This is a genomic window from Tateyamaria sp. syn59 (genome assembly GCF_007995245.1).
Classification (GTDB): Bacteria; Pseudomonadota; Alphaproteobacteria; order Rhodobacterales; family Rhodobacteraceae; genus Tateyamaria.
In genome coordinates this window covers 275,919-329,457 of sequence record NZ_VCBA01000005.1, presented here as the reverse complement: position 1 = coordinate 329,457, position 53,539 = coordinate 275,919, and the positions used below count along the sequence as shown (strand labels likewise).

The window sequence follows — 53,539 nt, the reverse complement described above, 5'->3', positions numbered from 1 at the left end:
GCCGGTCCAGCATATCGCGCATCTGCTCCTGCGGCAGCATCTCCAAAGTGCCCGTGATGTGCACCGCCACATAGTTCCAGGTCGGCACCTGATCCGGCACCTCGTACCAGTCGGGCGAGATGTAGCCATCCGCCCCGCTCACCGCGATCTTGGCCGTCATCGGCGCCTTCAAAGCCCGCGCAATCGGGTTCGACCGCACCAGATGCAGATCAAGCTGCGCGCCCTGTTCATCAATCAGAAAGGGGATATGCGACATCATCGGCCCATCCGCGCCATTCACGGCCAGCACACCAAACGCACGCTCGCGGGCAAACGCGATGTTCCGCTCTGCGGTCTCGGTGTGAAAAACGGGATTGGGGTGCATGGGTCCGCTCCGTGATACGTCGCGTTCCTCTTGCCTCTGCCGCCGCGGCTTGGCAACCTGAGCCTGTTCTCAGGGCGGGGTGAAATTCCCCACCGGTGGTATTTGCTTCGGCAAGAGCCCACGAGCGCCTCGGTTTCCGAGGGTCCAGCAGATCAGGTGAGAGGCCTGAGCCGACGGTCACAGTCCGGATGAAAGAGAACGCAGGTGACAGCATCCATACGGGTGCGTCTTGTCACGTGCGCAATCGCCTTGGGTGACGTGTCTGAACCAAAGGAGATTGATATGACACACACCCGCTTCGCCTTTGTCAAAGCCCAATGGCACGCCGCCATAGTCGATCAGGCTTTGTAAGGCTTAACCGAAATTATCGCATCAAATCAAGTAGATGTCTTCGACGTACCCGGCGCGTTCGAGATGCCTCTCATGGCCCAAACGCTCGCCGAGACGGGCCGGTACAACGCGATAGCCTGCGCTGCTCTCGTAGTCGACGGCGGCATCTACCGCCACGACTTCGTGGCTTCCGCCGTGGTCGACGGATTGATGCAAGTCGGCCTCAAAACCGGCGTACCCATCCTATCGGTTTCGCTCACGCCCCACCACTTCCAGGAAACCGAGCACCACATGAACATCTACGCCGACCATTTCGTGCTCAAGGGACGCGAAGCAGCCCAGGCCGCCCTCGGCATCACAGCCACGCGGGCAGACCTGCGCTCAGCGGCCTAGATAGGCCCGCAAGGCGGGCGGCGGATCAGCGAGGACTGCGCCCACAGGCGCAGGAGGAGCGACCGCCCCCGCCTCAACAAAAATCAGATCATCCGCGCGCTCCGCATCCTCGGGCGCGTGGGTGATCATCAACACAGTCGCCCCCGCATCCCGCGCCACTTGCGACGTCAAATCCAGCATCTCAACCCGCAATGCGGGCCCCAGCGCAGCAAAGGGTTCGTCCAGCAAAAGCAATGGCTTGGCCTGCACCAGCACCCGTGCCAATGCCGCCCGGCTCTGCTGTCCACCGGACACATCCCCCGGCTTGCGATCCGCAAATTCCGCCAGCCCAACCCGGCCCAGCGCATCAAGCACTTGCGCCGTCTCCGCCTCACTCAACCGCAACGCAGGCCGTATCCCCAGCCCGACATTCTGCGCCAGCGTCAGATGCGGAAACAGGTTCCCGTCCTGAAACAGCATCGCAATCCCGCGCTTGTCTGGCCGCGCGTCGGTCACGTCCAGACCGTCCACCTCAATCCGACCAGTGGCAATGTCGATATACCCCCCCAACGCATTGAGAAGCGTAGACTTTCCCGCCCCCGACGGCCCGATCACGGCAACCCGCCGCCCGCGCTCAACGGCAAAATCAGCGGAGAGCTCAAATTCCCCGTGCGCGATCTTCAGCCCCTCAACCCGCAGCATACCGCCGCCCCCACGCATCACAGATCCAGAACATCCCGAACGCGAGCGCCACCAGCACCAACGCCGCCCCCGCAGCCGCCTCGGTCCGGTAGGCGCCCATCAGCCGGTACATCTGCAACGGCAACGTCGCGACATCCGGGTCCGCAAACAGCGCCACAACCCCCAGATCGCCAACACTCAACGCCGCCGTCAGCCCGGCTGCAAACCCAATCTGCGGGCGCAACCTCGGCACCAGCACAAACCGCCAGAGCGCGAGGCTGCGCAACCCCAACCCCATACTCAACCGCCCGTAATCATTGAACACTTGCCGCATCGACGGCAGCAGGATGCGCACCGCAAACGGCAGCGCCATCATAGCGTTGATCAGGGCAGTCACGGGCAAGGCAAAGGCCGTGGGCGATACGTAGGGATAGATCAGAATGAACCATCCCGTCCCGATCATCAGAGGCGACGCAACGAGGCCCAACAAAGTCAACGCCTCCGCCCCGCCCCACCTGGCCTGCGCCAACCATGCCGCCATGGGCAGGGCCAGAACCAGTAGAACCACAGTGCTGACACAGGCCACCCAAATGGTCGTCCAAGTCGCCGTCAGCACCGAAAAAGGCATATAAAACAAGCCCACAAGACCCGATAGCGCAATGGACAATAGCGGCAGCAACAGAAAGCCAGCCGCCAAGGTGATCCAGAACGCATCCCCCCAAACGCTCGGCGCATCCCAGCGGCGCACCGCCCGGTCACGCCCTGTTTGCAGCGCAATGGGCGGCAATATCCAAAGCGCCAGCACCGCCGCAGCCCCCGCCACAGCCAATTGCAGCACGCTCAGCACCGCCGCGCGCCCAAGGTCAAAATCAAACCTAAATGCCTGATAAATCGCCAACTCAATGGTCGTCGCCCGCGGTCCACCACCAAGGGTCAGCGCAACCGCAAAACTCGTCAGGCAGATGACAAAGATCAGAACAAAGGCCCCCGGCACCACCTGCCGCAGAATGGGCCATTCGATGATGCGAAACACCATGCGCGGGGTCAGGCCCAACTGCCCCACCATGCGAAACTGCTCGGCCGGGACCGCCTGCCAGCCTTGCAGGATCAACCGCGTCGCCAGCGGCATGTTGAAGAAAACATGTGCCAAAACAACGCCATGCGCACCGTAGATCGACACCTCGGGCAGCCCGAACAGGCCGAGTGCCGTGTTCAGCCACCCGTTCCGCCCAAAGATCGCGAGCAGACCGAGAACCGCGACAATCACCGGCAAGATAAATGGCGCGCCCAACAGCGTGACCAGCAGCGTGTGCCCCGGCAACCGCCGCCGGGCGAGCGCCCGCGCCACAGGCACGGCCAGAACCACCGAAATCAAGGCTGAGAAAAACGCCTGCCAAACGGTAAAGCGCACCGCTTGCCATTCGGCGGCGCGCAGGCCAGTGGTCGTCTCGATCCGCTGGCCAATACCGACAAAGGCGGCAATCACCGCCGCGACGACGAAACCCGCCGCGATGATGCCAAGCCATAGGCTTACTGGCTGAGCGCGGCGCGCCATGTCTCGATCGCGTCCGCTTGCAGTTCCGCCGCTTCAGTCTCGGAATAGAACAGGACCTTTTCGGGCAGCGGCAGTTCCGACCAACCTTCGGGCCAATCCGCTTGCGGCAGCGCCGAAGGCAGCGACCAGTTCGCTGTGGGAATAATCGTCTGGAACTCGCGCGACATCACAAACTCCAAAAACTGATCCGCCAGTTCCGGCTGATCCGTCCCCGCAATCTTGCCCACGGTTTCAACCATGAAATAGTGGCCTTCGGGGAAGATCGCCGCCTTCTTGGTAAAGTCCTCCTCCGCAAACATGTGGTACGCGGGCGAGGTCGTGTAGCTCAGCACCATGTCCGCCTCACCATCGGTGAAGAGGCCGTAGGAGGCCGACCAATCCTTGGTCACGGTCAGGATGTTGTCAGACAGCGCCTCCCAAACCTCTGCCGACCGGTCGCCATAGACGGCCTGCACCCACAGCACCAATGCCAGACCGGAAATGGACGTGCGCGGATCCTGAATGACGATCTTCACGTCATCAGGCAGCGCCAACAGATCCTCAAAGCTCGCGGGCGGCGCGTCCATCGTCGTCTCGTTGTAGATGAACGCCGTATGCCCGTAGTTGAAGGGCAAGAACGTGTCATCCGTCCACTCAATCGGCAGCGTCAACGCGCTGTTGTCCTGCCCATGCGGCGCAAACAGGTCCGTCGCGCGCGCCTTGGCCGTCACGTCAGAGGTCAGGCCAATGACCACATCCGCCTTCGTCCGCTCCCCTTCCAGCAGCAGGCGCGTCACCAGATCGCCAGTGGACCACTCCAGATCGCAGCCACAGATCTTTTCAAACTCAGTCTCAAGCGTCGGCCCGGGCCCCCACTCGGACGTAAAGTAGTCCCCGGCATAGACCGTCAGAACGGGTGTGTCGGCCAGCGCCGTCGTCGCGCCCAGCGCGGCGGCCAGTGTCAAAGCATATTTCATCGCATCCTCCAATCAGAGAGGCGGCGGGATATCGGTCTTGGGGTGAACCAAACCTTCCCTCCGCCGGTGTTAACCGGTTCAGGTTCAACGGGTTCGCGATATGCATCTCAGCCTGTCGCCAGGCACCCCGAGGTGCGTCCATAGCTAGGCCGAGGGCGATAAGCCTGCAAGCGGAAAACGGCTTGAGCCATGTAAGGCCCGCCGCTAGACGGGTCCGGCAAAGGAGCGCACACATGTCGATCAACAGTTTTGGCCATCTTTTCCGTGTGACCACATGGGGCGAAAGCCACGGCCCCGGGCTTGGGGCCACCGTTGACGGGTGCCCTCCAGGGATCGAAGTGGACGAGGCAATGCTGCAGCAATGGCTCGACAAGCGCAAACCCGGTCAGAACAAATACACGACGCAGCGGCGCGAACCCGATGAGGTGAAGATACTGTCGGGTGTGTTCGAGGGGCAGACGACCGGCACCCCTGTCCAACTGATGATCGGGAACACCGACCAGCGGTCCAAGGATTATGGCGACATTGCCGAGAAATTCCGTCCCGGCCACGCCGACATCACCTATTGGCAGAAATACGGCATCCGCGACTATCGCGGCGGTGGCCGGTCCTCGGCCCGCGAAACGGCAGCACGGGTTGCGGCGGGTGGCTTGGCACGCGCGGCGTTAGACAAGCTGGTGCCGGGGATCGAAATCAAAGGCTACATGACCCGCATGGGCGCGCACGAGATTGATCGCGACCAGTTCGACTGGGGCCAGATTGACCAGAACCCGTTCTGGGTGCCTGACGCCCAAGCAGCCGAGATGTGGGCGGATTACCTCGACGGTTTGCGCAAATCCGGCTCCAGCGTCGGCGCTGTGATTGAGGTCGTAGCGCGAAACGTGCCTGCGGGCCTCGGCGCGCCGGTTTATGGCAAGTTAGACACTGATCTGGCTGCCGGCATGATGTCCATCAACGCGGTTAAAGGGGTCGAGATTGGCGAGGGCATGTCAGCCGCGATGCTGACCGGGGAACTCAACGCTGACGAGATCACAATGAGGCCTGACGGGCCGGAATACTCCTCGAACCACGCAGGCGGAATCCTCGGCGGCATCTCGACGGGACAGGACATCGTTGTCCGCTTTGCGGTCAAGCCAACCTCATCCATCCTGCAAACCCGCAAGACGATCACCAAATCGGGCGAAGAGACCGAGATCATCACCAAGGGCCGCCACGACCCCTGCGTCGGCATCCGCGCCGTGCCCGTGGGCGAGGCGATGATGGCCTGCGTGATCCTCGATCACCTGCTGCTCGACCGCGGCCAGACCGGCGGCGTCCGGGGCAAGATTGGCTAGGCCAGCATCACGCCCACAGAGCGCACGATGTTGTGCAAAGTCTCGTGGTCGATCCGCGCCCGCGCCATGGTGCGCAACCCGACATACTGGGCGATGATCATATCGGCGAGGGCGCCGCGCTCTGCCGGGTTCAGCGTGGCGTGCTTGGGTGATGCGCCCAGCGCCGTGTAGATCCCATCACGCAGCGCGCCCAAACCGTCAGACACGGCCTTGGCAATCTCGTCATCATAGGAACTCGGGCCCGCCGCAGCGGTACATAGCAGGCAGCCACGGTCGTCGCCGTTAACCACATTCTGATACGAGCCTTGGAACATCGCCATGATCCGCTCGGCACCATTTGGAACAGACGGGTCGTTCAGCATCGCCACACCGGCCTGCACAGCTTGTTTCTCGTAACGCTGCAAGACCTGCATAAAAAGCGTCTTCTTGTCGGTGAACGCTTTGTAGAGACTGCCGCGCGTCAGGCCCATACCGTCCAGCAGGTCCGGCAGCGACGCCCCCTCGTACCCGTGTTGCCAAAAGACGTGCATCGCCTTTTCAAGCGCGTCGTCCGTGTCGAATGATCGTGGTCTGGCCATGTGATGTCCTCAGCTCTCACCCTTAATATAGCGTTTGGAACCATATAGTCCAGAACTCACGGCTTCGTGTTTTGTACCAGTCGGTCCCTTTTGCTATCTCCGAATTAGGAACCAATTAGTTTACAACGGAGACCCCAATGCTCAACCTCATCAAATCCATCGCTCTGACCCTCGCCATTGTCATCGGCTTTGCAACCGGCCCCGCGTCTGCTGACACTGTTGCAAGCGGCACGTTCACCGGCGCATCCGACCACATCACCACCGGCGCCGTAGATGTGATCAAGAACGCCGACGGCAGCCACACGATCGTGCTGGGAGCCGACTTCAGCCTCGACGGCGCGCCCGACCCACGCGTGGGCCTCGGCAAAGACGGCAAGTACAACGGTGATACGGACTCCGGCCTTCTGGGCAGCCTGACCGGTGCACAATCCTTCGTCATCCCTGCCGGTGTCGACGTCTCCGACTTCAACGAAGTCTATATCTGGTGCGAAAAGTTCAGTGTTCCGCTCGGCGTCGCCAAACTGAACTGATCGGCTTGCCATTCCTCCCCCGACCCGACAAGGATTGGGGGAAATGAAAGCCCCCACAACCCAGAACAAACCCGGCACCGCCATCGGCCTCAAGCTTGTGGCGGTGTTCCTGTTCATGGTCATGGCGGCCATGATCAAGGCAGCGACACAAAACGTCCCCTCGGGACAGGCGGTTTTCTTCCGGTCCTTCTTTGCCCTGCCGATCATCATCGGCTGGATCTGGCGCGCCGGAGAAATGCGCGAGGCACTCACACCCAACAACCTGACAGGTCACATCTGGCGCGGCCTGTTCGGGACGTCGGCCATGGCGCTCACCTTTGCGGGCCTCGCATTGTTGCCACTGCCTGAGGTAACAGCCATTGGCTACGCGACGCCCATGTTCACGGTCATCCTGGCTGCAATCATGCTGGGGGAAAAGGTGCGGTTGTTCCGGATCAGTGCCGTGGCGCTTGGCCTTGTGGGCGTGATGATCGTGATGTGGCCGCGCCTGTCGGTGGATGTGGCAACGGTCGGAACGGCGGGCACGATAGGTGCGCTCATGGTGCTCGGGGCATCCATTTTGCGGGCGCTGGTACAGATACACATCCGAACGCTGGTCAAGACCGAGCACACGGCGGCCATCGTTTTCTACTTCTCGGTAACGGCGACGGTGCTTAGCCTTCTCAGCCTGCCTTTCGGCTGGATCGTGCCCACGACCACAGACATCATCCTCCTGGTCAGCGCAGGCCTGATCGGAGGGATCGCGCAAATCCTGGTCACCGCAAGCTACCGCTTTGGCGCAGCCTCCATGCTGGCGCCGTTCGACTACACGTCCCTGATCTTCGCCGCTTTGATCGGGTACGTCATCTTTGCAGAACTGCCGACGACCGAAACAGTGTTCGGCGCCACGCTGGTCGTGCTGGGCGGCGTGATCATCATCTGGCGCGAACGGCAATTGGGCGGCGGCAGAAGCCGTGCACGCGCAGTGACTGACCCCAAAGGCTAGGGCTTATGGCAAGCCGACGCTTCGACCACCAAACCATCCGGCCCAAAGCGCAACGTCTCCGCCGCCAGCACATCCCGGTGATTGCGATAGGTGATGACCATCATGCCGTGGCCGTGCAGCACATCGACCACGACAAAAGACAGATCCGGCTGCGCCTCCAAAGCGCGCGCCCAGTAGTCACGCAACGCCGCTTTGCCGCGCAATTCGCCATGCCCGACAAGCCGCATCGCCTTTTGCGAACGGAACACAACATCCTCGGCATAATGCGCGAGGATGCGGTCCAGATCGTGGGAATTCCACGCCGCCTCCCACTCGATGGCGAAGGCGTCGTAGTCCATGCTAGGCGCGCACCAGTTGCTCGTAATCCTCAGCCACGTCGCGGCACAGGGCACCGACCTCGAAGTTGTAGTCGCCTATTTGACCCACCGGCGTGACCTCAGCTGCGGTACCGGTCAGCCAGCACTGTTCAAAGCTCTCCAGCTCGTCCGGCATGATCACCCGCTCGTGCACTTTGATCTGTTTGTCCTGCAGCCGACCAATCACTGTCTGGCGCGTCAAACCGTTCAGGAACACATCCGCCTTCGGCGTGTGCACCTCGCCATCCTTGACGAAGAAGATGTTGGCCCCAGTGCACTCGGCCACATAACCGCGATAGTCCATGAACAGCGCGTCGGAACAGCCCTTGGCCTCTGCCGCATGCTTGGACGTGGTGCAGATCATGTAAAGACCGGCCGCCTTGGCGTGCACAGGGATCGTCTCGGGCGACGGGCGCTTCCATTTGGAAATGTCGATCTTCGCTCCCTTGTACTTGGCGTCGCCATAGTAGCTGCCCCATTCCCACGCCGCGATGGCCAGGTGGACCGGGTTGCGGGCGGAAGAGACACCCATGTCCTCACCCGCACCACGCCACGCCACCGCACGGACATAGGCGTCGGTCAGACCGTTGGCGGTCAGGACCTGCTGTTTGGCCGCTTCAATCTCGTCCACGGTGTAGGGGATCTGGAAATCCAGCTCACCGGCGGAAAAATGCAACCGCTCCGAATGCTCACGGCTGAGGAAGATCTTGCCATTATACGCCCGTTCACCCTCGAATACGGAGGAGGCATAGTGCATGGCGTGGCTCAGAATGTGGACATTCGCCTGACGCCAGTCGACCATTTGGCCGTCCATCCAGATTTGTCCGTCGCGATCATCGTAGCCAGCCATGGCATCCTCCCGATTTACATTTATTGCGCAAGTAGGACCGATGTGGTCATAAAGTTGCGCAAAACCTGCGATTCGATATCGCTTCGCCCTTGGAATGTCAACAAGGCTGACTTAAACTGCAACAAAAGACGGCGCGTGAGCGAGGGCGGTTATGGACGACGGACGGGCAACCACGACCAGAGGTGGAGAGAACCTTCTTTTCCTGACTGACGAACAGTTGCGGCAGGGGATCGAGGCGATGTTCTTTGCCTATCGCGGCTTTACCGCTGATCCGGACCGCATCCTGTCCGACATGGCCTATGGCCGGGCGCACCACCGCGCCATCCACTTCATCAACCGCGCGCCGGGCACAACCGTCAACAATCTCCTGAACATCCTGGGCGTGACCAAACAGTCGCTCAACCGCGTCCTGCGCACGTTGATCGAGGACGGCCTTGTCGAAAGTCGCGTCGGCACTTCGGACAAACGGGAACGTCACCTGTTTCTGACCGAAGACGGCCACGCATTGGAAACCCGTCTGTCCGACGCCCAGCGCGCACGGATGCGTACGGCATTCCGCGACGCAGGGCCCGAAGCAGTGGCGGGCTTCCGCACCGTGCTTGAGGCAATGATGGACACAGAAATGCATCGCACCTATCAAAGACTGAAGGAGAGCGGTGCATGAGTGACTTTGACGCCCACTTGCTGATCGTCGACGACGATGAACGAATTCGGAGCCTTTTACAGAAATTCCTGATGCGGAACGGGTTCCTTGTGACCGCCGCCCGCGATGCCGCCCATGCGCGGCGGGTGTTGGCGGGCCTCGATTTCGACCTGATCGTGCTGGACGTGATGATGCCAGGCGAAGACGGGCTGAGCCTCTGTCGTAGCTTGCGTGAAACGCACGCCACTCCCATCTTGCTGCTCACCGCCAAGGGCGAGACCGGCAACCGGATCGAAGGGCTGGAAGCAGGCGCGGACGACTACCTGCCCAAACCGTTCGAGCCCAAGGAACTTCTGCTGCGCATCAACGCCATCCTGCGCCGTGTGCCCGACGTGGCACCCGAGGAGGCCGCGCCCAAAATCCTCACCCTCGGCCCCATCCGCTACGACATGGAACGGGGCGAGATGTGGCAGGGCGAAGACCTCGTGCGCCTGACCGCCACCGAAATGCAGCTGATGAAGATCTTCTCCGCCAAACCCGGCGAGGCCATCAGCCGCGCCAAACTGGTCGAAGACCTCGGCCGCGACAGGGGCCAAGCGCAGGAACGGGCCGTGGACGTGCAGATCACGCGGCTGCGGCGCAAGATCGAGAGCAACCCGAAACAGCCCCGCTACCTGCAAACCGTGCGCGGCGCGGGCTACATGCTGGCGCCGGACTAATCGTAAGGCGGATTCCAATCCGCCCAACCCGACACCTCAAGACGGAGCATCACGATGGCAACAGCCCTGCTGACCCACGCGGACGGCCTCTTGCACGTCACACCCCCCGGCATGCCCGAACAAGTGGCGCGGCTCGACTATATCCAACGGGCGCTGGCCGATCTCGACCTGATCCGCGTCGATCCGCCGCTCGCCGATGATGCCTCCATCGCGCTCTGCCATCCACAGGACTACATCGACTTTGTCCGGTCCAAGGTGCCCACCGATGGGTTCGCCGGTCTCGACCGAGAAACCGACGCCGAAACCTTCCTTTCGCCCACCTCCTACAACGCCGTCTGGCGCGCAGCGGGTGGCGCGGTCAAAGCGGTCGACATGGTGCTGGACGAAGAAGTGCAAAACGCCTTCGTCGCCATGCGCCCGCCCGGGCACCATGCAGAACAGTCTCTACCCATGGGCTTTTGCATCTTCGGCAACGTCGCCATCGCCGCCAAACATGCGCTCGAAGTGCATGGGCTTGAACGGGTGGCAATCGTTGATTTCGACGTCCACCACGGCAACGGTACCCAAGCGCTGCTGCAAGACGACCCCCGCGCGCTCGTCGTCACCTCGCAGCAAATGCCGCTTTGGCCCGGCACGGGCGAGGCGTCTGATCGCGGTCCCCACGGCACCGTTCTGAACATCCCGCTGGCACCTCACACCGACGGCAACCACGCCATCGCCCAATATGAACGCCAGGTGATCCCGGCTTTGATCAACCACCAGCCCGAACTCATCCTGATCTCCGCCGGTTTCGACGCGCATCAGGACGACCCGCTCGCGCAACTCAACTGGACGGCAGACACCTACACCCGCCTCACCGACATGCTCACGCAAGCTGCACAAACCCTGTGCAAAGGCCGGGTGGTGTCGGTGCTGGAAGGGGGCTATGATCTGGACGCGCTGGCGGCCTGCGCCCGCGCCCACGTCCAATCGCTGATGAAGGCCTCCCAATGACCGACCGCCCCGTAGACGAAATGAGCTTCGAAGAAGCGATGGCCGAACTGGAACAGGTGCTGGGCCAGTTGGAACGGGGCGACGTGGCGCTGGACGACTCGATCAAACTCTACGAACGCGGCGCGCTGCTCAAGAAACGGTGCGAGACTAAGCTGCGCGAGGCCGAGGAAAAGGTCGCCGCCATCACCACTGATTCCGACGGCAACCCCACGGGGCTGAAACCGGTCGAAGGCCTCTGATCCATGTTCCGCCAAAGGCTGAGTGACGCGGCTGCCGCCATTCAGGCGCAGTTCGATACCGTGCTTGGTGCACTCGATCCGGTGCCCGTGGTGCAGGCGATGGCCCACGCGACCAATGGCGGCAAAAGGCTGCGTGGCTTCCTCGTGCTCGAAAGCGCCCGGCTGCATGGAATAGACCCTAACAAGGCCATTTGGCCCGCCACCGGCATCGAAGCCCTGCACGCCTATTCCCTCGTCCACGACGACCTGCCCTGCATGGATGACGACGATCTGCGGCGGGGTGAGCCAACCGTTCACATCAAATGGGACGAGGCAACCGCGGTGCTGGCCGGTGACGCCCTGCAAACCCTTGCCTTCGAACTCTGCGCCCATCCCGACGCCGGTAATGGCGACGTGCGCGCCGACCTCGCCATGTCGCTGGCAAAGGCGTCTGGTGCCCAAGGCATGGTGCTGGGCCAGGCCCTCGACATCGCCGCGGAAACGGCAGACGCGCCCCTGACCCTCGACGAAATAACGGCTCTACAAAGGGGCAAAACGGGCGCCCTGATCGAATGGTCCGCCACCGCAGGCGCGCGCATGGCACAGGCTGACATCACTCCGTTGCAAACCTACGCTCGCGCCCTCGGCCTCGCCTTCCAGATTGCCGACGATGTGCTGGATGTGACCAGCGATGCGGCGACTATGGGCAAGGCCACGGGCAAGGATGCGGATGCAGGCAAGGCCACCTTCGTCTCGCTCCTCGGACTGGACGAGGCGAAACGCCGCGCGAACGAACTCGTGACCGAAGCGTGTGACGCCTTACATGTATATCAAGCGGACGCTGACGCGCTGCGGGACGCAGCCCGCTTCGTCGTGACCCGCAACAGCTAGAGACAGACAGATGTCAGACCAGCCAAACACCCCGCTTCTGGACACCGTTCAACGGCCCGCCGACCTCAAACGGTTCTCCGACGCACAGCTACGCCAATTGGCTGACGAATTGCGGGCCGAAACGGTGTCGGCGGTGTCCGTAACCGGCGGTCATCTCGGCGCAGGTCTTGGCGTGGTCGAGTTGACCGTAGCGATCCACGCCATCTTCGACACGCCCCGCGACAAGCTGGTGTGGGACGTGGGCCACCAATGCTACCCCCACAAGATCCTCACAGAACGCCGCGACCGCATCCGCACCCTGCGGATGAAGGACGGGCTGAGCGGCTTCACCAAACGCTCTGAATCACCCTACGACCCCTTCGGCGCGGCCCACTCCTCCACCTCGATCAGCGCCGCCCTCGGCTTCGCCGTGGCGCGCGATCTTGGTGGCCAGCCCCCCGAGGGCTCCGGCGACGCCATCGCGGTGATCGGCGACGGGTCGATGAGCGCAGGCATGGCCTACGAGGCGATGAACAACGCGGGCCACCTCGGCAAACGGCTCTTCGTCATCCTCAACGACAACGAAATGTCCATCGCTCCGCCCGTGGGTGCGATGTCGTCCTACCTCTCGCGGCTCTACGCCCAGAACCCGTTCCAGGACCTCAAGGCAGCCGCCAAGGGCGCCGTCAGCCTGCTCCCCGAACCCTTCCGCGAAGGGGCCAAGCGGGCCAAGGACATGCTCAAGGGCATGGCCGTCGGCGGCACGCTCTTCGAGGAACTCGGGTTCAGCTATGTCGGCCCGATCGACGGGCACGACCTGGATCAGCTTCTGCCGGTCCTGCGCACCGTCCACGACCGCGCCACCGGGCCGATCCTGATCCATGTTCTGACGAAAAAGGGCAAAGGCTACGCACCCGCAGAAACCGCCCGCGACAAGGGCCACGCCACCGCCAAGTTCGACGTCGTCACCGGCAAACAGAAAAAGGCACCCAGCAACGCGCCCAGCTACACCTCGGTCTTCGCCCAACACCTGATCAAGCAGGCCGAGGCGGACGACAAGATCTGTGCCGTCACCGCCGCCATGCCGGACGGCACCGGCCTGAACCTCTTTGCCGAACGCTACCCGAGCCGCTGCTTTGACGTGGGCATCGCCGAACAACACGGCGTCACCTTCTCCGCCGCCCTTGCGGCTGGCGGGATGAAGCCGTTCTGCGCGATGTACTCCACCTTCTTGCAGCGCGGCTACGACCAGGTCGTCCACGACGTCGCTATCCAACGCCTGCCCGTCCGCTTCGCCATCGACCGCGCGGGCCTCGTGGGCGCCGACGGCGCCACACACGCCGGTGCCTTCGACGTCGCCTACCTGTCGAACCTGCCCGGCTTCACCGTCATGGCCGCGGCGGACGAGGCGGAACTGGCCCACATGGTCGCCACCGCCGCCGCACATAATGAAGGCCCCATCGCCTTCCGCTTCCCACGGGGCGAAGGCACCGGCGTCGACATGCCGGAACGCGGAGAACCGCTTGAGATCGGCAAGGGGCGCATGATCCAAGAAGGTAAGGGCGTCGCCCTCCTCTCCTTCGGCACACGTCTGGAAGAGGTACAGAAAGCCGCCGAAAACCTCGCCGCCAAGGGGATCACCCCCACCATCGCCGACGCCCGCTTTGCCAAACCGCTCGACCGCGACCTGATCCTGCAACTGGCTGCGGATCACGAGGCGCTGATCACCGTTGAAGAGGGCGCAGTGGGGGGCTTTGGCAGCCACGTCGCCCAGCTTCTGGCCGAGGAAGGCGTGTTCGACGCCGGGTTCAAGTACCGTTCCATGGTCCTGCCCGACATCTTCATCGACCAGGCCAGCCCCGCCGACATGTACGCCGTCGCAGGCATGAACGCCGAACAGATCGAGGCCAAGGTGCTGAACGTCCTTGGCGTTACGTCAATCGGCGAAGCACGCGCGTAATCCTTGCGCCATCCGCGCCACATCGGCCAGTGTTAGGGTCACATTTCGAAGAGCCCGAAACATGGACATTCACAGCCGCCCCATCCTGATCTACCGCTGGATCGTGTTCCTTCTGGCGGCGGGCTACTGCCTCTACCAGATGATCGGCGGGCAATGGACCGGACCGGGCGGCCCCTTCCGCTATCTCACCATCTGGGCGCTGTTTCTGTCCTTCTTCGCCGCCAGTCGGATGCTCGCGCTCAGCGAACACCGGATCACGCGGCAGCACGAGGTGACAGCGATGTGCGCTGCCGTGCTGAACGTGATGGTCGTGTTTCTCTACTGGCGGCTCTACTTCACCGACCCGTCTCTGGTGAATGGCGGCGGTCCCATCGTCTGGTGGCTCGAATACTACCTGCACGCGCTCGGCCCCGCGCTCCAGATCATCGACGCGCTCTTCATCGGCAAGGTCTTCCGCCGCGTCTGGCGCGCGGCCCTGCCCCTGATCGCCATCATCGCCGCTTACGTGGCCTGGGCCGAACTCTTCGTCCAACGGTTCAACACCAAACCCGTCGGTGACGTGACAAGCGGCCTGCCTTACCCCTTCCTCAACTCGATGGAATGGGCCGACCGCGCCATGTTCTACGGCATCAACGGGGCCACAGCGCTGGGCCTGCTCGCGGCCTTCGGCGTGATCGGCGCCGTGCTCTACCGCCTCTGGCCCCGTCAGGTCGCCGCCTGAACCAGCGTCAGAACAGCATAAAGCATCCCTAGCGACACCAAATACCCGGCGATCAGAAAGTACCCGTCGCGCGTCACCAGACCGAACGCCAGCAGCGCCACGGCACCCGCACCAAAGGACGTAAAGAACGGCACCAGTTCCAGAAACGGCCAGCTGACCGGGATCACCATGCACATCAGAAGCGCCACCTGCCGCAGCGGGTTCAACGCCAGAATGCGCAGGCGCGGATGCGAATGCCGGTCAAACCACCCGGCCGGGCGGCGCAGCCAACGGACCGCAGCCTGCAGCTTTCCCCGCCCCACGCGCCGGCGGCTCAGAAAACCGGGCAGCCACAGATGCTTGCGCCCGGCCAGCGCCTGCCCGACCAGCAGCCACAGTATGATGGCGGACAAGGTCGGCATACCCGGAATGCCCGACAGCGGCGAAACCAGCAGGATCGACACAACCAGCACGGCGGGCATGATCGACCGCTCGCCAATCTTATCGAGAATGTCCTGCACGGACACGTTCTCGCCCTCTCCGGCCCCGTCCAGCGCATCCAGCAGGTGGTTCAGCGTGCGCTTGTCGTCGGGCGTCATTCCGGGTGCTGCAGCAAGGCCGCCAGCCCTTCCTTGTAGGTGGGATAGATCAACTCCACACCCAACGCATCCTTGATGCGATCGTTCCGGACCCGCTTGCTCTCGGCATAAAAACTGCGCGCCATAGGCGTCATATCGGCCGTCTCGAAATCCTCGGCGGGTGGAATAGGCAGGCCCAGCAGATGCGCGGCATGTTCAATCACGTCCTCCGGCGGCGCGGCATAGTCATCACACACATTGTAGGCCGTGCCAGGCGCAGGCTCCACGATGGAGGCGGCCACGATCTGCGCAATGTCCTCTACATGAATGCGCGAAAACACTTGGTTCGGCTTGATGATCCGCCGCGCGGTACCATTGCGCACTTTGGCAAAGGGACCTCGCCCCGGCCCATAGATGCCCGCCAACCGAAAGATATGCAGCGGCAGACCCGGAATGACGGCCCATGCGGCCTCCGCATCCTTCCGCCACTGCCCGCGTCGCGTGGACGGGACAAGCGGCGTGTCCTCATCCACCCAATCGCCACCATGATCACCATAAACCCCGGTGGTGGACAGGTATCCAACCCACTCAAACTGCCCAGCGCGCGCCGCGATCTGATCACCGACTTCGCGCAAAACCGGATCACCCTCCGCATCTGGTCCCGCCGAGATCAGCACATGCGTCGCCGCATCAATCGCAGCGCCCATGTCATCACCGGGAAAGATCAGCGGCTCCACACCTGTGGCTTTCAACGCCTCGGCCTTCTCCGCCGTGCGGGTCGTGCCAATCACGTTCCAACCCTGTGGAAGCAACAGCTTGGTCAGCGCCTTGGCGGAATAACCGTGACCAAAGGAAAGAAGTGTCTTCGTCATCCTGCATAGGTGGCGCGCCTAAGGACCATGCACAAGCCCCTTGCCAAGCTTGGCACGGCATCGCCTAATCGCAACATGGCCAAAGACCCCTCCCTCGACGCCGCCTATGCCCTCGAAACGCCCGAGGATTCAAAACAGCTCTACGCCGCATGGGCCGACAGCTACGACAGCGATTTCGCCCGCAACAGTGACTATATCCTGCCCGAAGCAGTGGCCCGTCACTTCGTGAATATCGGCGGTTTCGGCCCGGTATTGGATGTCGGCGCAGGCACAGGTCTGTGCGGCGGCGCCCTGCGCGCCCGCGGGATCGAGGACATCGACGGCACCGACATCTCCGCCGACATGCTGGAGGTCGCGAAGACCAAGGACATCTACCGCACAACCCGTGTCGAAAACCTCTTTGACGGGTTGGCGACGCCCCATGGCCTGTATCAAGGGGCCGTTAGCTCCGGCACCTTCACCAACGGGCATGTTGGACCGGACGGGATCAAACCGGTATTGGCAGCGGTCAGGCCGGGTGGCCGCATCGTGATATCGGTGAATGCAAAGCACTACGCCGCCTTGGGGTTCGAGGGCGAATTGACCCAGTTAGAGACTGATATCGACGACCTCACCACGACCGAAGTCGCCATCTACGGCCCCTCAGCCACAGGTGATCATGCCAAGGACACTGCCCTCCTCGTCGCCTTCCGACGCGCTTAGTCCTTGTCGAAAAACGGCGTCACCTGCGCCACGATCACCGCGTTTTCATCCAGCGCACGCTGCATCAGCGCCCGCTCCTCGCCATCAATCTCATGCCCCTCGGCCAACCGCTCATCCAGGGTGCCATAGCCAGTCACATCCAGCGGTGCGGTATCGGCCTGTTTCAACAGCGCAACGGTCTCACGCACCGCCTCCGCCTCGTCCACGCCGGACGCAAAGCACATCAGCGCGGCACCGGTCGCCCCATCCGGCAACCCATCCCCGGCCTTGCGCCCGATCTGCACAAGCAGGGTAAACACTTGCTGCCGCGACGCGGGCTTCGGTTTGGATTTCTTGGTCTCGGACATGAATAGGGCCGCCGCAATTTGATTGCGACAGCCCTAGCCCAATTCACATCAAGGCGAAAGCGTTAGGCGCTGCGCACCGCGCGCCCAAGGGAGATCAGGATACACGCCCCCACGATCCCAGCTACCAGTTGCCCAATCCAACCGCCCAGCGTGGACCCGAACACAAAGGTCAAAATCGCGTTGAACACCACAGCGCCAAGGATCCCCAGCACGATGTTCAACAGCAGCGAGTGATCCGTCTTCATGATCTTTTCGGCGATCCAGCCAGCCAAAGCGCCCACGATGATCGCCGCAAACCAACCCAGTCCAGTCATAGGTCATCTCCCATGTGCCAACCTGCACAGACAACATATGACCGGGACTGTTCGTTCCAATCAGTCGCGCAACAACTCGTTGATCGACGTCTTGGACCGGGTCTTTTCATCGACGCGCTTCACGATCACAGCGCAATACAGGTTCACACCGTTCTTCGACGGCATCGACCCTGCCACGACAACCGAGCCGCTCGGCACTTCGCCATACATGACCTCGCCCGTCTCACGATCCACGATCTTGGTTGACTGGCCGATGAACACCCCCATGCCCAGGACAGACCCTTCGCGGACGATACAGCCCTCAACCACCTCGGACCGCGCCCCGATAAAGCAGTTGTCCTCGATAATGGTCGGCCCAGCCTGCATGGGCTCAAGTACGCCGCCAATGCCCACGCCACCCGACAGGTGCACATTCTTGCCGATCTGCGCGCAGGACCCGACGGTCGCCCATGTATCCACCATGGTGCCTTCGTCCACGTAAGCGCCAAGGTTCACAAAAGACGGCATCAACACCACGCCCGGCGCAATAAACGCGGACTTGCGCACGACACAATTCGGCACGGCACGGAAACCGGCAGCCTGCCACTGGTTATCACCCCAACCCTTGAACTTGCTGTCGACCTTGTCCCACCAGCCGCCGCCTTGCGGGCCGCCATCCTGCTGTTCCATGTCCTTGATACGGAACCCCAGCAGCACGGCTTTCTTCGCCCACTGGTTCACATGCCAGCTGCCATCGCCCTGCTTCTCCGCCACGCGCAGACTGCCGCTGTCCAGCGCGTTGAGCGTGTCCTCGATCGCCTCACGGGTCTCACCGGTGGTGGCGGGCGTGATGGTATCCCGCGCGTCCCACGCGGCTTCGATGGCGGTTTCAAGCTGTGCGTTGGACATGGCGGTCTCCCCTCATTGATCGCGGCGCTTAGACAACAATCCGCAGGGCCTTGCAATCATATCTGGGCAAGGCGCGCCCGGCACGTTAGGCCTGTAGGGTCCGACAGGAGAGTATGTGATGAAAGACGACCACCGCAGCCCGTTCCGCGATGCCTATACCGACCGCAAGGCCGTCGAAGGCGCGCCCGATACACCACAGACACGCTCGCCCGCCTACGGTCTGGCCTTTGCCGATGACGAATTCCTGTGCCGGGACGAACTGCGCCCCGTGCGGCTGCAGCTCGAATTGCTCAAGCCCGAGATGATGATGAACGAACAGGGCGTCGAAAGCACGATTGTCCTCTTCGGCGGCGCCCGCATCCCCGACCCGGAAAACAAGGGTGAGGCGCGCACCCAAACCCTCGCTGACCTGTCGTCCTTCTACGACGAAGCACGCGAATTCGCGCGGCTCATGACACTCACGTCCATGGAGACGGGCGGCACCGAAAACGTCATCGTCACCGGCGGCGGCCCCGGTGTGATGGAGGCGGGCAACCGTGGCGCCGTCGATGCCGGTGGCCGCTCCATCGGGCTCAACATCGTGCTGCCGTTCGAACAGGCGCCCAACGCCTATGTCACGCCTGACCTCTGCTTCAACTTCCACTACTTCGCCATCCGCAAGATGCACTTCCTGATGCGCGCCCGCGCCATCTGCGTCTTCCCCGGCGGCTTCGGCACGCTGGACGAGCTTTTCGAATCCCTCACCCTGATCCAGACGGGCCGGATGGAGCGTGTGCCCTTTCTCCTCTTCGGCCGCGCCTTCTGGGACAAGATCATCAACTGGGATGCGCTGTCGGACGCGGGCACTATCTCCGCCGACGATCTCGACCTCTTCCGCTTCGTCGACACGGCACAGGAAGCCATCGAAGTGATCAACACCTGGGGGCCTACTGGCAAACGCGGCGAGGTACCCGGCAGATAAATTTCGGAACCCTTGCCGCCCTTACCCGTTGTCCCCCCGAACAGCAACTGAACCGGAGGGAACAATGGCACAGGGAAAAAACGGCAAGGCTGACACATCCGACGTGGCAGCGCAGATCGAAGTGATCAAATCCGACATCGCAGCGCTGACGGCCCTGATGGGCGACGTCGCCTCGCAAAAGGCCGAAGGGGCCAAGGCGAACGCAGCAGGCATGGCCGACAAGGTCAAACAGACCGCCGCTGATCAGGCAACGCTCGCGCAACTGCGCGCGCAGGAAATGGGCGCATCGGTGCGCACGGCGGCCGAAGATGGGTATGCCAAAACGGAAGATGCTATTCGCCAGCAGCCCGCCATGGCCGTGGGGATCGCAGCAAGCGTTGGCTTCCTGATCGGTCTTCTGGCGACGCGCCGCGCATAATGCTGGCGCAGATCAAGCATAACGTCGCTCAGACCGCCCAACGCGCCGCGCTCGGGGGTCTGGGGGGCGTCTGCCTTCTGGCCGGGGTCGGCTTCCTGACCGCGGCCCTTTTCATGTATCTGCTGACGCAAACCGATCCGATCACGGCCTGCCTGATCATCGGCGGCGGTTTTTCCGGGATCGGACTGGTCTTTGTCGGCCTGTCGCGCGCTGGCAAGGCTCCAACACCACCCGCTGTTGCAACGGCGCAAGCCTCACCTTCTGCGTCCGCAATGACGCCAGTCATGCTCGCCTTCTTAGACGGACTGCAGCAAGGCATGGCGGCACGTCACGCAGCCAAACCCGGAAGCAACGGGTAGTCAGGCGGCCATCTCGGCCGGCAATGTGCACACAGCCACTCGGTGCGGCAGCGTCTCAACCACATCGCCTGTCGCCGTCTCGCGGATAGAATAGCCGTACCCGGCCAAGCGGTGCTTCCACTCGCGGCGCGACAGCGCCTGGCTGCGTTCACGGCTCACCAGGTCCAGCACCTGCGCTTCGACAAACGGGTCATTTCCAAAAAACACGGACATAATCATCACTCCATTTCCTTTTCCCTGAGCCTGTCATGTCAGGGCACCGTGGCGCTATTGGTGCGCAAACAGGAAAAGATTGTGACGATTTCGCGAACAGTTGCACGGGTAGGTAGAAACAATCCTACCGTTTCAGTGAATAGTCAAAGGACTTTCCAGTGCCACGGCTCCGCGTAACGCGAAAGGTCGTGCCATCCGTTTCCCACTTCTGGCAGTCCGTATTCTTCGAATGCGTGGTCAAGGTCCGGCACCAATACTGGTCACGCCAGGCCCACGCGCCTTGCAAACGCTTGCCGCCAAAATTGCCAGTCAATGAACCGTTGGACTTGATGGTAAAATTGTCGCTGTTGAACCACATCTTCTTACCCACAACGAGGGTCCTGAACTCCGCCTCGGTCTGGATCCACTTGAACTCTTGTGCCGCCACGGTCGTCGGCAAGATCAGAATAAATGCAATGGCAATACGTTTGAAAAAAGTCATCATATCAGCTTCCAAGAATGTCGTAACACAATACGAGAAAGCTACAGGCTCCGACCGTCAGGGCAAAGCCTTTTTGCAAAAAGCAGTATGGCGGCTCAGTTCAGCCCAGCCTCCGCCGCAATCTCCTTGCGGCTCTTGCGCGCGCGCTCAGTCGCCGACTTCAACTGCCCGCAGGCGGCCAGAATATCCTCACCCCGTGGCGTCCGGATGGGTGAGGCATAGCCCGCCTGATAGATGATGTTGGCAAAGGCGCGGATCCGGTTGTTCGACGACCGCTTGTAGGGCGCACCGGGCCACTCGTTGAACGGGATCAGGTTCACCTTGGCCGGAATGCCCTCCAGCAATTCCACCAACCGGTGCGCATCGGCGTCGGTATCATTCACCCCATCCAGCATCACATATTCAAAGGTGATCCGCTCCGAATTACGACCGCGCGGATAGGCTTTCAACGCCTCCAACAGCGCCTCGATGTTCCACCGCTTGTTGATCGGCACCAACGTGTTGCGGACGTCGTCGGTCGTGGCGTGGAAAGACACAGCAAGCTGACAGCCAATCTCATTCGCCGTCCGCTCAATCTCCGGCACAACGCCCGAAGTGCTCAACGTGATCCGCCGACGGCTGAGCTGAATGCCCTCCTCATCCATGCAGATCTTCATCGCATCGCGCACGTTCTCGAAATTATAAAGCGGCTCGCCCATCCCCATCAGCACGATGTTGGAAAGCAGCCGCGTCTCATCCTTCGGCGCACCGGGCACGGGCCACTCGTCCAGATCATCGCGCGCCATCATCACCTGACCAACAATCTCCGCCGCAGTCAGGTTGCGCACCAGCTTCTGTGTGCCGGTATGACAGAACGAACAAGTCAGCGTGCACCCGACCTGAGACGACACACACAACGTCCCCCGATCCTCCTCGGGGATATAAACAACCTCAACCTCGTGCCCCCCAGCAATGCGCACCAACCACTTGCGGGTGCCATCGACACTCACCTGCTTCGACACCACCTCGGGGATCTCGATGACAAACTTCTCGGCCAACTCGGCGCGATACACTTTCGACAGGTTCGTCATCGCATCAAAGTCACGCACACCCCATTGGTAAATCCACTGCCAGATCTGCCCCACCCGCATCTTCGCCTGCTTCTCCGGCGTGCCGTGGGCCACCAAAACCTCCCGCAACTGCGGGCGGGTCAGACCCACAAGGTTCACAGGCCCCTCCGGCAGTTTCCGGGGGATCGTCAAAACATCCTGCGTGATCGGCGCATCAGCCATAGCGGTATCCATAAATAGGGTGATGCGCCCCTATATAGGAAACCAACCAACAATCAAAAGGATTCGCCCAAAACGAAAAGAGCAGCGGCCAAAACCACTGCCCTTCTTCTGGCTAAAAATACCTTCGGGGAGTTTGAGGGGCAGACAGCCCCTCATCAGCAAAAATGAATCGCGCGCGCCGTCAGGCGCACATCTGGATCACTCCGCCGCTACCTTGCCCTTTGGCTCCCACGCGAACGGGGCAAAGGCCGCTTCGGTCGGCGTCTCGAACAACGCATTGGTAAAGTTCGAAATCACCTTCTGTGCATAGATCAGAACGGTGTCGAGGATCGCGCGCTCGTCATATCCCGCCGCCTCAAAGGCCGCGATGGCGTCCGCTCCAGGACGCCCATGACTGTCACGGATGGCAAGGGTAAAGGTCCGCAGTGCTTCCAGTTTCGCGGGCAAGGGCGTCTCGTCCCGCAACGCATTCACAACGGCGTCGTCAATCTTCTCCATCTTCGCGAGGCCGGTATGGGCGGGCACACAATAGTGACACTGGTTGGCGACATTCACCGTCATCCAAACCACCGTCCGCTCTTCGGGGGTAAAGGCTGTTCCCTCGATCGCCAGCCGGTGCAGGTGCTGATAGCCCTCCAGCAGACCGGGGCTTTCCGCCATGACGCCATGCAGGCTGGGCAACCAGCCAAAGGCCTTAATCACATTCTCAAGCAGTGGTTTCGAGGACTCAGGGGCGGTATCGACAGTATGAACAGTGGTGGTGACCATAACGAATTCCTTTTTCGGGTTTGTGACCCCACACCACCTAGTAATGGACCAAAAGGTTCCAAACTGCGCAAATGCACCAAAGGGCCGTGCATACCTGCACAGTCCTTCTCACGTTTGTGACTTGCAATGACGGCAGCGTTACCCGCCGCAGCGCGCCTCGGCATCCTCGACCGCCGCCGTAAAGCCCAGCAGCGAGAACGTGTCCGTCGTCGTCGTCCCACGGCTCGAAACACCTGTGACCACGGCATTGGCGCCGCGCTTCATGGCGGTGACGATCTTGGCGTCGTCCGCAGGTGTCGCAGGCCAAGCCCATTCACCCTCGGTGAACAACTCAAACTCGGTGCCGCCAATATTCACGTTGACCGTCGATCCCGACCGGAAGGGATAGCCACCGGTAAAGGCAACTTGTCCCTTGGCTTCTGCACTTGGGCGATAAAACACCATCAGCAGGATCTGACCACGAGTCGCCGCTACGACGCGCCCTTCGCGGGTGTTCACCACCTCCTTGGGCGTCGCAACACCCCAGCATTCCGTTGGATTATCCTCGACGAACACGCTCCAGTCGGTCTTGGCCGCCACCCGGTTCGTGCTTTGATCTTGCGCAAGAGCAGCACCCGCCATAAGCGAAAGCGCGCCGACCGCTCCAATGATCGTCTTCGTAAATGCCATAGCCACAGCCTCCAAGCTGTTCGAAACCTCAATACCTGAACCGTCCCCGGGTGCACCATTTTCGGCGCATTCTCTTGCAAGAGCGGTCTTTCTTCTCGACAAGTCGCACATTAGCGCGAAAGGCGCGACGCAGGAAAGATGAATTGGCGGGAAATCGCCAAGTTGTGAGGGAAAAGATGACACATCCGGCACATGGCGCAGTCACCCTGGCCGAAATCTGGCGCGGCCCCTTCCTGGAAAGCGCACATCAGGGCCACGCGGTCATCTGCGACGACACCGGCCAGATCGTCGAAGCGTGGGGCGAACCCGGCACCGTCGTCCTGCCCCGGTCGTCCTCCAAAATGATCCAGGCCCTGCCCCTCCTGACAAGCGGCGCAGCCGCTGCCCACAACCTTACACCCGAACACCTCGCCCTCGCCTGCGCCTCGCACCAGGGCGCACCCGTCCATGTAAACAAGGTCGGCGCATGGCTCTCCGCCATCGGCAAAGAAGACCACGACTTCAAATGCGGCCCGCAGGAATCCCGCGACCCCGACCTGCGCACGGCAATGATCAAGGGGGACGAAAGCCCCTGCCGCATCCACAACAACTGCTCCGGCAAGCACACCGGCTTCCTGACGCTCGCCAAACACCTCGGCGCGGGCCCCGATTACGTAGACCCCGATCACCCGGTGCAAAACGCCTGTCTCGAAGCCTTCGAACGGGTGACAAATGAAACCTCCCCCGGCTACGGCATCGACGGCTGCTCCGCCCCCAATTTCGCCTGCACCCTACACGGCATGGCCCGCGCCATGGCCCACTTCGCCGCCGCCGCCCCCGACAGCGCCGAAGACCAACTGCGCAACGCAATGACGGCCCACCCCGATCTCGTCGCAGGCGAGGGGCGCGCCTGCACCCGCCTCATGCGCGCCATGAACGGCAAGGTCGCGATCAAAACAGGGGCCGAAGCGTTCTTCATCGCCATCCTGCCCGAACAGCGCATGGGTGTGGCACTCAAGATCACCGATGGCGGCACCCGCGCCGCCGAATGCGCCATCGCACAAATCCTCGTCCGGCTCGGCGCACTCGACCCCAACCACCCCGAGGCGCTGGCCTACACCAGCGCACCCATCAAAAACTGGGACGGCCTCGAAACAGGCCACCTCCGCGCCGCCCCCGCACTCCTCTAACGCGGATCAAGATCCCCCTTACGCGAAACACCCCCGTTTCTTCTGACTGAAAATACGACGGGGGAGGCGCACAGCGCCGGGGGCAGAGCCCCCCTTACACGCTCACAAATTCAGACCGCGCATAGCCCTGCAGGTACAACAGTGCCGTCAAATCCCCGAAATTCACCCGCACGTCACATTGCGCGGCAACAGCCGGTTTCGCGTGCAAGGCGACACCCATTCCCGCGCGCCCCAACATGCCCAAATCATTGGCCCCGTCGCCTACGGCCAGCACATCCGCCTCGGCAATACCCAACCGCGCCGTGATCTCTTCCAAGGCATCCACCTTGGCCTGCTGCCCAAGGATCGGCATGCCAACCTCACCCGTCAGCACACCACCCTCAGCCAAAAGCGTATTGGCCCGATTCTCATCAAACCCAAGCTTGCCCGCCACGGCAGAGGTAAAGGCGGTAAAGCCACCGGACACCAAGGCCGCATAAGCCCCATGCGCCTTCATCGTCGCCAACAAGACCGGCCCGCCGGGCATCAGGGTAATCCGCTCCTCCAGCACCTGCCCGATCACCGCCTCGGGCAGGTTCTTCAACAACCCAACGCGCTCGCGGATCGCCTCCTCGAAATCCAGCTCACCGTTCATGGCGCGGGCCGTGATGTCCTTCACCCGATCGCCCACACCGGCCACATCGGCCAGTTCATCAATGCACTCCTGCTGGATCATGGTGCTGTCCATATCGGCCAGCAGCATCTTCTTCCGGCGGCCCTCCATGGGCAGGATGACCAGATCAACACCCAAGCCTTGCAGCTCGGCCCAAACCTCCCACCGATTGTCCGGCATCACCTCAAGCGAAAATGACGCCGCCTCGTCCACGGCCAACCACTGCGCATCACCACCCCCCCACGCATTGCGCAGATTGTCGATCAGGGCAGGGTCGAGCGACGGCTTGGAGGAATCCGTCAACAGGGTACAAACAAACATGAGGGTCCGTTTCCGATACGCGACGCAGATGTCGCAAATAAATGGTCAAACGGCGCTATAGCTCCGGATTCCCGGTTGCACCACCCCACAGACCTCCATAAACGCAGCGGTGGGACACCCTTCCCCAACGAAGGGCGCATATCTGCAAGGATAACATCAGATGGCTACTACTGCTCCGGTCACGCGGCCGGCAAATCCGCGTTTTTCGTCTGGCCCCTGTGCCAAACCCCCCACCCATACTCTTGCCGCACTCTCCGACGCGCCCCTTGGCCGCTCGCACCGTGCCGCCGAGGGCAAATCCAAGCTCAAGCAGGCGATCGAGGAAACGCGCGACATCCTCGGCGTCCCCGCCGACTACAAGATCGGCATCGTGCCCGCCTCCGACACCGGCGCCTACGAGATGGCGATGTGGTCCCTGCTGGGCGAACGCCACGCTGAAATGGTCGCCTGGGAATCCTTCGGCGCAGGCTGGGTCACCGATGTGGCCAAGCAACTGAAAATCGAACACACCGTCCACACCGCCGACTACGGTCAGATCGTGGACATGGCCGCCCTGAACTATGACCACGATGTCTGCTTCACCTGGAACGGCACCACGTCCGGCGTCCGCATGGCAAATGGTGACGCGATCCCCGCAGACCGCGCAGGGCTAACCCTCTGTGACGCAACCTCCGCGGCCTTCGCCATGGACCTGCCCTGGGACAAGTTGGATGTCACCACGTTCAGCTGGCAAAAAGTGCTGGGCGGCGAAGCAGCCCACGGCATGCTGATCCTCAGCCCCCGCGCGGTAGAACGGCTGGAAAACTACACGCCCCCATGGCCGCTCCCCAAAGTCTTCCGCCTGACCAAAGGCGGCAAGCTGATCGACGGCATCTTCGAAGGCGCGACCATCAACACCCCCTCCATGCTCGCGGTCGAAGACTACCTGTTCTCGCTGAAATGGGCGCGTGAGGTCGGCGGCCTGCAAGGGCTGATCGCCCGCGCCGAGGCCAACGCCCAAGCAGTTTTCGACTTCTGCGACGCAAACGACTGGATCGACAACCTCGCCGTTGATCCTGCAACGCGCTCGACCACTTCCGTCTGCCTAAAGTTCACCGACGACCGGATCACGGACGGCGCCGCCTTCGCCAAGGCCATCGCCAAACGGCTCGCGGATGAAAACGTGGCGCTCGACATCGGCGCTTACCGCGACGCCCCTCCGGGCCTGCGCATCTGGTGCGGCGGCACAGTCGAAACATCAGACATCGAAGCAATGCTGCCCTGGCTGGCCCACGCCTTCGAGACCGAAATCGCAGCCCAAACAGAAGCGGCCTGACCCTTTCCCTGTTTCAAAAAATCCTGGGGGAGGCGCGCAGCGCCGGGGGCAAAGCCCCAAAAACGCTTCCCCTACTCACCAAATCATAGGGTCGCATTTACTGCGCACCACCCGCCCAAGGACAATACAATGCCCAAAGTTCTCATCTCCGACAAACTCTCCGACGCCGCCGTCCAGATCTTCCGCGACCGCGGGATCGAGGTCGACTTCGAACCCGATCTCGGCAAGGACAAGGACAAGCTGGCCGAGGTCATCGGCCAATATGACGGCCTCGCCATCCGCTCTGCGACCAAGGTCACGCCGACGATCCTGAAACACGCCGACAACCTCAAAGTCATCGGCCGCGCAGGCATCGGCACCGATAACATCGACAAGGACGCCGCCAGCAAAAAGGGCGTGATCGTCATGAACACGCCCTTCGGCAATATGATCACGACCGCTGAGCACGCCATCGCCATGATGTTCGCCGTCGCTCGCCAGATCCCCGAAGCCTCGGAATCCACCCACGCAGGCAAATGGGAAAAGTCCAAATTCATGGGCACCGAGCTGACAGGCAAGACCCTTGGCGTCATCGGCGCGGGCAACATCGGCGGCATTGTCTGCGACCGCGCGCGTGGCCTGAAAATGAAAGTCCTCGCCTACGACCCCTTCCTGGGCGAGGAAAAGGCCGCGAAAATGGGCGTGGAAAAGGTTGAACTCGACGACCTGATCAAACGCGCTGACTTCATCACCCTGCACGTCCCCAAGACCGAGCAGACCGCCAACATGATCACGGCCGAGAAAATCGCCATGATGAAACCCGGCGTGCGGATCATCAACTGCGCCCGCGGCGGCCTCGTGGACGAAGAGGCGCTGGCCGAAGCGCTCAAATCCGGCCACGTCGCAGGCGCAGCCTTCGACGTCTTCGCCGAAGAACCCGCCAAGGAAAACGCCCTCTTCAACCTGCCCAACGTCGTCGTCACGCCCCACCTCGGTGCTGCCACAACCGAAGCGCAGGAAAACGTCGCCCTGCAAGTGGCCGAGCAGATGGCCAACTACCTGCTCACAGGCGCCGTCGAAAACGCGCTCAACATGCCCTCCGTCACCGCGGAAGAGGCCAAGGTCATGGGCCCCTGGGTCAAGCTCGCCGGACATTTGGGCAGCTTCACAGGCCAGATGACGGATGAACCGATCAAGGCGATCAACATCCTCTATGACGGTGTCGTTTCCGAAATGAACCTCGACGCGCTCAACTGCGGCGTGGTCGCGGGCATCATGAAGCGGGCCAACCCGGACGTGAACATGGTCTCCGCCCCCGTCATTGCGAAGGAACGCGGTATCCAGATCTCGACCACGAACCAGGACCAGTCCGGCGCGTTCGAGGGCTACATCAAGGTCACAGTCGTCACCGACAAACGCGAACGCTCGGTCGCGGGCACGGTCTTCTCCGACGGCAAACCCCGCTTCATCCAGATCAAGGGCATCAACATCGACGCCGAGATCGGGGCCAACATGCTCTACACCACGAACGAAGATGTGCCAGGCGTCATCGGCCTCTTGGGCAATACAATGGGGCATAACGGCGTGAACATCGCGAACTTTACCCTGGGACGCGCTGCCATCGGCGGCGAAGCCATCGCGCTGCTCTATGTCGACGAACCCATCCCCGCTGACGTGCTGAAAACACTCGAAGGGACCGGGCAATTCACGCAGGTCAAACCGCTCGAATTCGACGTCGCGTGAGGAGCAGGGCGGAGGATAGCTCCGCCTTACGATTGTCACCGAACTGAACTAAACGCATGGGCGACCCGAGACCGAGGACGCCCATGCCACGCCCCGCAGCCTATATCCTGTGCACCAGCCCACGCAGCGGCAGCACACTCCTCTGCGGGCTCCTGCGCGACAGCGGCGCGGGACATCCCAAATCCTACTTCCACCGCCCATCCCTCGCCGACTGGCGCAGCGGTTTGGACCTCGACCCAAACACACCCCGCGCTGACATCTTCGCAGAAGCCGCACGGCAAGGGCGGGCAAACACCGACATCTTCGGCCTGCGCCTGCAACGTCAAAGCGCACCCTTCTTCTTTGAACAACTGCGCGACATGCACCCCGCAGCGCAAACCGACGCTCAAGCCGTCACCGCCCAATTCGGCCCCACCCGCTACCTCTACCTGCACCGCACCGACAAACTGGCCCAAGCCGTGTCACTGGTGCGCGCCAGCCAAAGCGGCCTCTGGCACCGCAACGCCGACGGGTCGGAACTGGAACGCACCGCCCCACCGCAAACGCCAACATATGACCAAGACGCCATCGCAACTGAACTTGCGACGGCCAAAACCTACGATACCGAATGGGAAACGTGGTTCACACGCGAGGGCATCACGCCCTTCCGCCTGGATTACGACAGGCTCGCAGCCGACCCACATGCAACACTGGCGCGCGTGCTAAACCACCTCGACCTGCCGCCTGTCACATTGTCAGCCCCCGCCGTCGCCAAACTCGCCGACGACATCAACGCGGACTGGATCGCCCGGTTCAAAGCCGACACGAAATGACAGTACGGCACGGGTGTCATCCGCCTTGCACCGCACGCCAATGACGGTACGGTAAACCAATGCCCGGCTTCGACACCCTCCTCGCTTTTCTCATCGCCACCGCGATCTTCGCCTACATCCCCGGCCCCGCGATGCTCTACGCAACAGCGCAAACGCTCGCCCGTGGCACGCGCGCCGGGCTTATGGCCGCGCTCGGCATCCATATCGGCGGCTACGTGCACGTGCTGGCCGCCGCCTTCGGCCTCGCCATCCTCTTTGAACTTGTACCGCCCCTCTACCTCGCGCTGAAACTGATCGGCGCCGCCTACCTCATCTGGCTGGGGATCCAGATGATCCGCACACGCAACGCCCGCGTAAATGCCACACCTCAAGGCAGCCGCGACCCGGCACGCGCCTTCCGGCAAAGCATGACGGTCGAAATACTGAACCCAAAGACAGCGCTTTTCTTCGTGGCCTTCCTGCCGCAATTCTCCGACCCGGGCGCAGCACTCCCGATCTGGGCGCAACTCCTGATCCTCGGCACCATGGTCAACATCATGTTCTCCAGCGCCGACCTCGTCTGCGTGGCGCTGGCCTCCCGCATGTCACGTCTGCTCGCACGTTCGGGCCGGGCCACAGCTCGGGCCAAGGCACTCGGCGGCTCGATCCTTGTCGGTCTCGGCGTGACCGTCGCCCTCGACCGATAGACCCGAACGCAGTAAGGCAAAGGCACCCTCCGCCCCGCCCGAAAGACCCCCCATGACAGACCCCATCTACGCCATCGGCGACATCCACGGCCAAATGGCCGAGCTGAACCGCGTGTTATCCCTGATCGAAACAGACGGCGGCCCCGGCGCGCAGATTGTCTTTCTCGGCGACTATACCGACCGTGGCCCCGACAGCCGCGCCGTCCTCGATACCCTGATCGCCGGACGTGACGCAGGCCGCAACTGGACATTTCTCAAGGGCAACCACGACCGCATGTTCGAATGGTTCATGGCCGACCCGCTTCGGCACGATCCCCACCTGATGGTCGAACTCTATTGGCTGCACGACCGGCTCGGCGGCGCCACGACACTCGCCTCCTACGGCGTGGACGCAAGCGGCCACCGCCGGGAAAAGGAGGTGCAGGCCGACGCCCGCGCCGCCGTGCCAACATCTCATCTTACCTTCTTGCAAGACCTCCGCCTGATGCACGTCACCAGCGGCATCATGTTCGTCCACGCGGGCATTCGTCCCGGCGTCCCGATCAGGGACCAGACAGAAGAAGACATGCTCTGGATCCGGCAAGAGTTCCACAACTCCAACGCAACGCACCCCAAGCTGATCGTCCATGGCCACACCCCGGTCGAGGTGCCGACGCATTACGGCAACCGCATCAACCTCGACACCGGCGCAGGCTACGGCAGGCCGCTCACCGCCGCGGTGTTCGAAGGTGACGCCGCGTGGACTCTGACCTCCTCAGGGCGCCAGCCTCTTACCACGTAGGCTGGGCTTCAGCCGGGCTAACATCTCAGGTCCAGTCCAGCACAACCTTGCCGGAAGACCCCGCCTTCATCGCCGCAAACCCAGCCTCGAACTCCTCCGCCCGGAACCGGTGCGTGATCACCTTTGACACATCGAGCCCATTCTCCAGCATCGCGATCATCTTGTACCAGGTCTCGAAAATCTCGCGCCCATAGACCCCTTTGATCGTGATCGCCTTGAACACGATCCGGCTCCAATCCACGGGGCTCTTGCCCGGCGGAATCCCCAGCATCGCAATGCACCCACCCATCGTCATCGCCTCAACCATCTGATCGAGCGCTTGCTGATTGCCGGACATTTCCAGACCCACATCAAAGCCCTGGGTCATCCTCAATTCTTCAATGATCTCAGACAGTTCCCGCTCCGCCACATTCACCGTCACCACGTCGGCAACACGCTCAGCCAGCGCCAACCGGTCCGGGTTCACATCCGTGATCACCACATGCCGCGCGCCCACATGGCGCGCCACAGCCGCCGCCATGATCCCGATAGGTCCGGCACCGGTGACCAGCACATCCTCCCCGATCAGATCAAAGGACAGCGCCGTATGCACCGCATTCCCAAGCGGATCCAGAATGGCCCCCACATCGTCCGAAATCCCATCCGGCAACGGCACCACGTTGAACGCGGGCAGACGCAGATACTCGGCAAACGCCCCCTGCTCATTCACCCCGATCCCCCGCGTCGCCGGGTCCAGATGAAACTTCCCCGCCCTACTCTGGCGCGAGGTTTTCCCGATCAGATGTCCCTCGCCCGAGCATCGCTGCCCGAGCGTCAAGTCATTGACGTTAAGACCTAAATCCACGATCTCCCCGGCAAACTCATGCCCCGTGATCAGCGGCGTCGGCACGGTGGCAGAGGCCCATTCATCCCAATTCCAGATATGAATATCAGTCCCGCAAATCCCGGTCTTCTTCACCCGGATCAACACGTCATCGGGCCCAATCTCCGGCACCGGCGCCTCGACCCGCCACAACCCTTCCTGCGGATGCGTCTTTTCCAAAGCCATCATGGTGTTACGCATCAAATCACCCCCACCGCTTTGCCAGCAGTTTCAAAGGCTTGTAGCCCTCGATCCAGATCATCCTGCGTCAGCGCCGCATTCATCTGCGTCCTGATCCGCGCCTGCCCACGCGGCACAACTGGGAAGAAAAAGCCCGAGACATAAACCCCCTCATCAAACAACCGCGCCGCCATATCCTGCGCCAATTGCGCTTCGCCCAGCATGACGGGGATGATCGGATGCTCACCGGGCAGGAGCTCAAAACCCAGCGTTTCCAGGCTCTTACGCCAGTACGCCGCATTGTCGAACAACCGCGCCCGCAGCGCGTCACCCTCCTCAACCAACCGGATCGCCTCAATCGCCGCGGCCACAATCGCCGGCGGCAACGAATTCGAAAACAGGTACGGCCGCGCCCGCTGGCGCAGCAGATCAATCACCGGCTGTGGCCCCGCGATATAGCCTCCAATCGACCCGCCCAGCGCCTTGCCCAAGGTTCCGGTCAACACATCGACATCCACACCGAAATGCGCCGGTGTCCCCTCACCCTTCAGCCCCATGAACCCGGTGGCATGGCAATCGTCCACCATCACCAGCGCGCCAAAATTCCGGGCAAGTTCAGTGATTTCCGGCAACTTCGCCAGATATCCGTCCATCGAAAACACGCCATCTGTCGCAATCATGATATGGCGCGCACCATCCGCCTTGGCCGCGCGCAATTGCTTTTCCAGGCTGTCCATATCGCTGTTGGCATAGCGATAGCGTTTCGCCTTACACAGACGAATGCCATCAATGATCGACGCATGGTTCAGCGCATCGGAAATGATCGCGTCCTCCGGCCCCAAAAGCGGCTCGAACAGCCCGCCATTGGCATCGAAACAGGCAGCAAACAGGATCGCATCGTCCTTGCCCAGAAACCGCGCCAGCTGCTGTTCCAGCTCGCGATGCAAGTCCTGCGTACCGCAGATGAACCGGACGGAGGCCATGCCGAACCCCTTGTCATCCATAGCATTTTTCGCCGCCGCAATCAGGTCGGGATGGTCGGCAAGCCCAAGATAATTGTTGGCGCACAGGTTCAGAACCTCGCGTCCGCCAACGTCGATGCGCCCGCCTTGGGGCGAGGTGATCTCGCGCTCGCGTTTGAACATCCCGTCCGCTTCGATCTGGGCCAGAGTGTCGGTCACATGAGTCAGAAAGGCTTGGGTCATAGATGTGCTCCTTTGCGAGAACATCTAACATCCCGGATACGATTCCGGTAGAGCGGATTTCATAATTACGGACAAAAATCCGTTACAGCGGATTTACGCTCAGGCGTTCTGCACCACCAGAAAGGCGCGCGCGGGCCGGTCCGCTTCGATCCGGTGCGGCACGTCAGCTGCATAGCGGGCCGTATCGCCCTGCCCCACCTTCTCGGAAGCGCCGCCGCTCGTCACCTTCAGCTTACCTTCGATCACGGTCAGATGTTCGCGCGCGCCACGGGCATGGGGCTGACTGTCCAGCACGCCGCCCCCGGCAAAGCGCAGCTCATACACCTCGTGCTGCCCTGCCTCCTCTGGCGGGCTGAGGATACGGATGGTGCAACCCGCACCACGGTTCTCAATGCTGGGCACATCGCCCGCGCGCAGCACCTCGATCCGCTCTGCCGTGCCCTCGTCCAAGAGCCCCGCAAAATCCACCTGCAAGGCCCGCGTCAGGTTCCAGAGCGTCGCGATGGTGGGCGAAGACTCTCCCCGCTCGATCTGACTGACCATCGACCGGGACACGCCCGACAGTTTTGCCACCGCATCTAGGCTTAGGCCCTGCGCCCGCCGCGCATCCTTTAGCCGTGTGGGCAGAAGGGACAATATAGCGTCTGTATTCTCCGTCATGACGGAGTGATGCCAATGCCGCCACGTCAAAGTCAAGTCCGGGGGCTGACATGTGCCGGGCGCAGGGTCATATCAAATGACAAAAGGGAGGATCACCATGACCCAAGATATCGTCATTCTGGACGGCGCACGCACCGCCATCGGCACCTTCGGCGGATCGCTCGCAGGCACCACGCCCATCGACTTGGGCACCGTCGCGGCCAAGGCGGCACTTGAGCGGTCAGGTGTCGAGGGCGGGCAGATCGGCCATGTCGCCTTTGGCCACGTCATCAACACCGAGCCGCGCGACATGTATCTGTCTCGCGTGGCGTCGATGCAGGCGGGTGTGCCCGATACGACGCCGGCGATGAACGTGAACCGGCTGTGTGGGTCCGGCGTACAGGCAATTGTGAGCGTGATTCAGTCTCTGATGCTGGGCGATTCCGAGTTTGGCCTCGCCGGTGGGGCCGAGAACATGTCCCGCTCGCCCTTTATCATTCCCAGCCAGCGCTGGGGCGCCAAAATGGGCGACGTCAAAACGCTCGACATGATGCTGGGCGCGCTGAACTGCCCCTTTGGCACCGGGCATATGGGTGTGACGGCCGAGAATGTTGCCGCCGAGCATCAGATCACCCGCGAGGCGCAGGATGCCTTTGCACTGCAAAGTCAGGAACGCGCGGCGGCCGCGATTGCGGATGGGCGCTTTGCCAGCCAGATCACCCCGGTCGAGGTCAAGGTGAAGCGTGACACTGTCGCCTTTGAGGTTGATGAGCACCCGAAGGCGACGAGTTTAGAGGCGTTAGGTGGTCTTCGCGCTGTGTTCCAGAAAGATGGCTCCGTCACCGCAGGCAATGCGTCGGGCATTAATGATGGCGCCGCGGCTGTTGTTCTGGCGACCGCCGATGCCGCTGAGAAGGCGGGGCTGAAACCGAAAGCGCGCGTGTTGGGCTATGCGCATGCAGGCGTCCGGCCTGAGGTCATGGGCATCGGCCCGATCCCTGCGGTGCGCAACCTGCTCGACCGGACAGGGTTGTCTGCAGGCGACTTCGACGTGATCGAATCGAACGAAGCATTTGCCGCGCAGGCCCTTGCTGTGTCGAATGATCTGGGCCTGGACCATGCCCGCGTGAACCCAAACGGTGGTGCAATTGCGCTGGGGCACCCGGTTGGGGCGACTGGCGCGATCATTACTGTGAAAGCGCTGTATGAACTTGAGCGGATTGGGGGATCAAAGGCGCTGATCACCATGTGTATCGGTGGTGGTCAGGGGATCGCCTTGGCGATTGAACGCATCGCTTGAGGTCAGCGTCGGACTGGGGCTCTGCCCCAGACCCCGGGATTTTTTTGAAACAGGGAAGAGGCTTAGGCCAATGCTTCGATGAGGAGCGTGAGGCCGCCCCCGGCCAGAAGGCCTGCGATGGCGGCCAGCGTGATCCAACGCCAGAAGCCATTGCGTTTGGGCGGTTGCGGGTTGGATTGCGCGATCAGCGCCTGTTCGACAAGGCGCGGCAGGCGGGGGCCGAAGCGGGTCAGGACGCGGGCCGTTTTGTAGAGGTCGCTGACCACGGCACGGGGGCCGATGGACTTCTGGATGTAGTCCGATACCACGGGCGAGGCGACCTGCCAGATGTTGATGTTGGGGCTGAGCGAGCGCGCGACGCCCTCGACCACCACCATTGTGCGTTGCAGCAGGATCAGTTCGGTGCGGGTTTCCATGCCGAAACGCTCGGTCACTTCGAAGAGGTAGGCGAGCAGGCGGCCCATGGAGATCTTGGATGCGTCCATTCCGAAGATCGGCTCGCCCACGGACCGCAGGGCGCGGGCGAATTCATCGACATCCTTGTGCGCCGGGACATAGCCCGCTTCGAAGTGCACCTCGGCCACGCGCTTGTAATCCTTGCGGATGAAGCCAAACAGGATCTCGGCATAGACGCGGCGGGTGTACTCGTCGATATGCCCCATGATCCCGAAATCATAGGCGATGATGTCCCCGTTGGCCGCGACCTTGAGGTTGCCCTGGTGCATGTCGGCGTGGAAATAGCCATCGCGCAGGGCGTGCATGAGGAAGAGTTTGAGCACCCGTTCGCCCAGCTGGACGCGGTCGTGGCCTGCGGCGTCGATTGCGGCGTTGTCGCCCATCGGCACGCCATCGGCCCATTCAAGGGTCATCACGCGGCGGCCCGAGTATTCCCAGCGGACTTTGGGCAGGTGGAACCCTTCGTCCTTTTCCGTGTTGGCGGCGAACTCACCGGCGGCGGAGGATTCGAGGCGCAGGTCCAGTTCGCCCTGCACGACGCCGTCGAAATGGGCGATCACGTCGACAGGTTTGAGGCGCCGCGCGCCGGGCGCGAAGAGTTCGACGATAGAGGCGGCGAAATAGAAGGCGTCGATGTCCTTCTGGAACGCCTTTTCGATGCCGGGGCGGAGGACTTTGACAGCCACATACTTGTCGTCATCGGCCAGCTTCGCCTTGTGCACCTGCGCGATGGACGCAGCAGCGACGGGTTCGCTGAATTCGGAGAAGAGGGTGTCGGTGGGCACACCCAGTTCCCGCTCAACCTCTGCCTTGGCGTCCGTGGCGGGGAAGGGGGGGAGTTGGTCCTGCAGCACGCGCAGTTGAACGGCGAGTTCGTCGCCGACCACGTCGGGACGGGTCGACAGGATCTGGCCGAACTTGATGTAGGCGGGACCGAGCGCCGTGATCGCGCGGATGGCGGGCGGCATGTTTGGATCGCCCTTGTAGCCGAGCCAGCGGAAGGGTTTGGCGAGCGCCTTGGCGACGATGCGCAGGGCGGGGGGCGCTTCGAATGCGTCCAGGACCACGTTCATCGCGCCTGCGCGTTCCAGCGTTGCGCCCGTGCGGATCAGGCGGATGATGTTGTGGGGACCTTTCACCAGGTTGTCCCCGCGGGGACAGAAGCGCGATTTTGGAGTTTCCCCGCGGGGACACTTGCGCTTAACGCTTTCTTAACCACAATATATTGAAAAATCATCAGATTTTCCACCCGGAATGCAGGCAGGCGATGCCCATGGACAGGTTCCGGTACTTGGCATTCTCGAACCCCGCGGCGCGGACCATGGACAGGAATGTCTCCTGATCCGGGAACTTGCGAATGGATTCGACCAGGTACTGATAGCTGTCGCGGTCATTCGCGATGATCTGGCCCATGCGCGGGATCACGTTGAAACTGTAGAGGTCATATAGCTTTTGCATGCCGTCATTTGGCAACTGGCTGAACTCCAGCACCATCAGGCGGCCGCCGGGTTTCAGGACGCGGTAGGCTTCGTTCAGCGCCTCTTGGGGCCGCGTCACGTTCCGGATGCCAAAGCTGATCGTGTAGACGTCGAACGTATTGTTGTCGAAAGGCAGGGCCATCGCGTCGCCGACCACCCAGTCGAGGCTGTCAGACATCTTGTCTGCCTCGGCCCGTTTGCGCCCCTCGACCAGCATGGGTTCGGTGAGGTCCAGAACGGTAGCGTGGCCGTGGCCCGCGCGTTTGAGGAACTTGAACGAGATGTCACCAGTGCCGCCCGCCACGTCGAGCAGCTTTTGACCCGCACGTGGGGCCAGCCAATCCATCATCGCCTCTTTCCAGATGCGGTGGATACCGACGCTCATCACGTCGTTCATGATGTCGTACTTTGAGGCGACCGAGCCAAACACACCCTGCACGCGACCGGCCTTTTCGTCCTCGGGCACGGTTTCGAAGCCGAAATGCGTGGTTTTGTCTTCGGTCATAGGCGGGGGCGTCTTTCTCTTTTGTCAGGCCTTGTTATAGGCCGCCTGCGGGCATACACAACGGGGCCCTTTCGCCGCAGGAGTCCGCGTTCCATGCCCGAACTGCCCGAAGTTGAGACGGTCCGTCGCGGCCTTGCCCCCACCATGGAAGGGGCTGTGATTGCCCAGGCGGATGTGAACCGGCCGGATTTGCGGTGGCCGTTTCCGGCTGGGATGGCAGAGCGGTTGAGCGGGCAGCAGGTTTTGGGGCTGCGGCGGCGGTCGAAGTATATTTTGGCCGATCTGGCCTCGGGCGAGACGCTGCTGATCCATCTCGGGATGTCGGGGCGGATGCTGGTTTCTGGCGACCCGCTGGGGGTGTTTGTGCATGAACATCCCGCGCCCGAGAAACATGACCATGTGGTGCTGCACATGGACAATGGGGCGCGCATTACCTTCAACGATCCGCGGCGCTTTGGGGCGATGGATTTGATGGACACAGCAACGGCGGAGCAACATAAGCTGCTCGCCGTGCTTGGACCCGAGCCGCTGGGCAATGCATTCAACGAGGATCATCTGATCGCCGCTTTCAAGGGCAAGAACACGCCCGTCAAATCCGCGCTGCTGGATCAGAGAATCGTCGCGGGACTGGGCAATATTTACGTTTGCGAGGCGCTTTTTCGGGCGGGCATCTCGCCCATGCGCAAAGCCGGGCGGATTTCGAAAGCACGGGTGGCAGCGCTGGTGCCGATCATCCGCGATGTGCTGGCCGAGGCCATTGAGGCGGGCGGCTCGTCCCTGCGCGATTTCCGCCAAGCCGATGGAGAACTTGGATATTTTCAGCATCGGTTCGATGTGTACGGGCGCAAGGGGGAACCTTGTCGCACGCCCGGGTGTTCGCAAACCGTGGCACGGATCGTGCAGTCGGGGCGGTCGTCTTTCTACTGCAGGTCGTGCCAATCTTGACTTGAAACGGGGCGCGCAGGTGTTAACCCTGACCCCTTGAACCGCAACTGATGAAAGCGAACCCATGGCCTATGAGACGATCATCGTCGACGTGGAAGACCATATTGCAAAGGTCACTCTAAACCGGCCGGATGCGCTGAATGCCCTGAACGATCAATTACTGACCGAACTGTCCGACGCGATGGGTGCGGCACAGGCCAATGACAAGGTGCGCTGCATTGTCATCACCGGGTCGGAAAAGGCGTTCGCCGCCGGGGCCGACATCGCGATGATGAAGGACAAGTCGTTTACAGAGGTGTTTTCAGAGGATCTGTTTGGTCCCGAGACCGATGCCATTGTGCGGGTGCGCAAGCCGGTGATTGCGGCTGTGTCCGGTTATGCGCTGGGCGGGGGCTGCGAGTTGGCAATGATGTGTGACTTTATCATTGCGTCAGACACCGCGAAATTCGGCCAGCCCGAGATCAACCTGGGCGTCATGGCCGGGATCGGCGGCACACAGCGCCTGACCCGTGCGGTGGGCAAGGCCAAGGCGATGGATATGAACCTGACGGGCCGGTTCATGGACGCCCAAGAGGCGGAGCGGTGCGGGCTGGTGAGCCGCGTGGTGCCCGCCAAGAAGCTGATGGACGAAGCGATGAGCGCCGCCGAGAAGATCGCAGAAAAGTCGATGATCTCTGTCATGGCGGTCAAAGAGGCGGTGAACCGGTCGTTCGAGACGCCACTGCGCGAGGGCCTGTTGTTCGAACGCCGCGTATTCCATTCGCTGTTCGCGACCGAAGATCAGAAGGAAGGCATGGCTGCTTTCCTTGAAAAGCGCGAGGCGCAGTTCCGGGATAAGTAGCGCTCAGGTCTGGTTGGCGCCGCGCAATTGGCGAATCGTGGCGCGAATGCGTTGCCAATCTTCGGCCTCGGTGCGGTTGCCTGCTTCGGCGGCGGCGCGGGCGTGCTGGGCGGCGTGGGCTTCGGCCTTGTCGCCATGCGCGCGGTAGAGCGCGCGGGCGTGCCGAACAGTGGCCATAGGTTGAGTCATGTCGTCCTCCGGTGGCAGCTGAATGCGGGCAGTATATCACATCCCGGTCGGACTGTGCAGGATTGGTTGCGGGGCCGTTGACTCTGATCTGCAAACCGCCTAACTGCACGGCTTCTGAAACTACCGCACCAATAGATTGGGACGAGATAACATGGCAAATTCGCCTCAGGCCAAGAAGCGGGCCCGTCAAAACGAAAAACGCTTCCAAGTGAACAAGGCGCGTCGCTCGCGCATCCGCACCTATCTGCGCAAAGTCGAAGAGGCGATTGCCTCCGGTGACAAGGACGCAGCATCGGCCGCACTGAAAGCCGCACAGCCCGAGCTGATGCGCGGTGTGACCAAGGGCGTCTACCACAAGAATACTGCATCGCGGAAAATGTCTCGCCTGTCGGCACGGGTCAAAGCGCTGGGTTAAACCGCGCTCTCTCTGCAACACCGAAAGCGTCGCAATTTTGCGGCGCTTTTTTTGTTTTTCCTATGAAAACAAGGCATGCGCAGATTCTTTTCGGCGGATTCATGAGTCAAGTTTTACTTTGTCTGGACGGCCCGCTCACGAACTTGCTACCTCTATTTTGCGGTTGGGAATCGCCTTGGGGGGACAGGCCAACCACAGCGTTTGCAGGATATGCGCGTGGTGGTTGGATAGGGGATGGCTTGTGTAGTCTGATCCGAATTGGAGCATGCGTTTCGACGCCTGCCTGACCTGTCATATAATTTGGTGTGCGGACGGCACGTGCTGAAAACCTGACAACATCAGGATCGGCGCGCGCCACATCTGTAGATATCCGAACGGATCAAAACCACGCCGTAGGCAGTGGACTGGTTTTGGTCACCCTGAGACACGGTACGGGCTGGACTGGCGAGCCGTAGATCGCCGGTGTTGAAATGGTAGAAGGGACGGTTGGACGCGCATGACACAAGAAAAATGGGGACAGCTGAGACAACGGCTGCTCAAGACAGTAGGCCAAAACAATTACACAACATGGATCGAGCCCTTGAAGTTTCGGGGATTGCAAGACGGGATAGCCACCTTTGATGTGCCCACGAATTTCATGGGCAACTACGTGAGCCAGAATTTCTCTGACCTGATCCTGCACGAGCTGAAGTCCGAGGATGACAGCATCTGCCGCCTCAGCTTTGCCGTGGCTGCAAATTCCGGTGCGCGCCCGTCTGCCGTGGATGCCCCGAAGGCGCTGCCAACCGCCGGCAAGTCGGCCCAATCCGCGTTGACGGCAGCCCCGCTGGACAAGCGATTCACCTTTGACAGCTTCGTCGTCGGCAAGCCGAACGAACTGGCCCATGCCGCCGCCAAGCGCGTGGCCGAGGGTGGTCCCGTCACCTTCAACCCGCTGTTTCTGTACGGTGGCGTAGGCTTGGGTAAGACGCACCTCATGCACGCCATTGCATGGGAGTTGCAGACCCGCCGCCCCGACCTGAACGTTCTGTATCTGTCGGCCGAGCAGTTCATGTACCGCTTTGTCCAGGCGCTGCGTGATCGCAAGATGATGGATTTCAAGGAAATGTTCCGCTCTGTCGACGTGCTGATGGTGGATGACGTCCAGTTCATCGCAGGCAAAGACAGCACGCAGGAAGAGTTTTTTCACACCTTCAACGCGCTGGTGGATCAGAACAAGCAGATCATCATCAGCGCCGACCGCGCGCCGGGCGAGATCAAGGACCTGGAAGAGCGCGTGAAGTCGCGGCTGCAATGCGGTCTGGTCGTGGACCTGCACCCGACCGACTACGAATTGCGTTTGGGCATCTTGCAATCCAAGGTCGAACAGCAGGTCGAAACCTATCCCGACCTGCGTGTCGAGGATGGTGTGCTGGAATTCCTCGCCCACCGCATTTCGACCAATGTTCGTGTGCTTGAGGGTGCTTTGACCCGTCTGTTCGCGTTCGCGTCGCTCGTTGGTCGCAAGATCGACATGGACCTGACCCAGGATTGTCTTGCCGACGTGTTGCGCGCATCCGAACGCAAGATCACCGTCGAAGAGATCCAGCGGAAGGTGTCCGAGCACTATAACATCCGCTTGAGCGACATGATCGGCCCAAAGCGCCTGCGCGCCTATGCCCGCCCGCGTCAAGTCGCCATGTATCTGGCCAAGCACATGACATCCCGGAGCCTGCCCGAGATTGGGCGCCGCTTTGGCGGTCGTGACCACACCACTGTCATGCACGGTGTGAAGCGGATCGAAGAGTTGAAACAGTCCGACGGCCAGATCGCCGAGGATCTGGAACTGCTGCGCCGCGCGCTCGAGGCGTAAACCTGCCGCAAAAGAATCACAGAGGGGCGTCCACAGGGCGCCCTTTTTCGTTTTCCGCAGCGCCTCGTCTTGACGTCGGTGCCTGCCCGCCCGACAAGCAATAAAATGCTTGTGAAGTGCGGCGGTTGGGCTAGTCTGCCCGTCCCGAGACAGAGGTGGGGAGACGGACCATGAAGATCAGTGTCGAACGCGGTGTGCTGCTGAAGGCCGTGAGCCAGGCCCAATCCGTGGTCGAGCGTCGCAACACCATTCCGATCCTCGCCAACGTGCTGATCGAGGCCGAAGGGTCCGACGTAACCTTCCGCGCCACCGACCTTGACATCGAGGTAGTGGACAAGGCCCGCGCTCAGGTGGAACGGGCCGGGTCCACCACCGTCGCCGCCACGACCCTGCATGAGATTGTGCGCAAGCTGCCCGATGGCGCGCTTGTCACCCTGACCGCCGACACCGCAGCTGGCCGTTTGACGGTTGAGGCGGGGCGCTCGAACTTCTCGCTCGCGACGCTGCCCAAGGAAGATTTTCCGGTTATGGCGTCGTCCGAATATGCCTCGAATTTCTCGGTCGAGGCGCCGAAGCTGCGCCGCCTGTTCGACAAGTCGAAATTCGCGATCTCGACGGAAGAGACACGGTACTATCTGAATGGCGTCTACATGCACATCGCCGATGGCGATGATGGCAAGGCGCTGCGCTGTGTTGCGACCGACGGCCACCGTCTGGCGCGGATCGACAGTGAACTGCCCGAAGGGGCAAGCGACATGCCTGGTGTGATCGTGCCCCGCAAGACCGTGGGTGAGCTGCGCAAGCTGCTGGACGACGACGACATGAAGATCGCCGTGTCGGTGTCGGAAACCAAGGTACGCTTTGCCACACCCGACATCACGCTGACATCGAAGGTGATCGACGGGACATTCCCCGACTACACGCGCGTCATTCCGGTTGGCAATACCCGCAAGCTGGAAGTGGATGCGAGCGACTTTGCAAAGGCGGTGGATCGGGTCGCCACCGTGTCGTCTGAACGGTCGCGCGCCGTGAAGTTGCAACTGGACGAGGATCGGCTGGTCCTGTCCGTGAACGCCCCTGACAGCGGTGCGGCAGAGGAAGAACTGGCCGTCGCCTATGGCGATGAACGGTTGGAGATTGGGTTCAATGCGAAGTATCTGCTTGAGATCGCAAGCCAGGTGGATCGCGAGAATGCAGTCTTCATGTTCAACTCCTCGGGCGATCCGACCCTGATGCGCGAAGGTACGGACCAATCTGCGGTTTATGTCGTCATGCCGATGCGCGTGTGAGCGGGCGGAATTTGACACAAATTCCGGTCCGTTTTCTTTGAAAGAAAACGGCACCATGGCTGGCCTTTCGCTTTCATGCCTAACGGTTTCCCATTTCCGGTCGCACAAGGTGGCGCGTCTGGACCTCGATCCGCGGCCCGTTGCGATTTACGGTTCCAATGGCGCGGGCAAGACAAACATCCTGGAAGCCGTATCCCTGTTTTCTCCGGGACGGGGGCTGCGCCGGTCATCGGCGGAGGACATGACGCGGCGGCCCGAGACGTTGGGTTGGAAACTGTCGGGTGTGTTGCAGTCTTTGCAACAGGTCCATGAGGTTGAAACCTGGTCCGAGGGTGGTTCCCCCCGGCAAGTGAAAATCGACGGCAAGGCGGCGCCTCAGACGGCTCTGGGCCGCATCGCACGCGTGTTGTGGCTGATCCCGTCGATGGACCGGCTATGGATCGAAGGGGCAGAGGGGCGGCGGCGGTTTCTGGATCGCATGACGTTGTCCTTCATTCCGGACCATGCGCAGGTGTCACTGGACTATGAAAAGGCGATGCGCGAGCGCAACCGGCTGCTCAAAGATATGGTGCGGGATGCACATTGGTATGCTGCCCTTGAACAGCGTATGGCCGAGACGGGGGCAGCCATTCACTCCAATCGATTGCAAGCGTTGGCGGAGTTGGCAGAGGCGCAAGCGGGGGCACAGACCGCCTTTCCTGCCGCGGACCTGACGCTGCAACCGGGTGAGTTGGGTATGCCGGACAGTGCGGAGGACGTGCGAACGGCTCTCGCAGAGGGGCGCGCGCGTGACCTTGCCGCCGGTCGCACCCTGATCGGGCCGCATCGGGCGGATTTGTATGGCGTCTATGCGGCCAAGGGTGTTCCAGCCAAGGATTGTTCGACCGGAGAACAGAAGGCGTTGCTCGTCTCTTTGATCCTCGCCAATGCGCGGGCCTTGGCGCGGGATTTCGGTGCGCCACCGCTCTTGTTGCTGGATGAGGTGGCGGCCCATCTGGATGCGGACCGGCGCGCGGCGCTCTATGACGAGATATGCGGACTTGGCGCGCAAGCCTGGATGACGGGCACTGAAACGGCGCTGTTCGACAGTCTGGGCGACCGTGCGCAATACGTCGAAGTGACGGAAGATGACGGGGTCAGCGCGGTGGCGCGGCGCTAGCCTCATCCTCCTGTCCCGACACACAAAATCTTGTGTCAGTTGCGTGACATTCCCTGTGGAAAACGGTATATTTTGCGGAACCACTCAAAGGGCCCGATTATGGCAGATAACGAGCAAAATCCCGAAGAATACGGCGCGGATTCCATCAAGGTTCTCAAGGGCTTGGAAGCTGTACGCAAGCGTCCGGGGATGTATATCGGTGACACCGATGATGGCAGCGGTCTGCACCACATGGTGTATGAGGTTGTCGACAACGGAATTGACGAGGCCTTGGCCGGTCATGCGGACGCTGTGACCGTCACGATTCACGCCGATTCCAGCGTATCGGTCAGCGACAATGGGCGCGGGATTCCGGTGGGTATTCACGAGGAAGAAGGCGTTTCGGCGGCAGAGGTCATCATGACCCAACTGCACGCGGGCGGAAAGTTCGACTCGAACTCCTACAAGGTGTCGGGCGGTCTGCACGGCGTGGGTGTGTCGGTGGTGAATGCGCTGTCCGACTGGCTTGAGTTGCGCATCTGGCGCGATGGCAAGGAGCATATCGCCCGGTTTGAGCGGGGTGATACCGTCAAGCATCTGGAAGTCGTAGGCGACGCCGATGGGCATACGGGGACCGAGGTTAGGTTTCTGGCCTCGACCGACACCTTCTCGAACCTCGAATACTCCTTCGACACGCTAGAAAAACGGCTGCGCGAGCTGGCCTTCCTGAACTCGGGTGTGCGGATCATTCTGGTGGACGAGCGGCCCGTGGAGCATCTGCGGTCCGAGCTTTACTACGAAGGCGGGGTGCGGGAGTTTGTGAAGTATCTCGACCGGTCCAAATCCTCGGTCATGGCTGAGCCGATCTTTGTCAGCGGTGAAAAGGACGACATCGGGGTCGAGGTCGCGATGTGGTGGAACGACAGCTATCACGAGAACGTGCTGCCCTTTACCAACAACATCCCGCAGCGCGATGGCGGCACGCATATGGCGGGCTTTCGCGGCGCGCTGACGCGGACGATCAACAACTACGCCCAGTCCAGCGGTATCGCGAAGAAGGAGAAGGTGAACTTCACTGGCGATGACGCGCGCGAGGGGCTGACCTGTGTCTTGTCGGTGAAGGTGCCGGACCCGAAATTCTCGTCCCAGACCAAGGACAAGCTGGTGTCCTCGGAAGTGCGCCCGGCGGTCGAAGGGTTGATGAACGAAAAGCTGGCCGAGTGGTTCGAGGAGAACCCGAACGAGGCCAAGATCATCGTGGGTAAGATCATCGAAGCGGCGCTGGCCCGTGAAGCGGCACGGAAGGCGCGCGAACTCACGCGGCGCAAGACGGCGATGGATGTGAACTACCTTGCCGGTAAGCTGAAGGATTGTTCGGAGAAGGATCCGTCGAAGACCGAAGTATTTCTTGTCGAGGGTGACTCCGCTGGTGGTTCGGCGCAAACGGGCCGGGACCGGCGCACGCAAGCCGTGCTGCCACTGCGCGGTAAAATCCTGAACGTGGAGCGGGCGCGGTTTGACCGGATGCTGTCCTCTCAGGAGATCGGCAACCTCGTCATGGCGCTAGGCACCGGTATTGGCCGGGACGAATTCGACATCTCGAAGCTGCGCTACCACAAGATCGTCATCATGACGGACGCGGACGTGGACGGCGCGCACATCCGGACGTTGCTGCTGACCTTCTTCTACCGGCAGATGCCGGAGCTGATCGAAGGCGGCTACCTCTACATTGCGCAACCGCCGCTCTACAAAGTGTCGCGCGGCAAGTCCGAGGTGTATCTGAAGGACCAGACAGCCCTCGACGACTACCTGGTCGAGCAAGGCACCGACGGTGCGATGCTGCGGCAGGGCAATGGTGAGGAAATCGTGGGCAATGACCTTGTCCGCGTTGTCGAGGAAGCGCGCCAACTGAAGCGTGTGTTGCAGGCGTTCCCCACGCATTACCCGCGCCACATTCTGGAACAGGCGGCTATCGCGGGGGCGTTTGTCCCCGGTGCCGTGGATTCCAATCTGCAAGGCGTCGCCGACAAGGTGGCCGAGCGTCTGAACCTGATCGCGTTGGAATGGGAGCGCGGCTGGCAAGGCCGGATCACCCAGGACAAGGGTGTGCGGCTGGCCCGTATCCTGCGCGGCGTGGAAGAGGTGCGCACGCTGGATGGCCCCATGCTGCGGTCCGGCGAGGCGCGCAAGACCGGGTCGTTCACCCAGTCATTGCAAGACGTCTATGGCACCCCCGCCACCCTGATCCGCAAGGACCGGGTGCAGGCGATCATGGGTCCGATGGACCTGCTGGACGCGATCCTTGAGGAAGGCGAGCGCGGCCTGTCACTGCAACGCTACAAGGGTCTGGGCGAGATGAACCCGGATCAGCTGTGGGAAACCACGCTGGACCCCGATGCCCGCACGCTGTTGCAGGTGCGGGTCGAGGATATGGCGGAGGCCGACGACCTGTTCACCAAGCTGATGGGCGACGTGGTGGAACCGCGCCGCGAATTCATCCAGCAGAACGCGCTGAGTGTTGAGAACCTGGATTTCTGAGTCCCACGCCCGGCGGCAGCGCCGCCCTTTGCGCATCATGTTAGACGTGATCGAGAGCCATTCATGTTTTCCAAAGAAAAACTCGAATACCGCCAACTGCCCCTACCGGATCGGCAAAAGTTGAGCGACGCCGAGATGCTGAAGCGGGTCGAAGACTTCCGCGACTTCATGGCCCAACGGCATACCGTGCGCGATTACTCCACGCGCCCCGTCGCGCGAGAGGTGATCGAGGCCTGCGTCGCCGCCGCCGGTACGGCCCCGTCCGGTGCCAACCACCAGCCCTGGCATTTCGTTGCGATCAGCGATCCGGCCATCAAACGCCAGATCCGCGAGGCGGCGGAAGAGGAAGAGCGCAAGTTCTACGACGGCGGCGCCAGCGACGAATGGATAAAGGCGTTGGAGCCCATTGGCACCAATGCCGACAAGCCGCACCTTGAGGATGCGCCGTGGCTGATCGTGGTCTTTGCCCAACGCTACGGACTGTTTGATGACGGCACACGGTACAAAAACTACTACGTGCCTGAAAGTGTGGGCATTGCCACCGGCATGTTGCTGACCGCACTGCATACGGCAGGGTTGGTCACGCTGACCCACACACCGAACCCCATGAAGTTTCTGGGCGACCTTCTGGACCGACCCGAAAGCGAAAAGGCGACCATGATCATCGCTGTCGGCCATGCGGCAGAGAACGCCACAGTCCCCGCAGTGGCGAAGATGAAGAAGCCGCTGGATGAGATTCTGACGGTGCGCTAAGTTTTTTTTGAACTTAACCGGGAACCCCTTTGGCTTGGCTTCGTTACCTCTCCGAAGCAACCATTGGAGGACCTTATGACACTGAAATCATTGAAGATGTCGGCCGCTCTGGCCGCAATTCTGGCTGCCGGTTCCGCTTATGCGGACAACCACGGTGCCAAGGTCGAAGACAGCGCCAACGCGACCTACACCGAAAAAGCCGAGGACACAGCGATCACGGCAGACACCGAAGCGCCCACCGCGCCGGTCACCGATACAGGCATGGCAGACGCCACGACTGAAATGACCGTTGCCGACCTTCTGGGCATGAACGTCGTGTCTGCTAACGACGAAGTCATCGGGGAAATCGACTATGTCGTGAATTCCTTGGACGGTCAGGCCGCTGTCATCGGTATCGGCGGTTTCCTGGGTCTGGGTGAGTACACTGTCGCGATCGACGTGAATGAGTTCGAAATGACAGCTGACGAGCAGTTGAAGCTTTCGCAATACACCGAAACCGAGCTTGAGGCGCTGCCCGAGTTCGACGAAACCGGCGTCGAGAGCCTGCCGGACGACACACCGGTCGAAGCGCAATTCTAAGTCGCTTGCCAGCGTTGAAAGAGAAGGGGGCCGCGGCCCCCTTTTTGATTTTCCGCCTAAGGGGAAAACGCGTCAACTTTTTCCTTTGTTTTGGCACCTTTGCTGCACTACGCTCCCGTCCAAGGTCGCGAAGGGCGGCCAAAGTCCAAACGGTGGGAGAGAGAATATGGGCAAACGTGACGATCTGATCGCGCAGTATGCAGATGATCTGAAGAACAAGTGCGGCATGACGCCGGACATGGATTTGCTGACGAAAGTGACGATTGGCTGCGGCCCATCCATTTACGACGCGGACGCATCGACCGTCGCGTCCAGCCAGCCGGGTGAGTTGGAAACCGTCAAAAACAACTTCCTGATCAAGAAGCTGGGCCTCGCAGACGGTCCCAAGCTGGACGAGGCAATTGCGTCGGTCATCGAGACCTATGGCAAATCCGAGCGCAACAAGTATCGCGCGGTCGTATACTACATGCTGACCAAGCATTTCGGCAAGGAAGGCGTCTACGCCTGATTTCTGCAACTGCAGCGTTAACGAACCGGACACCCGCATTAAGCGGGTGTTTCCATTTTGGGTCCAATGAGACGGACTATAAAATTGAGATTTCAGCGCTGGTATGCTACCAATACAGCATTCGGCCAGAAGGTCAGACCCGATATTCAGTTGACGTACGGTGGCTCATGGGAGTGTGCACCGGGGTGACAAGAGGGTTCTGACCGGCAAGGGTCAGAACCCTTTTTTCAGAACAATGCCAGCACCGCGCCGATAACGGTGCACCCGAATGTGGCGTACCCGCCGTCAATCATGGCCAGACGAAACGGCCGTGCACCAAAGGCGTAAAACGTCGCGATCCACGGCGTGACCAGGAACAGCCCGATCCCGAAACCGGACACCAGCCCTTCGCCCAACGTGTCTATCCCGCTCAGGACAAAGACGTGGCGCATCATGCCCGCAACCAGGATCGCGCCGACAACGCTGGTGATGTACGGCACCGGATTGGACTGATTGGCCGGCGCGTCGCCTGCCTCGTTCAGTGGCACACCCGACACCGCCATCCATGGCTTGGCCAAAACCGTGTACCAGATCGCGCCGAACATGAACCCGGCGATACCTGCCGCCAAAACCGCCAAAAATCCCATCTGTCCCTCCATTATTGGCTATTTGTGCCAGCAGGTTGCCAGACGATGGGACAAATCCAAAGTGTTTAGGGATCAACGCCCGCCATCTCGCACACCACAGCCCATTCGGCATCGGTCACGGGCTGCACCGACAGGCGCGAGTTGCGGATCAGGGCCATTTCTTCCAACCGCGGATCGGCTTTAACCATCTCAAGCGTGACCGGCGTCTGCACAGGGCCAATCGCCTTGATATCCACGCACTCCCACCGCTCGTCATCGGTGGTGCTGTCGGGATGCGCCTCGGCAATCACCTCAACGATACCGACAACCGCCTTTTCCGTCTGCGAGTGGTAAAAGAACCCGCGATCCCCGACCTTCATCTCGCGCATGAAATTGCGGGCCTGGTAGTTGCGCACACCGTCCCATTCTTCGCCCGCGTCGCCCTTGCCGACCTGCTGATCCCAGCTCCAGGTCGACGGCTCGGATTTGAACAGCCAGTATCTCATGCCCCGACCACCTGTTTCCACGCCTTGATCTGCACATCGCGGAACAGGCCCGCCTTGGCATAAGGGTCATTGTCAGCCCAGGCTTGCGCCGCATCCATACCTGCGACGTCCAACACAATCAGCGATCCGCAGGGGTTCCCATCGACATCCAGAAACGGCCCCGCCTGTTTCACCACGCCAGTGCTGTCTAGATACTCCAGATGCGCGGGCCGGTTCTCCATTCGGACGTCCAGCGCGCCCTCTTTGTCATACGCCATCAGGGCAAACAGCATCTCATTCCTCCTTCAGCGGGCGGGCCATCAGACGGGCCATCGCACCGGGTACATCGACTTTGTCATCCACCAGATCCGCGACCGTGGCGCAAATGGGCAGGTCCAGACCGTACTTAGCTGCCACACCGCGCAGTGCACGGGCCGTTCCAGCCCCCTCGACCGTGATGGCCGCATCAAATTCTCTTCCCGCGCCAAGGGCAAGACCCAGGCGATAGTTCCGAGACTTGTCCGATGTGCAGGTCAGCGTAAGATCGCCCAGACCGCTCAAACCCATCAAGGTCTCGGGCTGTGCACCCAGCGCAACGGCAACCCGCTGCATTTCTGCGAAACCGCGGGTCAGCAGAGCGGCGCGGGCGCTGTCACCCAGACCGGCACCCATGACCGCGCCGCACCCGATGGCAACCACGTTCTTCAACGCGCCTCCAAGCTCGGCCCCGGCAACATCCGCAGTGCGATAAAGCCGCAGTTTGGCTGTGGAAAGCTGACTTTGCAGCGCTTCAGCCACCGTCCTGTCGGTACAGGCGAGCGTGAGCGCGGTGGGCAATCCGCGCGCGATGTCGTCAGCAAAGCTTGGCCCCGTCAGTACCGCCCTGTGGCGCGCGCCGGAAAGGATGGATGCCGGACCTTCGCCTGTTGTCACCTCGATCCCCTTGCAACAGGCAACCGCCGTGTGATCGGACAAATCCAAACCGGTCAGGAACTGACGCAACCGTTGCGTCGGCACAGCGAACAACAAGGTGTTGCAGGCTAAAACAGTCTCTAACTCGCAGGAAATCGCTATGTTGTCTGGCAGATCAACACCGGGCAAACGCTGCGCATTCTGACGCGTGTCCGCCATTGCCTCGGCCTGATCGCGGTTGCGTGCCCACAGGGTCACGGGCCCCTTTTCCGCCAATGCGACGGCCAGCGCCGTGCCAAATGCCCCGGCCCCGATGATGCCAATGCTCACGCCTTGGCCCCCTTTTTCCCAGACCCGAGCATTGCGGTGCTCTTGGTATCAAGCGGCATACGTGGACGCGCTGACAGGTCCATGCCATCAGGATCGCGGCCGGGCATCTGTTCGATCGCCGCCGCTGCAATCATCGCGGCATTGTCGGTGCAAAGCGACAGCGGCGGCGCATTGAACGCAACACCTGCATCGGCGCAAACAGTCTCTAACTTGGACCGAATGGCCATGTTCGCAGCCACGCCGCCCGCAACGCATAGCGTTGGTTGCGCAGGTTCAAGGGTGAGGTACGCCGTCAAAGCACGCCGGGTCTTGCCCGCCAGACTGTCAGAAACAGCCGCCTGGAACGACGCGGCAAGGTCCGCCTGATCCTGAACCGTCAAACCGGATTGCGCAGCAACAATATCATCCCGCGCGCGCAAGACAGCCGTTTTCAGACCCGAAAAGCTGAGGTCGCAGCCCGGTTTGCCCGCCAGCGGCCGGGGAAAGGCAAAGCGGGCAGCGCTGCCGTCTTTCGCAGCGGCTTCGACAACAGGACCACCTGGTTGGCCGAGACCAATCAGCCGCGCAACCTTGTCAAACGCCTCGCCCGGCGCGTCGTCGATGGTGCCACCAAGGCGGGTAAAGTCGTCGGCCCCACGCGCCAAGAGGAACTGGCAATGACCGCCCGACACCAAAAGCATCAAGTACGGAAACCGAATGCCATCCGACAGGCGCGGCGTCAGAGCATGCCCGGCGAGGTGGTTGATCCCATACATCGGCTTGCCCGTCGCGGCGGCCAACCCCTTGGCCGTCATCACACCTGCGACCACACCTCCGATCAAACCCGGACCGCAGGTAGCGGCGATGGCGTCAATGCCACTCAGGTACACGCCCGCTTCGTCCAATGCGCGGACAATACTGACATCCAACCGCTCTGCATGGGCGCGGGCGGCAATCTCGGGCACCACGCCGCCGAAATCAGCGTGCAACTCGGATTGACCGAACACGACCGACGAAAGGACCGTCATGGCACCGGGCACGCCACGCACCACGGCCGCTGCGGTATCATCACAGCTGCTCTCGATCCCCAGAACTGTCACGGCTTGCGTCATGGTCCATCCGTTGCACCAAAGGCGCGTGCGGGGTAACAGCATAAGCCGTGGCGAACAATGCACCTCATCTCCCGGTCACCTTGTTGATGACCCGCCCGCTGGCGGCGGCGCAGCGCTTTGTCCAGGAGATGCCGGACGATATCGCGGCGCGCGTGATCCCTGTGTTCAGCCCGCTGTTGCGGATCGAACCAGTGGCACAGGCCCCGTTGCTCGCGCCGGACGTGGCGGCCATCTTTTCATCGGCAAACGCGGTGCAATACGGGCCGGAGGGTGCTGGCCGCACGGCCTTTTGCGTCGGCGCGCGGACGACGTCGCAGGCAAACGCACGCGGATGGTCTGCACAGATGGCGGGACCGGATGCAGATAGCCTGGTGCTGCACCTGACGAAAAACGCGTCTGACCTGCCGCTTGTTCATGTGCGCGGCCGTCACACCCGTGGCGATATCGCTGAACGATTGCGCGCCGCCGGTCGCGCCGCAACCGAGGCAATTGTCTACGATCAGGTGCTGCAATCGCTTAACGATGCAGCACAGGCCACGCTGATCCCAGGTGACGCGACGATTGTCCCACTTTTCTCTGCCCGCACTGCGGTAGAGTTTGCCAAACAGGCCCCGCGCGCCACATGCGCTCATGTGATCGCACTCAGCGCGGCGGTGGCAGAGGCGGCGTCTCCACTTGGTGTGCGTGGATTGGCTGAACGCCCGGATGCTGCCGCGATGTATGACGCAATCCGGCAGGCCATCAGTTCGGGTTGAGGGGCGCGTGGGCGCGCTGTAGACTTTGAGGCGGTGTAAAACCGCACGGAAGAATCGGAAGGGGAGTTCCTTGGCCAAACGCAAAAGTCCGGAAAAGGGGCCCCAGAAAGACACGGCAGCAGGATCGAACGACGCTGCTGAGCCAAAGATTGAGACCGAAACACCCAGCACCGAGGTGTCCGCTGAGGTTGCCGCAACCGAGATCATCGACCTGGAAGCGGAAGAAGTTGATGCCGAAGCCGCCAAGGATGGCGCGGACGCGACGGATACACAGGACGAACCCGTAATCCAGCCTGAGCCTGAGCCTGAGCCTGAGCCTGAGCCTGAGCCTGAGCCTGAGCCTGAGCCTGAGCCTGAGCCTGAGCCTGAGCCTGAGCCTGAGCCTGAGCCTGAGCC

At 61.7% G+C, this 53,539-nt stretch carries 62 protein-coding genes, 1 pseudogene and 2 riboswitches (1 of these 65 running past the window's edge); of the genes and pseudogenes, 34 read left to right on the top strand and 29 right to left on the bottom strand.

Annotated features, from left to right (window positions below; genetic code table 11):
* A protein-coding gene (locus tag FD715_RS12260) for an FMN-binding negative transcriptional regulator (protein ID WP_147109981.1) crosses the window boundary here: on the bottom strand, nt 1–364 show its 5' portion. The gene continues 251 nt to the left of window position 1, outside the view; only the first 364 of its 615 coding nucleotides appear in the window; it begins with the start codon at nt 362–364; its stop codon lies beyond the left edge, outside the window.
* A gap of 61 nt (nt 365–425) precedes the next feature.
* Nucleotides 426–568: riboswitch (FMN riboswitch) on the top strand.
* A 78-nt stretch (nt 569–646) separates the two neighbouring features.
* Here FD715_RS12260 and FD715_RS12255 point away from each other — a divergent pair.
* Nucleotides 647–1,087, top strand: a pseudogene (locus FD715_RS12255) (6,7-dimethyl-8-ribityllumazine synthase).
* Here FD715_RS12255 and FD715_RS12250 read toward each other — a convergent pair.
* The 3 genes from FD715_RS12250 to FD715_RS12240 are packed head-to-tail and all read right to left on the bottom strand — an operon-like array spanning nt 1,076 to nt 4,258.
* Nucleotides 1,076–1,768 carry an ATP-binding cassette domain-containing protein gene (locus FD715_RS12250; RefSeq protein ID WP_147109979.1) on the bottom strand — a complete coding sequence of 231 codons (693 nt, stop codon included), beginning with the start codon at nt 1,766–1,768 and terminating at the stop codon, nt 1,076–1,078. The pseudogene FD715_RS12255 and the gene FD715_RS12250 sit on opposite strands and share 12 nt — an antisense overlap.
* The gene (locus tag FD715_RS12245) at nt 1,755–3,302 is read right to left on the bottom strand and encodes a thiamine/thiamine pyrophosphate ABC transporter permease ThiP (RefSeq protein WP_147109977.1); all 1,548 of its coding nucleotides are present in this window, start codon (nt 3,300–3,302) and stop codon (nt 1,755–1,757) included. Before FD715_RS12245 ends, FD715_RS12250 begins: the two co-directional genes overlap by 14 nt.
* Nucleotides 3,278–4,258: a thiamine ABC transporter substrate binding subunit gene (locus FD715_RS12240; RefSeq protein ID WP_147109975.1), complete on the bottom strand. Its 981-nt coding sequence runs from the start codon at nt 4,256–4,258 to the stop codon at nt 3,278–3,280. Before FD715_RS12240 ends, FD715_RS12245 begins: the two co-directional genes overlap by 25 nt.
* 38 nt (nt 4,259–4,296) lie before the next feature.
* A riboswitch (TPP riboswitch) is annotated at nt 4,297–4,398 on the bottom strand.
* A 93-nt stretch (nt 4,399–4,491) separates the two neighbouring features.
* Between FD715_RS12240 and aroC the strand changes: the two genes are divergently transcribed.
* Nucleotides 4,492–5,592 (top strand): chorismate synthase, encoded by a 1,101-nt coding sequence (gene aroC / locus FD715_RS12235; protein WP_147109973.1) that lies wholly within the window; start codon nt 4,492–4,494, stop codon nt 5,590–5,592.
* Here the strand turns inward: aroC and FD715_RS12230 are convergent.
* Nucleotides 5,589–6,170 (bottom strand): TetR/AcrR family transcriptional regulator, encoded by a 582-nt coding sequence (locus FD715_RS12230; RefSeq protein ID WP_147109971.1) that lies wholly within the window; start codon nt 6,168–6,170, stop codon nt 5,589–5,591. The genes aroC and FD715_RS12230 overlap by 4 nt on opposite strands.
* 137 nt (nt 6,171–6,307) lie before the next feature.
* On the opposite strand from FD715_RS12230, the gene FD715_RS12225 reads away from it, so the two are divergent.
* Nucleotides 6,308–6,700, top strand: a complete 393-nt coding sequence (locus tag FD715_RS12225) for a DM13 domain-containing protein (RefSeq protein ID WP_147109969.1) — start codon at nt 6,308–6,310, stop codon at nt 6,698–6,700.
* A 43-nt stretch (nt 6,701–6,743) separates the two neighbouring features.
* Nucleotides 6,744–7,685, top strand: a complete 942-nt coding sequence (locus FD715_RS12220) for a DMT family transporter (RefSeq protein WP_147109967.1) — start codon at nt 6,744–6,746, stop codon at nt 7,683–7,685.
* Here the strand turns inward: FD715_RS12220 and FD715_RS12215 are convergent.
* Both FD715_RS12215 and FD715_RS12210 read right to left on the bottom strand, forming a co-directional pair.
* Nucleotides 7,682–8,023 (bottom strand): nuclear transport factor 2 family protein, encoded by a 342-nt coding sequence (locus FD715_RS12215; RefSeq protein ID WP_147109965.1) that lies wholly within the window; start codon nt 8,021–8,023, stop codon nt 7,682–7,684. The genes FD715_RS12220 and FD715_RS12215 overlap by 4 nt on opposite strands.
* A gap of 1 nt (nt 8,024) precedes the next feature.
* Nucleotides 8,025–8,891, bottom strand: coding sequence for a branched-chain amino acid aminotransferase (locus FD715_RS12210; protein WP_147109963.1), 867 nt, complete (start codon nt 8,889–8,891; stop codon nt 8,025–8,027).
* A 151-nt stretch (nt 8,892–9,042) separates the two neighbouring features.
* Here FD715_RS12210 and FD715_RS12205 point away from each other — a divergent pair, with 151 nt between their 5' ends.
* The 7 genes from FD715_RS12205 to FD715_RS12175 all read left to right on the top strand — a co-directional run bounded on the left by FD715_RS12205 (nt 9,043) and on the right by FD715_RS12175 (nt 15,015).
* Nucleotides 9,043–9,555: a MarR family winged helix-turn-helix transcriptional regulator gene (locus FD715_RS12205; protein WP_147109961.1), complete on the top strand. Its 513-nt coding sequence runs from the start codon at nt 9,043–9,045 to the stop codon at nt 9,553–9,555.
* Complete coding sequence (locus tag FD715_RS12200) at nt 9,552–10,253, top strand: response regulator (RefSeq protein ID WP_039684975.1); 702 nt, start codon at nt 9,552–9,554, stop codon at nt 10,251–10,253. Before FD715_RS12205 ends, FD715_RS12200 begins: the two co-directional genes overlap by 4 nt.
* 54 nt (nt 10,254–10,307) lie before the next feature.
* A complete protein-coding gene (locus FD715_RS12195) occupies nt 10,308–11,246 on the top strand; it encodes a histone deacetylase family protein (protein WP_147109959.1) in 939 nt (312 codons plus the stop codon).
* Nucleotides 11,243–11,485, top strand: a complete 243-nt coding sequence (locus FD715_RS12190; RefSeq protein ID WP_147109956.1) for an exodeoxyribonuclease VII small subunit — start codon at nt 11,243–11,245, stop codon at nt 11,483–11,485. Before FD715_RS12195 ends, FD715_RS12190 begins: the two co-directional genes overlap by 4 nt.
* A 3-nt stretch (nt 11,486–11,488) precedes the next feature.
* Entirely contained in the window at nt 11,489–12,355 is an 867-nt protein-coding gene (locus tag FD715_RS12185; protein WP_147109954.1) for a polyprenyl synthetase family protein, read from the top strand.
* A 10-nt stretch (nt 12,356–12,365) separates the two neighbouring features.
* The gene (gene dxs, locus FD715_RS12180) at nt 12,366–14,294 is read left to right on the top strand and encodes a 1-deoxy-D-xylulose-5-phosphate synthase (protein ID WP_147109952.1); all 1,929 of its coding nucleotides are present in this window, start codon (nt 12,366–12,368) and stop codon (nt 14,292–14,294) included.
* Between the two features lie 61 nt (nt 14,295–14,355).
* Nucleotides 14,356–15,015 (top strand): hypothetical protein, encoded by a 660-nt coding sequence (locus FD715_RS12175; RefSeq protein ID WP_147109951.1) that lies wholly within the window; start codon nt 14,356–14,358, stop codon nt 15,013–15,015.
* On the opposite strand, the gene FD715_RS12170 is transcribed toward FD715_RS12175, so the two are convergent.
* A complete protein-coding gene (locus tag FD715_RS12170; protein WP_147109949.1) occupies nt 15,000–15,593 on the bottom strand; it encodes an exopolysaccharide biosynthesis protein in 594 nt (197 codons plus the stop codon). The two genes, FD715_RS12175 and FD715_RS12170, sit on opposite strands and share 16 nt — an antisense overlap.
* Complete coding sequence (locus tag FD715_RS12165) at nt 15,590–16,444, bottom strand: SDR family oxidoreductase (RefSeq protein ID WP_147109947.1); 855 nt, start codon at nt 16,442–16,444, stop codon at nt 15,590–15,592. Before FD715_RS12165 ends, FD715_RS12170 begins: the two co-directional genes overlap by 4 nt.
* A 75-nt stretch (nt 16,445–16,519) precedes the next feature.
* On the opposite strand from FD715_RS12165, the gene FD715_RS12160 reads away from it, so the two are divergent.
* Nucleotides 16,520–17,146, top strand: coding sequence for a class I SAM-dependent methyltransferase (locus tag FD715_RS12160; RefSeq protein WP_147109945.1), 627 nt, complete (start codon nt 16,520–16,522; stop codon nt 17,144–17,146).
* Here the strand turns inward: FD715_RS12160 and FD715_RS12155 are convergent.
* From FD715_RS12155 to dapD, 3 genes are all read right to left on the bottom strand, one after another.
* Nucleotides 17,143–17,493: a hypothetical protein gene (locus FD715_RS12155; protein WP_147109943.1), complete on the bottom strand. Its 351-nt coding sequence runs from the start codon at nt 17,491–17,493 to the stop codon at nt 17,143–17,145. The genes FD715_RS12160 and FD715_RS12155 overlap by 4 nt on opposite strands.
* A gap of 62 nt (nt 17,494–17,555) precedes the next feature.
* Nucleotides 17,556–17,807, bottom strand: coding sequence for a GlsB/YeaQ/YmgE family stress response membrane protein (locus tag FD715_RS12150; protein WP_147109941.1), 252 nt, complete (start codon nt 17,805–17,807; stop codon nt 17,556–17,558).
* Between the two features lie 60 nt (nt 17,808–17,867).
* Nucleotides 17,868–18,695 carry a 2,3,4,5-tetrahydropyridine-2,6-dicarboxylate N-succinyltransferase gene (dapD, locus tag FD715_RS12145; protein ID WP_039684991.1) on the bottom strand — a complete coding sequence of 276 codons (828 nt, stop codon included), beginning with the start codon at nt 18,693–18,695 and terminating at the stop codon, nt 17,868–17,870.
* Between the two features lie 118 nt (nt 18,696–18,813).
* On the opposite strand from dapD, the gene FD715_RS12140 reads away from it, so the two are divergent.
* From FD715_RS12140 to FD715_RS12130, 3 genes are all read left to right on the top strand, one after another.
* Nucleotides 18,814–19,656 (top strand): TIGR00730 family Rossman fold protein, encoded by an 843-nt coding sequence (locus FD715_RS12140; RefSeq protein ID WP_147109939.1) that lies wholly within the window; start codon nt 18,814–18,816, stop codon nt 19,654–19,656.
* Between the two features lie 64 nt (nt 19,657–19,720).
* Entirely contained in the window at nt 19,721–20,074 is a 354-nt protein-coding gene (locus FD715_RS12135) for a YqjD family protein (protein WP_147109937.1), read from the top strand.
* Nucleotides 20,074–20,433 carry a phage holin family protein gene (locus FD715_RS12130; protein WP_147109935.1) on the top strand — a complete coding sequence of 120 codons (360 nt, stop codon included), beginning with the start codon at nt 20,074–20,076 and terminating at the stop codon, nt 20,431–20,433. Before FD715_RS12135 ends, FD715_RS12130 begins: the two co-directional genes overlap by 1 nt.
* Here the strand turns inward: FD715_RS12130 and FD715_RS12125 are convergent, their stop codons facing one another.
* The 5 genes from FD715_RS12125 to FD715_RS12105 form a co-directional block, all read right to left on the bottom strand.
* Entirely contained in the window at nt 20,434–20,646 is a 213-nt protein-coding gene (locus FD715_RS12125; RefSeq protein ID WP_039685897.1) for a hypothetical protein, read from the bottom strand.
* A 124-nt stretch (nt 20,647–20,770) separates the two neighbouring features.
* Nucleotides 20,771–21,130: a hypothetical protein gene (locus tag FD715_RS12120; RefSeq protein WP_147109933.1), complete on the bottom strand. Its 360-nt coding sequence runs from the start codon at nt 21,128–21,130 to the stop codon at nt 20,771–20,773.
* 92 nt (nt 21,131–21,222) lie between these two features.
* A complete protein-coding gene (gene rlmN, locus FD715_RS12115) occupies nt 21,223–22,398 on the bottom strand; it encodes a 23S rRNA (adenine(2503)-C(2))-methyltransferase RlmN (protein WP_147109931.1) in 1,176 nt (391 codons plus the stop codon).
* 198 nt (nt 22,399–22,596) lie between these two features.
* Nucleotides 22,597–23,166 carry a carboxymuconolactone decarboxylase family protein gene (locus tag FD715_RS12110; RefSeq protein WP_147109929.1) on the bottom strand — a complete coding sequence of 190 codons (570 nt, stop codon included), beginning with the start codon at nt 23,164–23,166 and terminating at the stop codon, nt 22,597–22,599.
* Nucleotides 23,167–23,304: 138 nt separating this feature from the next.
* Nucleotides 23,305–23,835: an invasion associated locus B family protein gene (locus tag FD715_RS12105; RefSeq protein WP_147109928.1), complete on the bottom strand. Its 531-nt coding sequence runs from the start codon at nt 23,833–23,835 to the stop codon at nt 23,305–23,307.
* Nucleotides 23,836–24,011: 176 nt separating this feature from the next.
* On the opposite strand from FD715_RS12105, the gene FD715_RS12100 reads away from it, so the two are divergent.
* Complete coding sequence (locus FD715_RS12100; RefSeq protein WP_147109926.1) at nt 24,012–25,004, top strand: asparaginase; 993 nt, start codon at nt 24,012–24,014, stop codon at nt 25,002–25,004.
* Between the two features lie 94 nt (nt 25,005–25,098).
* On the opposite strand, the gene serB is transcribed toward FD715_RS12100, so the two are convergent.
* Entirely contained in the window at nt 25,099–25,977 is an 879-nt protein-coding gene (gene serB, locus FD715_RS12095; RefSeq protein ID WP_147109924.1) for a phosphoserine phosphatase SerB, read from the bottom strand.
* Nucleotides 25,978–26,137: 160 nt separating this feature from the next.
* Between serB and FD715_RS12090 the strand changes: the two genes are divergently transcribed.
* The 5 genes from FD715_RS12090 (at nt 26,138) to FD715_RS12070 (ending at nt 31,293) form a co-directional block, all read left to right on the top strand.
* The gene (locus FD715_RS12090) at nt 26,138–27,292 is read left to right on the top strand and encodes a phosphoserine transaminase (protein WP_147109922.1); all 1,155 of its coding nucleotides are present in this window, start codon (nt 26,138–26,140) and stop codon (nt 27,290–27,292) included.
* Nucleotides 27,293–27,421: 129 nt separating this feature from the next.
* Entirely contained in the window at nt 27,422–29,014 is a 1,593-nt protein-coding gene (gene serA, locus FD715_RS12085) for a phosphoglycerate dehydrogenase (protein ID WP_147109919.1), read from the top strand.
* Nucleotides 29,015–29,097: 83 nt separating this feature from the next.
* Nucleotides 29,098–29,826, top strand: a complete 729-nt coding sequence (locus tag FD715_RS12080) for a Stf0 family sulfotransferase (RefSeq protein ID WP_147109917.1) — start codon at nt 29,098–29,100, stop codon at nt 29,824–29,826.
* A gap of 59 nt (nt 29,827–29,885) precedes the next feature.
* A complete protein-coding gene (locus tag FD715_RS12075; protein ID WP_147109915.1) occupies nt 29,886–30,512 on the top strand; it encodes a LysE family translocator in 627 nt (208 codons plus the stop codon).
* Nucleotides 30,513–30,564: 52 nt separating this feature from the next.
* Entirely contained in the window at nt 30,565–31,293 is a 729-nt protein-coding gene (locus FD715_RS12070; protein ID WP_147109914.1) for a metallophosphoesterase family protein, read from the top strand.
* A gap of 25 nt (nt 31,294–31,318) precedes the next feature.
* Here FD715_RS12070 and tdh read toward each other — a convergent pair whose 3' ends face one another.
* The 3 genes from tdh to FD715_RS12055 form a co-directional block, all read right to left on the bottom strand.
* Nucleotides 31,319–32,356 carry an L-threonine 3-dehydrogenase gene (tdh, locus tag FD715_RS12065; protein WP_147109913.1) on the bottom strand — a complete coding sequence of 346 codons (1,038 nt, stop codon included), beginning with the start codon at nt 32,354–32,356 and terminating at the stop codon, nt 31,319–31,321.
* The gene (locus FD715_RS12060) at nt 32,356–33,540 is read right to left on the bottom strand and encodes a glycine C-acetyltransferase (protein WP_147109911.1); all 1,185 of its coding nucleotides are present in this window, start codon (nt 33,538–33,540) and stop codon (nt 32,356–32,358) included. The genes tdh and FD715_RS12060 overlap by 1 nt, the downstream gene beginning before the upstream one ends.
* Nucleotides 33,541–33,639: 99 nt before the next feature.
* Nucleotides 33,640–34,200 (bottom strand): helix-turn-helix domain-containing protein, encoded by a 561-nt coding sequence (locus FD715_RS12055; RefSeq protein WP_147109909.1) that lies wholly within the window; start codon nt 34,198–34,200, stop codon nt 33,640–33,642.
* A gap of 97 nt (nt 34,201–34,297) precedes the next feature.
* On the opposite strand from FD715_RS12055, the gene FD715_RS12050 reads away from it, so the two are divergent.
* Nucleotides 34,298–35,479, top strand: coding sequence for an acetyl-CoA C-acyltransferase family protein (locus tag FD715_RS12050; RefSeq protein ID WP_147109907.1), 1,182 nt, complete (start codon nt 34,298–34,300; stop codon nt 35,477–35,479).
* Between the two features lie 62 nt (nt 35,480–35,541).
* On the opposite strand, the gene ubiB is transcribed toward FD715_RS12050, so the two are convergent.
* Nucleotides 35,542–37,074 carry a 2-polyprenylphenol 6-hydroxylase gene (gene ubiB / locus FD715_RS12045; RefSeq protein ID WP_147109904.1) on the bottom strand — a complete coding sequence of 511 codons (1,533 nt, stop codon included), beginning with the start codon at nt 37,072–37,074 and terminating at the stop codon, nt 35,542–35,544.
* A 97-nt stretch (nt 37,075–37,171) separates the two neighbouring features.
* Nucleotides 37,172–37,918 carry a bifunctional demethylmenaquinone methyltransferase/2-methoxy-6-polyprenyl-1,4-benzoquinol methylase UbiE gene (ubiE, locus tag FD715_RS12040; protein ID WP_147109902.1) on the bottom strand — a complete coding sequence of 249 codons (747 nt, stop codon included), beginning with the start codon at nt 37,916–37,918 and terminating at the stop codon, nt 37,172–37,174.
* Between the two features lie 93 nt (nt 37,919–38,011).
* Between ubiE and mutM the strand changes: the two genes are divergently transcribed.
* The gene (mutM, locus tag FD715_RS12035; protein ID WP_147109900.1) at nt 38,012–38,863 is read left to right on the top strand and encodes a bifunctional DNA-formamidopyrimidine glycosylase/DNA-(apurinic or apyrimidinic site) lyase; all 852 of its coding nucleotides are present in this window, start codon (nt 38,012–38,014) and stop codon (nt 38,861–38,863) included.
* 64 nt (nt 38,864–38,927) lie between these two features.
* The gene (locus FD715_RS12030; protein WP_147109898.1) at nt 38,928–39,704 is read left to right on the top strand and encodes an enoyl-CoA hydratase; all 777 of its coding nucleotides are present in this window, start codon (nt 38,928–38,930) and stop codon (nt 39,702–39,704) included.
* Nucleotides 39,705–39,707: 3 nt separating this feature from the next.
* Here FD715_RS12030 and FD715_RS12025 read toward each other — a convergent pair whose 3' ends face one another.
* Entirely contained in the window at nt 39,708–39,893 is a 186-nt protein-coding gene (locus FD715_RS12025) for a hypothetical protein (RefSeq protein ID WP_147109896.1), read from the bottom strand.
* Between the two features lie 151 nt (nt 39,894–40,044).
* Here FD715_RS12025 and rpsT point away from each other — a divergent pair, with 151 nt between their 5' ends.
* The 8 genes from rpsT to FD715_RS11985 all read left to right on the top strand — a co-directional run bounded on the left by rpsT (nt 40,045) and on the right by FD715_RS11985 (nt 48,965).
* On the top strand, nt 40,045–40,308 hold the full coding sequence (gene rpsT, locus FD715_RS12020) for a 30S ribosomal protein S20 (RefSeq protein WP_147109894.1): 264 nt from the start codon (nt 40,045–40,047) through the stop codon (nt 40,306–40,308).
* 496 nt (nt 40,309–40,804) lie between these two features.
* Nucleotides 40,805–42,160 carry a chromosomal replication initiator protein DnaA gene (dnaA, locus tag FD715_RS12015; protein WP_147109892.1) on the top strand — a complete coding sequence of 452 codons (1,356 nt, stop codon included), beginning with the start codon at nt 40,805–40,807 and terminating at the stop codon, nt 42,158–42,160.
* Nucleotides 42,161–42,330: 170 nt separating this feature from the next.
* Nucleotides 42,331–43,449: a DNA polymerase III subunit beta gene (dnaN, locus tag FD715_RS12010; RefSeq protein WP_147109889.1), complete on the top strand. Its 1,119-nt coding sequence runs from the start codon at nt 42,331–42,333 to the stop codon at nt 43,447–43,449.
* Nucleotides 43,450–43,504: 55 nt separating this feature from the next.
* Complete coding sequence (gene recF / locus FD715_RS12005; protein WP_147109887.1) at nt 43,505–44,608, top strand: DNA replication/repair protein RecF; 1,104 nt, start codon at nt 43,505–43,507, stop codon at nt 44,606–44,608.
* Between the two features lie 99 nt (nt 44,609–44,707).
* The gene (gyrB, locus tag FD715_RS12000; RefSeq protein WP_147109885.1) at nt 44,708–47,125 is read left to right on the top strand and encodes a DNA topoisomerase (ATP-hydrolyzing) subunit B; all 2,418 of its coding nucleotides are present in this window, start codon (nt 44,708–44,710) and stop codon (nt 47,123–47,125) included.
* A gap of 63 nt (nt 47,126–47,188) precedes the next feature.
* Complete coding sequence (locus tag FD715_RS11995; RefSeq protein WP_147109883.1) at nt 47,189–47,878, top strand: nitroreductase family protein; 690 nt, start codon at nt 47,189–47,191, stop codon at nt 47,876–47,878.
* A 75-nt stretch (nt 47,879–47,953) separates the two neighbouring features.
* A complete protein-coding gene (locus tag FD715_RS11990) occupies nt 47,954–48,457 on the top strand; it encodes a PRC-barrel domain-containing protein (protein ID WP_147109881.1) in 504 nt (167 codons plus the stop codon).
* A gap of 166 nt (nt 48,458–48,623) precedes the next feature.
* Nucleotides 48,624–48,965: a DUF2853 family protein gene (locus tag FD715_RS11985; RefSeq protein ID WP_147109879.1), complete on the top strand. Its 342-nt coding sequence runs from the start codon at nt 48,624–48,626 to the stop codon at nt 48,963–48,965.
* A 227-nt stretch (nt 48,966–49,192) separates the two neighbouring features.
* On the opposite strand, the gene FD715_RS11980 is transcribed toward FD715_RS11985, so the two are convergent.
* The 5 genes from FD715_RS11980 to tsaD all read right to left on the bottom strand — a co-directional run bounded on the left by FD715_RS11980 (nt 49,193) and on the right by tsaD (nt 52,388).
* Nucleotides 49,193–49,591: a DUF1761 domain-containing protein gene (locus tag FD715_RS11980; protein ID WP_147109877.1), complete on the bottom strand. Its 399-nt coding sequence runs from the start codon at nt 49,589–49,591 to the stop codon at nt 49,193–49,195.
* A gap of 65 nt (nt 49,592–49,656) precedes the next feature.
* Nucleotides 49,657–50,076, bottom strand: coding sequence for an EVE domain-containing protein (locus FD715_RS11975; protein ID WP_147109875.1), 420 nt, complete (start codon nt 50,074–50,076; stop codon nt 49,657–49,659).
* Nucleotides 50,073–50,348 (bottom strand): YciI family protein, encoded by a 276-nt coding sequence (locus FD715_RS11970; protein ID WP_147109873.1) that lies wholly within the window; start codon nt 50,346–50,348, stop codon nt 50,073–50,075. The genes FD715_RS11975 and FD715_RS11970 overlap by 4 nt, the downstream gene beginning before the upstream one ends.
* Nucleotide 50,349: 1 nt before the next feature.
* On the bottom strand, nt 50,350–51,297 hold the full coding sequence (locus FD715_RS11965; protein WP_147109871.1) for an NAD(P)H-dependent glycerol-3-phosphate dehydrogenase: 948 nt from the start codon (nt 51,295–51,297) through the stop codon (nt 50,350–50,352).
* A complete protein-coding gene (tsaD, locus tag FD715_RS11960) occupies nt 51,294–52,388 on the bottom strand; it encodes a tRNA (adenosine(37)-N6)-threonylcarbamoyltransferase complex transferase subunit TsaD (protein WP_147109869.1) in 1,095 nt (364 codons plus the stop codon). Before tsaD ends, FD715_RS11965 begins: the two co-directional genes overlap by 4 nt.
* A gap of 86 nt (nt 52,389–52,474) precedes the next feature.
* On the opposite strand from tsaD, the gene FD715_RS11955 reads away from it, so the two are divergent.
* Nucleotides 52,475–53,143, top strand: coding sequence for a uroporphyrinogen-III synthase (locus tag FD715_RS11955; protein ID WP_147109867.1), 669 nt, complete (start codon nt 52,475–52,477; stop codon nt 53,141–53,143).
* Between the two features lie 70 nt (nt 53,144–53,213).
* The coding region (locus tag FD715_RS22520; RefSeq protein WP_223274853.1) for a hypothetical protein at nt 53,214–53,539 on the top strand (326 nt) is incomplete at its 3' end.

Excerpts from the sequence above, each read along its gene's own strand:
- FD715_RS12200 (WP_039684975.1), top strand. The coding sequence starts at position 9,552 with ATGAGTGACTTTGACGCCCACTTGCTGATCGTCGACGACGATGAACGA.
- FD715_RS12155 (WP_147109943.1), bottom strand. The coding sequence starts at position 17,493 with ATGTCCGAGACCAAGAAATCCAAACCGAAGCCCGCGTCGCGGCAGCAA.
- FD715_RS12050 (WP_147109907.1), top strand. The coding sequence starts at position 34,298 with ATGACCCAAGATATCGTCATTCTGGACGGCGCACGCACCGCCATCGGC.
- FD715_RS11995 (WP_147109883.1), top strand. The coding sequence starts at position 47,189 with ATGTTTTCCAAAGAAAAACTCGAATACCGCCAACTGCCCCTACCGGAT.
- ubiE (WP_147109902.1), bottom strand. The coding sequence starts at position 37,918 with ATGACCGAAGACAAAACCACGCATTTCGGCTTCGAAACCGTGCCCGAG.
- FD715_RS12205 (WP_147109961.1), top strand. The coding sequence starts at position 9,043 with ATGGACGACGGACGGGCAACCACGACCAGAGGTGGAGAGAACCTTCTT.
- FD715_RS12025 (WP_147109896.1), bottom strand. The coding sequence starts at position 39,893 with ATGACTCAACCTATGGCCACTGTTCGGCACGCCCGCGCGCTCTACCGC.
- mutM (WP_147109900.1), top strand. The coding sequence starts at position 38,012 with ATGCCCGAACTGCCCGAAGTTGAGACGGTCCGTCGCGGCCTTGCCCCC.
- FD715_RS12125 (WP_039685897.1), bottom strand. The coding sequence starts at position 20,646 with ATGTCCGTGTTTTTTGGAAATGACCCGTTTGTCGAAGCGCAGGTGCTG.
- FD715_RS12080 (WP_147109917.1), top strand. The coding sequence starts at position 29,098 with ATGCCACGCCCCGCAGCCTATATCCTGTGCACCAGCCCACGCAGCGGC.
- FD715_RS11975 (WP_147109875.1), bottom strand. The coding sequence starts at position 50,076 with ATGAGATACTGGCTGTTCAAATCCGAGCCGTCGACCTGGAGCTGGGAT.
- FD715_RS12055 (WP_147109909.1), bottom strand. The coding sequence starts at position 34,200 with ATGACGGAGAATACAGACGCTATATTGTCCCTTCTGCCCACACGGCTA.
- FD715_RS12090 (WP_147109922.1), top strand. The coding sequence starts at position 26,138 with ATGGCTACTACTGCTCCGGTCACGCGGCCGGCAAATCCGCGTTTTTCG.
- dxs (WP_147109952.1), top strand. The coding sequence starts at position 12,366 with ATGTCAGACCAGCCAAACACCCCGCTTCTGGACACCGTTCAACGGCCC.
- FD715_RS12230 (WP_147109971.1), bottom strand. The coding sequence starts at position 6,170 with ATGGCCAGACCACGATCATTCGACACGGACGACGCGCTTGAAAAGGCG.
- FD715_RS12225 (WP_147109969.1), top strand. The coding sequence starts at position 6,308 with ATGCTCAACCTCATCAAATCCATCGCTCTGACCCTCGCCATTGTCATC.
- serA (WP_147109919.1), top strand. The coding sequence starts at position 27,422 with ATGCCCAAAGTTCTCATCTCCGACAAACTCTCCGACGCCGCCGTCCAG.
- dapD (WP_039684991.1), bottom strand. The coding sequence starts at position 18,695 with ATGTCCAACGCACAGCTTGAAACCGCCATCGAAGCCGCGTGGGACGCG.
- FD715_RS12070 (WP_147109914.1), top strand. The coding sequence starts at position 30,565 with ATGACAGACCCCATCTACGCCATCGGCGACATCCACGGCCAAATGGCC.
- FD715_RS12190 (WP_147109956.1), top strand. The coding sequence starts at position 11,243 with ATGACCGACCGCCCCGTAGACGAAATGAGCTTCGAAGAAGCGATGGCC.
- FD715_RS12100 (WP_147109926.1), top strand. The coding sequence starts at position 24,012 with ATGACACATCCGGCACATGGCGCAGTCACCCTGGCCGAAATCTGGCGC.
- FD715_RS12245 (WP_147109977.1), bottom strand. The coding sequence starts at position 3,302 with ATGGCGCGCCGCGCTCAGCCAGTAAGCCTATGGCTTGGCATCATCGCG.
- FD715_RS12195 (WP_147109959.1), top strand. The coding sequence starts at position 10,308 with ATGGCAACAGCCCTGCTGACCCACGCGGACGGCCTCTTGCACGTCACA.
- FD715_RS12130 (WP_147109935.1), top strand. The coding sequence starts at position 20,074 with ATGCTGGCGCAGATCAAGCATAACGTCGCTCAGACCGCCCAACGCGCC.
- tsaD (WP_147109869.1), bottom strand. The coding sequence starts at position 52,388 with ATGACGCAAGCCGTGACAGTTCTGGGGATCGAGAGCAGCTGTGATGAT.
- FD715_RS12175 (WP_147109951.1), top strand. The coding sequence starts at position 14,356 with ATGGACATTCACAGCCGCCCCATCCTGATCTACCGCTGGATCGTGTTC.
- FD715_RS12160 (WP_147109945.1), top strand. The coding sequence starts at position 16,520 with ATGGCCAAAGACCCCTCCCTCGACGCCGCCTATGCCCTCGAAACGCCC.
- recF (WP_147109887.1), top strand. The coding sequence starts at position 43,505 with ATGGCTGGCCTTTCGCTTTCATGCCTAACGGTTTCCCATTTCCGGTCG.
- dnaA (WP_147109892.1), top strand. The coding sequence starts at position 40,805 with ATGACACAAGAAAAATGGGGACAGCTGAGACAACGGCTGCTCAAGACA.
- FD715_RS11980 (WP_147109877.1), bottom strand. The coding sequence starts at position 49,591 with ATGGGATTTTTGGCGGTTTTGGCGGCAGGTATCGCCGGGTTCATGTTC.
- FD715_RS12185 (WP_147109954.1), top strand. The coding sequence starts at position 11,489 with ATGTTCCGCCAAAGGCTGAGTGACGCGGCTGCCGCCATTCAGGCGCAG.
- FD715_RS12250 (WP_147109979.1), bottom strand. The coding sequence starts at position 1,768 with ATGCTGCGGGTTGAGGGGCTGAAGATCGCGCACGGGGAATTTGAGCTC.
- FD715_RS12215 (WP_147109965.1), bottom strand. The coding sequence starts at position 8,023 with ATGGACTACGACGCCTTCGCCATCGAGTGGGAGGCGGCGTGGAATTCC.
- FD715_RS11970 (WP_147109873.1), bottom strand. The coding sequence starts at position 50,348 with ATGCTGTTTGCCCTGATGGCGTATGACAAAGAGGGCGCGCTGGACGTC.
- FD715_RS11990 (WP_147109881.1), top strand. The coding sequence starts at position 47,954 with ATGACACTGAAATCATTGAAGATGTCGGCCGCTCTGGCCGCAATTCTG.
- FD715_RS12165 (WP_147109947.1), bottom strand. The coding sequence starts at position 16,444 with ATGACGAAGACACTTCTTTCCTTTGGTCACGGTTATTCCGCCAAGGCG.
- FD715_RS12110 (WP_147109929.1), bottom strand. The coding sequence starts at position 23,166 with ATGGTCACCACCACTGTTCATACTGTCGATACCGCCCCTGAGTCCTCG.
- FD715_RS12170 (WP_147109949.1), bottom strand. The coding sequence starts at position 15,593 with ATGACGCCCGACGACAAGCGCACGCTGAACCACCTGCTGGATGCGCTG.
- serB (WP_147109924.1), bottom strand. The coding sequence starts at position 25,977 with ATGTTTGTTTGTACCCTGTTGACGGATTCCTCCAAGCCGTCGCTCGAC.
- FD715_RS12240 (WP_147109975.1), bottom strand. The coding sequence starts at position 4,258 with ATGAAATATGCTTTGACACTGGCCGCCGCGCTGGGCGCGACGACGGCG.
- FD715_RS12140 (WP_147109939.1), top strand. The coding sequence starts at position 18,814 with ATGAAAGACGACCACCGCAGCCCGTTCCGCGATGCCTATACCGACCGC.
- FD715_RS12150 (WP_147109941.1), bottom strand. The coding sequence starts at position 17,807 with ATGACTGGACTGGGTTGGTTTGCGGCGATCATCGTGGGCGCTTTGGCT.
- FD715_RS12060 (WP_147109911.1), bottom strand. The coding sequence starts at position 33,540 with ATGACCCAAGCCTTTCTGACTCATGTGACCGACACTCTGGCCCAGATC.
- FD715_RS12220 (WP_147109967.1), top strand. The coding sequence starts at position 6,744 with ATGAAAGCCCCCACAACCCAGAACAAACCCGGCACCGCCATCGGCCTC.
- FD715_RS12030 (WP_147109898.1), top strand. The coding sequence starts at position 38,928 with ATGGCCTATGAGACGATCATCGTCGACGTGGAAGACCATATTGCAAAG.
- FD715_RS12120 (WP_147109933.1), bottom strand. The coding sequence starts at position 21,130 with ATGATGACTTTTTTCAAACGTATTGCCATTGCATTTATTCTGATCTTG.
- rlmN (WP_147109931.1), bottom strand. The coding sequence starts at position 22,398 with ATGGCTGATGCGCCGATCACGCAGGATGTTTTGACGATCCCCCGGAAA.
- gyrB (WP_147109885.1), top strand. The coding sequence starts at position 44,708 with ATGGCAGATAACGAGCAAAATCCCGAAGAATACGGCGCGGATTCCATC.
- FD715_RS11955 (WP_147109867.1), top strand. The coding sequence starts at position 52,475 with ATGACCCGCCCGCTGGCGGCGGCGCAGCGCTTTGTCCAGGAGATGCCG.
- tdh (WP_147109913.1), bottom strand. The coding sequence starts at position 32,356 with ATGCGTAACACCATGATGGCTTTGGAAAAGACGCATCCGCAGGAAGGG.
- aroC (WP_147109973.1), top strand. The coding sequence starts at position 4,492 with ATGTCGATCAACAGTTTTGGCCATCTTTTCCGTGTGACCACATGGGGC.
- FD715_RS12075 (WP_147109915.1), top strand. The coding sequence starts at position 29,886 with ATGCCCGGCTTCGACACCCTCCTCGCTTTTCTCATCGCCACCGCGATC.
- rpsT (WP_147109894.1), top strand. The coding sequence starts at position 40,045 with ATGGCAAATTCGCCTCAGGCCAAGAAGCGGGCCCGTCAAAACGAAAAA.
- FD715_RS12105 (WP_147109928.1), bottom strand. The coding sequence starts at position 23,835 with ATGGCATTTACGAAGACGATCATTGGAGCGGTCGGCGCGCTTTCGCTT.
- dnaN (WP_147109889.1), top strand. The coding sequence starts at position 42,331 with ATGAAGATCAGTGTCGAACGCGGTGTGCTGCTGAAGGCCGTGAGCCAG.
- FD715_RS12210 (WP_147109963.1), bottom strand. The coding sequence starts at position 8,891 with ATGGCTGGCTACGATGATCGCGACGGACAAATCTGGATGGACGGCCAA.
- FD715_RS12135 (WP_147109937.1), top strand. The coding sequence starts at position 19,721 with ATGGCACAGGGAAAAAACGGCAAGGCTGACACATCCGACGTGGCAGCG.
- FD715_RS11985 (WP_147109879.1), top strand. The coding sequence starts at position 48,624 with ATGGGCAAACGTGACGATCTGATCGCGCAGTATGCAGATGATCTGAAG.